The organism is Streptomyces spinosisporus (assembly GCF_022698145.1).
GTDB classification, from domain to species: Bacteria; Actinomycetota; Actinomycetes; order Streptomycetales; family Streptomycetaceae; genus Streptomyces; species Streptomyces spinosisporus.
The window spans coordinates 1-57,671 of record NZ_JALDAX010000019.1 but is presented as its reverse complement, the minus strand read 5'-3'; the positions used below and the strand labels follow the sequence as shown (position 1 = coordinate 57,671).

Genomic DNA, 57,671 nt, shown 5'->3' with positions numbered 1-57,671 from the left:
GTCCTGGTCCAGGGCCCCGACATGCTCTGGTACCCGGTCGGCTACACCGCCGGCTATCTGGTCCTGCTGCTCTTCGTCGCCGCCCCGCTGCGTCGCTCCGGCGCCTATACGCTGCCCGACTTCGCCGAGGCCCGCCTCGCCTCCCATCCGGTACGGCGGCTTGCCGGGGCGTTCGTGGTCGGCGTCGGCTGGCTGTATCTGCTGCCCCAACTGCAGGGCGCCGGGCTGACCTTGACGGTGCTGACCGGTGCGCCCGAGTCGCTCGGCGGGATCATCGTCGCCTTCGTCGTGGTCGCGACCGTCGCCGCGGGCGGCATGCGCAGCATCACCTTCGTGCAGGCCTTCCAGTACTGGCTCAAGTTCACCGCCCTGCTCGTGCCCGCCCTCTTCCTGGTCCTGGCCTGGCAGGGCGACGGTGCGCCCAGCCACGCCTTCGAGGAACCGGCCACCTTCCGCGAACAGCGCGTCGTACGCGTCGCCGACAGCGTCGACCTCACCCTCGACCGCCCGCTGACCGTGACGGCCAGCGGCACCATCGACGGCCGTACCCACGACGGCCGGCAGGTCCGACTCCCCGCCGGAACGCACCACATCGCCGCCGGTACCCGGCTGACCTTCGCCGAGGGCGCCCCGGTCCCGGCGGCGGACCGCGGCGCCGCCGGCGGTATGTCGACCACTCTGGAGACCGACCGCGACGAGCGCCCGCTGTACGCCACGTACGGGCTGATCCTCGCCACCTTCCTCGGCACCATGGGCCTGCCGCACGTCGTCGTCCGCTTCTACACCAGCCCGCACGGCGTCGCCGCCCGCCGCACCACGGTCGCCGTGCTCGGACTGATCGGCGCCTTCTATCTGCTGCCGCCCCTGTACGGCGCCCTCGGCCGCCTCTACACCCCCGAACTCACCCTCACCGGCGACGCGGACGCCGCCGTGCTGCTGCTGCCCGACCGGCTGATCGGCGGCGTCGGCGGCGACCTGCTCGGCGCGTTGGTGGCGGGCGGTGCCTTCGCCGCGTTCCTGTCCACGGCGTCCGGACTCACCATGGCCGTCGCGGGCGTGCTCACCCAGGACGTCCTGCCGACGCGCGGCGTACGCCACTTCAGGCTCGGCACGGTGCTGTCCATGGCGGTGCCGCTCGCCGCCAGCGTCCTGGTGGGCGGGCTGCCGGTCGCCGACGCCGTCGGCCTCGCTTTCGCCGTGTCCGCCTCCTCGTTCTGCCCGCTGCTCGTCCTCGGCATCTGGTGGCGGCGGCTGACCCCGCCGGGCGCGGCCGCCGGGATGTTGATCGGTGGCGGGTCCGCGTTCGTCGCGGTGGCCGTCACCATGGCGGGGTTCCCCGGTACGGGCGCGCTGCATGCCCTGCTCGCCTGGCCCGCCCTCTGGTCGGTGCCGCTGGGCTTCCTCACCATGGTCCTGGTGTCCCTGGCCACGCCGGGGCGGGTGCCGAGCGGCACGGAGGCGATCCTGGCCCGCTTCCATCTGCCGGAGCAGCTGCGGGCGGAGGTGAAGGCATGAGCGGTTTCCTCGCCGGGCTGTGCGTGGCGATCCTGCCGCTGCTGGCCGCCGGGTTCTGGCTGGGGCGGCGCACGGCCCGGCCGGAGAACCTGGGCGGCCTCGGCACCCCCGTCGAGCACGCCACCTTCGAGACCCTGCACACCGCCTCCCTCGCCGCGCCCCCGCTGCGGGCGGGCCTGACGGAGGAGACCGCCCGCAAGTCCGCCCGCAGACTGCGGACTTTGCTCGGCACGGACGCACTGTGTCTCACGGACCGCAAGGACGTGCTGGTCTGGGAGGGCGTGGGCGGCCACCACCGCACCGAGATCATGGAACGGCTCGCCGGACCGCTGGACACCGGCCGCGGCGAGGCCTTCCGCCTCACCTGCGACACCCCGGACTGCCCGGTGCGCTGGGCGGTCGTCGCCCCGCTCACCGTCGACGACAGCGTGCACGGCGCCCTCGTCGCCTGCGCGCCCCGCGAGTCGGCGGTCCTCGTGCGGGCCGCCGGGGAGGTCGCCCGCTGGGTCTCCGTCCAGCTGGAGCTGGCGGACCTGGACCAGTCCCGCACCCGGCTCATCGAGGCCGAGATCAAGGCGCTACGGGCCCAGATCTCCCCGCACTTCATCTTCAACTCGCTCGCGGTGATCGCCTCGTTCGTGCGCACCGACCCCGAGCACGCCCGTGAACTCCTGCTGGAGTTCGCCGACTTCACCCGCTACTCGTTCCGCAGGCACGGCGACTTCACCACCCTCGCCGACGAACTGCATGCCATCGACCACTACTTGGCGCTGGTGCGGGCCCGCTTCGGCGACCGCCTCTCCGTCACCCTGCAGATCGCCCCCGAGGTGCTGCCGGTCACCCTGCCCTTCCTGTGCCTGCAGCCGCTCGTCGAGAACGCCGTCAAGCACGGCCTGGAGGGCAAGGGCGCCACCGCCGGCAAGAGCCGCATCAGCATCACGGCCCAGGACGCCGGGGCCGAGGCGCTGGTCGTCATCGAGGACGACGGCGCCGGCATGGACCCCGACCTGCTGCGCCGCATCCTCGCCGGCGAGGTCAGCCCGTCCGGCGGCATCGGCCTGTCCAACGTCGACGACCGACTCCGCCAGGTCTACGGCGACGACTACGGACTCGTCATCGAGACCGCCCTGGGCGCGGGCATGAAGGTCACCGCCCGGCTGCCGAAGTACCAGCCGGGCGTGCATCCCTCCGGGCGGATCGCCCAGGACCGCGCCGGGGACTGAGCCGGGGACGGAGTGTCATGTGTTGCTGCGCGTGGCGATCATGCCGAGCGTGAGCAGGCCCAGCACGACCCAGCCGAACCACAGCCAGCCGTTGGAGCCGAGCGCCACCGTGTAGGCGGTCACCACGACGAGACCGCCGACCGTGAGCGCCCCCATCGCCTTCGTGGAACTGTCCGTGGAACCGGGCATCGCAACACCCTCCTCAGGATTCTTCTCCCTCCATGGTGCCTCCGTTCTGCTTGCGGACGGTGCACACGACGAAATGAGTGCCCGACTTCCATGATCCGGCGCTGGTCCAGGAGCCCGACGTGTAGACGGACGGGTCGAAGCCGTAGTCGCGCGGCGGCACGTCCTTGGCACACGCCGCGTCCGACTCCGTACGCGCCTGGGGGAGCGTGACGTCCTTGCCGAGCCGGGTGAAGCCGAGCACCTGCTCGTCGTGCGGGCCGGCGCACGACACCAGACGGGCGTCCCGGTTCGTACGGGCCTGCAGACAGTCCCGCCGCTGCATGTTCGCCGTGTCGGTGAAGGCCGTACCGGACTTCCGATGGGCGCCGAGCGGCCCGTACACCGGCCCGTGCGCGCCCAGCACCAGACAGGCGGTGCGCCGCCCCGCGGCCTCGAACCCGTCGCCGCTCGGCACGATCGCGACGCTGCGGACGTCCGCCAGCCGCTCCCGGACCTCCTGGGTCCGCTCCTCGCACCGCCCGGCCCCCAGCTCGCGGGCCTCGTCCGCCGAGGCGGCCTGCGCGAACGCCATCACCTGCCCGTCCGGTGCGTCGCCGCAGGCGGTCGGGCGCAGCCGGGGCGTGCCCTGGAAGCGGGCCGAGTCCGGCCAGTCGGCCAGCACGCAGTCCCCGTCCTTGAGCGGCTTGGCGAGCCCGACCGCGCTGCCGTACGGCTTCGCCTCGGCGCCGCCGCCCGAGTCCTGGTGCGCCGTGGCGTACCAGACCCCGCCCAGAGCGAGCAGCAGGCCGAGCGAGGCGGCGAGGGCGGCGCGCAGGGCGCGGGGCAGCTCGCGGCGCCGGTGCGCGGGCGACCGCACCACGACCGGCCCGAAGCCGTCCGGCACCGGAGCGGGCGGCACAGGCGCGGGCGGAGACGGGGCGGGAGCCGCCGCGGCCCACGGCGGCTGAGAGCCCAGGTCGGTCTGCGTACGGGCGTAGGAGTCGGCCTGCGGTGTCACGATCCGCGACAGCGCCGCCTCCGCCTCGATCACGGACGGCCGTCCCTCCGGATTCTTCGCGAGCAGGCTCCGCAGGACGGGGCCGAGCGCGCCCGCCCGCACGGCCGGACGCGGCTCCTCCATGACCACCGCGGTGACCTCGGCCAGATTGGACTCGCGCTCGAAGGGGCCGCGGCCCTCGACGCCGTAGTAGAGCGTGCAGCCCAGTGAGAACAGGTCGGCGGCCGGGGTGGGCGAGCCGCCCGTCGCCCGCTCCGGTGCCAGATATCCCGACGTCCCCACCAGCACGGACGCCAGCGTGTACCGGGTCTCACCGGCGTCCGGCTGCACCGAGATGCCGTAGTCGGTGAGCAGGATGCGGCCGTACGGCGCTCCCGTGCGGTCCGGCGCCAGCAGGATGTTCGCCGGCTTCACGTCCCGGTGCATCACCCCCCGCTGGTGCCCGGCGGTCAGCGCGTCGAGCACGGCGAGCCCGATGCGGGCGCACTCCGCGGGCGCAAGCGGGCCGCGCTGCTCGACCAGTTCCTTCAGGTCGACGGCGCCCTCGACGTACTCCATCACGATCCACGGCAGCCCGTCGTGCTCCAGTACGTCGTGCACCGTGACCACGTGCGGATGACCGCGCAGCCCCGCCGCGTGCCGGGCCTCCGCACGGGCGCGGGCGACCCGCGCCTCGCGCTCCTCGCCCGCCGGTTCGGGATCCCGGAAGACGATCTCCTTGAGCGCGACCTCGCAGGCGAGTCTCTGGTCGTGGGCGAGCCAGACATGGCCCATGCCGCCGCTGCCGAGCCGGTTCAGCAGCAGATAGCGGCCGGCGATGACCCGGCCCACTCCTGACGTCGGTGATCCTGATGGCATCCGGTGACTCCCGGGTTCTGCGGGGCGCTAGGTGATCGCGGTCGAGACGGGTCCGGGGGACGCGGACCCGCTCGTGACGGGGGCACTGCTCGCCGGCTCGCTCGTGACCGGAGCGCTCGTGGTCTCCGGCGGCGGGGCGCTGCTCGTCTCCGGCTCACTGGGCGGCGGGGCACTGCTGGTGACGGGGTCGCTGGGCGGGGGCGGGGGCGGGGGTGGAGGCGGGGGCGGCGGTTCGCTCGTCGTCGCGCTGGATGTCGTGCTCGGCGGCGGCGGTGGCGTGGACTTCGGCGGCGGGTCGGACGCCGGCGCCGAGGACGACGGACCCGGCCCGTCGCTGGACGGCGAGGACGGCGAGGACGGCGGCGTCGAGGACGGCGACGAGGGGGAGGACGGCGGTGGCTCGGACGTCGTCCCGGAGGACGAGGACCCCGGGGGAGTGCCCGACCCGCCGGACGCCCCTCCGGACGTGTCCCCGGACGTACCTCCGGAGGCGCCCCCCGACTTCCCGTCGGACGAGCCGCCCGACGCACCTTCGGCCACGCTCAGCGTCACGAACGCCCCGAACCCGAGCTCGGCCCCCGCCGGCGGATCCGACGCCGTGACCCGGGCGCCGTCGGCAGGCCGCTCCTTCCCGGCGTACCCGACCGCCAAGCCCCGGCGGGTCAGCCGCCGGCTCGCCTCCGCGAACGTGGTCCCGGCGAGATCGGGCACGGCACGCTGCTTCAGCGCGTCGAAGGTCTTGTCCCGCGTACCCGTGGTGCCCACCGGCCGTTCGATGCCCCGGCCGGGGTCGGCGACGTCGACCAGGGCGAGCCGCGCTATTTTCCGCGGCGCAGGCTGCACGGACACGACGGAAGAACGCCGATATCCGTCCCACTTCTTGTTGCCCGCCTCGAACTTGACCGAAATCCTGTTCGTGTCGCCTGCGAAGGGACGGAGTGGATTTCCGCACGAACACTTCACAGCCGGAATTCCCCGCTCATCGACGAGAACGGCGATTCCCGACTGCAGCAGGGAGTTGAAGGGGGTGGCCTTTCCCTTTTTGTAGTCGTGGTTCAGTACGAGAGTGTCGTGACGCAGGAGAACAGGAGTCAGCCGGTCCAGATATCCGGGAATCTGCGCCGTGGTCAGGTCGAGCGCCGCCGCCCAGGCCTTCGCCTTGCGATCGTTCGCCGGGTCCGTGAGGAACGCCTTGAGCCGCTTGACGTCGCAGATCGTCGGCTGCCTCGTGCCCCCGTACAGCCCGGGTGTGTCCCCCTGCTGCAGGCTGCCGTGCACGGCCCGCGGCCTGATCCCCTCGGCGTCGTGGCCCAGGCCGCTGCGCTCGTCGAAGAAGGGCGACAGCGAAGGAACTCCCGCGGCCACCGCCTTGACCAGGAGCAGTGGCGCACCCCGGTCACACCCACTGAGCACGAGCAGAAAAACAAGCAGGACGGCGATCTTTCGAATCGCCGATTTTCCCGCACCCTGCATAAATGCGCGAAGTGTCATCACCGCTCCCCCTTGCGGTTCCCCCGATGCACTTCATGCTACTGAAAGGCGACGAAAGGTGGGGCCTTCAACGGCCCTGTGCGTTCAATGAGGCCAAATAGGCGTTGTATGCCTCGAGTTCCTTGTCGCCGTCACGGTCGGCGGCCCGGTCCTTGCGCTTGGCCTGCCGCTGCTCGGAGCCGTACCACTGGAACAGCAGGGCGATCAGTACCAGCACGGAGGGGATCTCGCTGAACGCCCAGGCGATGCCGCCGGCCGCCGTCTGGTCGGAGAGCGCCTCGATGCCGAGCGAGGCGGGCGGGTGCTTGAACGTGTCCACCATGGGCGTGGACGCCATCATCAGCGCGATGCCGAAGAACGCGTGGAACGGCATGCCCGCGAACAGTTCCAGCATCCGCATGAGATACCCCGGGCGCTGCGGACCGGGGTCGACGCCGATGATCGGCCAGAAGAACACCACGCCTACGGCCAGGAAGTGCACCATCATCGCGACGTGCCCGGTCTTCGACCCCATCAGGAAGTCGAACAGCGGCGTGAAGTACAGCGCGTACAGGCTCGCGATGAACAGCGGGATGGTGAACGCCGGATGCGTGATGATCCGCATGTACCGGCTGTGCAGCAGCATCAGCAGCAGCTCGCGCGGACCCTTGTGGCCCTTGCCCGCGGTCGGCAGCGCGCGCAGCGCCAGTGTGACCGGGGCGCCGAGCAGGACCAGGATCGGCGACAGCATGCTGATGATCATGTGCTGCACCATGTGCACGCTGAACATGACCATGCCGTAGTCATTGAGCTTCGTGCACATCACCAGGGCGATGGTCAGCACACCGACGACGAAGGACACCGTCCGCGCCACCGACCACTTGTCCCCACGCCGCCGCAGCCGCACGACGCCGTACGCGTACAGAGCCAGCCCCAGCACACAGGCGACGAGGAAGAACGGGTCCGCCGACCACTGAAGCCCCCGCCCCAGCGTGAACGGCGGCAGATCCATGGTCATGCCGTGCCCGCTGTGATCCATCCAACGGCTCCTGATTCGTGGGGGTTGTGCAAGTTGTCCGAACCAGGTTATGACCAACCCCGGCCACACTCATGACCGGGGTCAGCTGCAGCCCACCCAGGGGCGCGGGGAACTGCGCGACCAGCCACAACCAACCCGCACCCGACAAACCGCTAAAGCACACACTCCGCTTCGTCGTACCGCTCCCCAGGCACCGTCTTCAAAGTCTCAACCGCCTCAGCCAGAGACACCATCACAATCTCCGTCCCCCGCAGCGCGGTCATCCGCCCGAACTCCCCCCGATGCACAGCCTCCACCGCATGCCACCCGAACCGCGTCGCAAGCACCCGGTCATACGCCGTAGGCGTCCCCCCGCGCTGCACATGCCCGAGGATCACCGGCCGCGCTTCCTTCCCCAGCCGCTGCTCCAGCTCGATGGACAGCTGACGAGCCACCCCGGCGAACCGCTCGTGGCCGTAGACATCCTTTCCGCCCTCGTCGAAGTCCATGGACCCGGCACGGGGCTTGGCCCCCTCCGCCGCCACCACGATGGCGAACCGCTTGCCCGCCTCGAAGCGCTCGCCCACCTTGCGGGCCAACTCCTCGATGTCGAAGGGCCGTTCGGGTACGACGATGGCGTGGGCGCCGGCCGCCATGCCGGAGTGCAGGGCGATCCAGCCGGTGTGGCGGCCCATGACCTCCACGACCAGGACGCGCTGGTGGGACTCGGCGGTGGTCTTGAGGCGGTCCAGGGCCTCGGTGGCGACACCGACGGCCGTGTCGAAGCCGAAGGTGACGTCGGTCACCGCGATGTCGTTGTCGATGGTCTTCGGGACGCCGACGATGGGCAGCCCGCTGTCGTACATCAGCCGGGCCGCCTTGAGCGTGCCCTCGCCGCCGATGGGGATGATCGCGTCGAGGCCGAGCTCCTCGACATGGCCCTTGGCCCGCTCCACGCCGTCCCGCAGATGCGAGGGCTGGACCCGGGAGGAACCGAGGATCGTGCCGCCACGGGCCAGGATGCCGCCCACCGCGTCGAGGTCGAGCTTGAGGTAGTCACACTCCAGGAGGCCCTTCCAGCCGTCCCGGAATCCGATGACCTCGTCGCCGTGGTCGACGACGGCCCGGTGGACGACGGACCGGATGACGGCGTTCAGACCGGGGCAGTCGCCGCCGGACGTGAGGACACCAATGCGCATAGCCCGAAAAACCTTCTCCAACGTGGTCGGGACCGGACCACGTTGTCCGGCTCGAACCCCGCCACCCTAACGGCAGGAGGGGGCGGGGCCGCACTGTACGTCCGACTGCTGGACGACCGCGCTCACCTGTGCGGACGCACGGTCAGACGGGCTGGTTCCCGGAGTGCTGGTTCCCGGACTACGCGGGCTGCTGGGCCGCGGCGATGCGTTCGTTGCGCAGTGCCTCGTACCAGCGGTCGTCGGTCGGGGGGAGCGCGTTCACGTCGAGCGCGAGCTTCAGGAGCAGGTCCGCGATCTGCGGGTTCCTGGCCAGCACCGGACCGTGCATGTACGTACCGAAGACCGTGTCGTTGTACGCGCCCTCCGTGCCGTCGCCCGTGCCGTTGCCGTTGCCGAAACGGACCTGGGCGAAGGCGCGGGCCGTGGGACCGAGGTGGGTGACGCCCTGGTGGTTCTCGAAGCCGGTCAGCGGCGGCAGACCGAGCCGTGCGTCGACGTCGCCGAGCACGTCACCGACGCAGCGCTGGCCCTCGCCGCGCACCGAGACCACGTCGAGCAGACCGAGGCCGGGCTCGCGCTGGCCGAGGTCGTTGATGAACTCGTGGCCGAGGATCTGGTAGCCGGCGCACACCGAGAACAGGATGGCGCCGTTCTCCGCGGCGCGGTTCAGTCCGCCGTCGCGGCGCAGCCGCTCGGCCGCGAGCCGCTGCGGCCGGTCCTCGCCGCCGCCGATGAGGTAGATGTCGCCGGAGGTCGGGATCGGCTGGTCGCTGCGCACGTCGAGCCGGGCCACGTCCAGGCCCCGCTGCCGGGCCCGGCGCTCCACGACCAGGACGTTGCCCTGATCGCCGTAGGTGCTGAGCAGGTCGGGGTAGACCCAGACGACCCGCAGGCTGTTGTCGCTCATGAAGTCCTGTCCTTACGAGTACGTCAGTTGCCGACGCGGCGGCGCAGGTCCTGGAACGCGGTGTAGTTGGCGATGACCTCGATGCGCCCGGGCGGGCTCATCTGCACCGCCTGGTCGAGGTTCTCGCAGACCTGGAACTGCTGGTTCGCGACCTCCAGACGCACCGCGAGATCCAGCTTCCGGTCGCCGATCACACAGATCGGGTGGCCGGTCAGGCGCGTGTAGTCGACGTCCCACAGCCAGGAGGTGTCGGTGCCGTCGGCGCCGCGCGCGTTCACCGAGAGGATCACCGGGGTCGGCGGCGGGTCGATCAGGCTGAACGTCTCCAGCCAGCCGGCCGGGTTCTTCGCGAGCAGCAGCCGCAGGTCGCGCTGCTGGAACTGCACGACGTCGTAGCGACCGGCCACGGCCTGCACCTGGTACATGCGTTCCAGGGCGACCTGCGGCGGCACGCCGAAGACGGCGGCCACGGCGGCCGACGAGGCGGCGTTGGCCTTGTTGGCGCGGCCGGGCAGCTGGAGGTGGATCGGCCAGGCGGATCCGTGCGGGTCGAGGACGTGGTCGCCGGACAGGGCCCAGCTGGGCGTGGGTCGGCGGAAGCCGCACTCGCCGCAGAACCAGTCGTCGCCGGGCCGCTGCATCACACCGCCGCAGGACGGGCAGGACCAGGCGTCGTCCTTCCACATCTGCCCGGCGGCGACCCAGATCACGTTGGGGGAGGAGGAGGCGGCCCAGACGACCAGCGGGTCGTCGCAGTTGGCGACGATCACGGCCTTGGAACCGGCGAGCCCCTCGCGCCAGTTCTCCGCGAGCATGCGGGTCTCGGCGGCCCGGTCGAGCTGGTCGCGGGAGAGGTTCAGCAGGGCGATGCACTTCGGGTCGGTGTCCCTGGCCACGCCGGCGAGGTACTTCTCGTCGACCTCGATGACGCCGTACCGGGCGTCCGAGCTGCCGGCCAGGGCCGAGGTGATGCCGGCGGGCATGTTGGCGCCGAGCGCGTTGGAGACGACCGGTCCCGCAGCCCGCAGCGCCTCGGCGATCAGCCGGGTCGTCGTGGTCTTGCCGTTGGTCGCCGAGACCAGGGTGACGTCCAGGTTCTGCGCGAGGCGCGCGAGGAGGTCGGGGTCGAGTTTGAGTGCCACCCGGCCACCGATCACAGATCCGCTGCCGCGGCCCGCGGCACGCGACGCCGCAGCGACCGCCTTGCCCGCGGTCACGGCGAGCTTGGCCCGCGGCGTGAGCGGGTCCGAGTTGCCTGACATCAGTTCTCGATCCTCCTTGCGTACGCGCCGCGCTCCTGCCTGACGGCAACGTGGTGGTGGTCAGCCTATCGAGATCCATTGGCACTCCCGAATCGCCGTACCCTTGCGGCCATGCGAAACAGCTCCATCCCGGGCACCCGCGGGCGCGTGAGACCCCTCACCCTGTACGGCGACCCGCGGCTGCACGCCCCCTGCGCCGACGTGACCGACTTCGGCCCCGAACTGGCGTCGCTCGTGGAGGACTTGTTCGCGACGATGTACGCGGCCCGGGGAGTGGGCCTCGCGGCGAACCAGGTGGGGGAGTCCCTGCGGGTGTTCGTCTACGACTGCCCCGACGACGATGACGTACGACATCTCGGGCATCTGGTGAACCCGCGCCTTGTGGAGGCCGACGGGCTGGTGCTGCGCGGGCCTGAGGGGTGTCTGTCGCTGCCGGGTCTGGAGGCGGGGACCGAGCGCCACGACCGAGCCGTGGTCGAGGGCCGTACGGTGACCGGGGAGCCGGTCACCGTGAGCGGCACGGGGTTCTTCGCCCGCTGTCTCCAGCACGAGTGCGACCACCTGGAGGGTGGGGTGTACGTCGACCGCCTCGACGGATGGCGCAGGCGGAAGGTGCTGCGCCGGGCGGCGAAGGCGCCCTGGGCCCACCGGGGTTAGCCCCGGGCGCGTCGGAGTTCGTCGCGGTCTAGAAGCCGGGCCCGCCGATCTTGTCGCCCGCCGCGGCCAGCCTGCCCCACAGCAGGTCGGCGAGGCTGCGCACCAAGTCGGCGCGTGAGCAGGGGCGTTCGTAGAGCCACCAGTCGCCCGCCGCGTGCATCATGCCGACGATGCCGTGGCCCCACACCCGGGCCAGCTGCTGGCTCCCCGGTCCGAGGTCGAGGCGGTCCTCGATGACCTGGGCCAGCTCCTCGCCCATTCTGCGCAGCAGCGGGGCGGTGTGCTTGCCGACGTCGAAGCCCTGATCGCCGCCCGAGTCGCTCTGGGAGCCCTCCGCCGGATGCATCAGGAACCGGTAGACCTGCGGGCGCGCCTCGATTGCGGCGAGATAGGTGTCCAGCGTGGCCTCGACCCGCTCACGCCGGTCGGCCGGTGCGTCCAGGGCCGCCCGCAGCGAATCGAGCAGGGCGTCCGTGTGGCGGGTGGCCAGGGCCGCGTAGAGTCCGCTCTTGTCGCCGAAGTGCCGGTACAGGATCGGCTTCGTGATGCCTGCCTCGGCGGCGATCGCGTTCATCGACGCCTGCGGTCCGTCACGCAGCACCACCCGGTCCGCGGCCTCGAGCAGTTCGCGCCGACGTCGGTCGGCGGACCGCTGCTGTTCGGTCCGCTGCGTGGTGTCCATGAGCTCTCCCCACCCGTGCTGTTTCGGTGACGCCTGCGCAAACTAACACTCAACATGCTCACCGCATCGAACTGGCTGCCGAGGGGCATGCGTAGTTGACTTTTCCTACCGACGGGTAACACATTAGTGTTACCGCAAGTAACACAGATGTGTGCCGCCGCTGGAGGGGTCATGGCCGAGTTCACCATGGAGCTCAACGACGAACAGAAGGAGGTCAGGGACTGGCTGCACGGCTTCGCCGCCGACGTCATCCGGCCCGCGGCCGCCGAATGGGACGAGCGTGAGGAGACTCCCTGGCCTGTCATCCAGGAGGCCGCGAAGGTCGGCATCTACTCCCTCGACTTCTACGCCCAGCAGTACTTCGACCCCACCGGACTCGGCATCCCGATGGCGATGGAGGAGCTGTTCTGGGGCGACGCGGGCATCGCCCTGTCGATCGTGGGCACCGGCCTGGCCGCCGTGGGCGTCCTCGCCAACGGCACCGAGGAGCAGATCGGCACCTGGATCCCGCAGATGTACGGCGACGCCAACGACGTCAAGGTCGCCGCCTTCTGCTCCTCCGAGCCCGACGCCGGCTCCGACGTGGCGTCCATGCGCACGCGTGCCGTGTACGACGAGGCCAAGGACGAGTGGGTGCTCAACGGCACCAAGACCTGGGCGACCAACGGCGGCATCGCCAACGTCCATGTCGTGGTCGCGGTCGTCGACCCCGAGCTCGGATCCAAGGGCCACGCGTCCTTCATCGTCCCGCCGGGCACCCCGGGCCTGTCCCAGGGGCAGAAGTTCAAGAAGCACGGCATCCGTGCCTCGCACACCGCCGAGGTCGTCCTCGACAACGTCCGCGTCCCCGGGTCCTGCCTGCTCGGCGGGAAGCAGAAGCTCGACGAGCGCCTCGCCCGCGCCCGTGAGCGGGCCAAGGCGGGCGGTGAGCGCGTCAAGAACGCCGCCATGGCCACGTTCGAGGCGTCCCGCCCGGCCGTCGGCGCGATGGCGGTGGGCACCGCGCGTGCCGCGTACGAGGTGGCGCTCGACTACGCGAAGACGCGTGAGCAGTTCGGCCGCCCGATCATCGACAACCAGGGCGTGGCCTTCCAGCTCGCCGACATGCGCACCCAGATCGACGCCGCCCGGCTGCTGGTGTGGCGTGCCTCCTGGATGGCGGTCAACGGCAAGCCGTTCACCGCGGCCGAGGGCTCCATGTCCAAGCTGTACGCGAGCGAGACGGCGAAGAAGGTCACCGCGCAGGCCGTCCAGATACTCGGCGGCAACGGGTACACCCGGGAGTACCCGGTGGAGCGGATGCACCGCGACAGCGCGATCTACACCATCTTCGAGGGGACGAGTGAGATTCAGCGGCTGGTGATCGCCCGGACGCTGGCCGGGATGCCGATTCGCTGAGGCTCGGGTGCCGCGGGGTGGCGCGGCTGCGCCGCGGTGCCTCGGTCGCGTGGCGGCTGCGGCGCCGTCCCGGCTGGTCGCGCAGTTCCCCGCGCCCCTGACGGGGGCGCCGGCGCCCCGTCAACTGACGGGGCGGCCTCCGCGGGGGACCACCAAGCCGGAGTCGTACGCCAGGATGACGGCCTGGACCCGGTCGCGGAGGGCGTACTTCTCCAGGATGTGGGCGATGTGGGTCTTCACCGTTGTCTCGCCCACGCCCAGTTCCACGGCGATCTCCGCGTTGGACAGGCCGCGGGTCAGGGCGCGCAGGACGTCGAGTTCGCGGGCGGTGAGGGCGTCGAGGCGGCGGGGGACCGGGGTGTCGGCCGGGGCTCCCAGGTGGGCGAAGCGGTCGAGCAGTCGGTGGGTGATGCGCGGCGAGAGCACGGCATCCCCGTCGGCGACCGTGCGGATCGCGCCCACCAGGGAGTCCGCGGGTCCGTCCTTGACCAGGAACCCGCTGGCTCCGGCGCGCAGGGCGTCCACCACGTGGGCGTCCAGGTCGAAGGTGGTCAGGATGACGACCCGGCTGGACGAGCCCGAGCCCACGATGCGCCGGGTGGCCTCCACGCCGTCCACGCCCGGCATACGGATGTCCATGAGCACGATGTCCGGCTCCAGCGAACCGGTGCTCCGCACGGCCTCCTCACCGTCCGAGGCCTCGCCCACGACCTCGATGTCCGGCTCGGATTCGAGGATGAGCCTGAAGCCCGTCCGGATCATCGGCTGGTCATCGACCAGCAGGACGCGGATGCTCTGCATACGGGAAGTGCCCTTCGTGCCGGGGTGCCAGGGAGGAAGCCGGTGCGGTCGTGGGGAGCGGGATGACGGCGTGCACGCAGTAGCCGCCGCCGGGCCGGATGCCGGTGTGCAGGGAACCGCCGACCGCGCCGACCCGCTCGCGCATGCCGACCAGACCGTGCCCGGCGCCGTGCACCACCGGGGGCCGTACCGGCGCGTCGCTCGCGTCGTCGGCGGCCCGCTCGCCGTCGGGCCGGGGCCCGTCGTCGCACAGCCGTACGGTGAGCCGCGCGCGCTCCGGTTCCCAGGCGACGCGCAGCACGGTCCGGGTGCGGCCGGCGTGCTTGAGGGTGTTGGTGAGGGCCTCCTGCACGACCCGGTACACGGTCAGATGTGATCCGGCGGGCAGTTCGGCGGGTGTGCCGCTGGTGCTGAAGTCGACCTCGAGCCCGGCCGCACGCACCGAGTCGACGAGCGCGGGCAGGTTCTCCAGGGTGGGCTGCGGCGGCTCCTTGCTCGGATCGCCCTCCGCCGCCTCGTCGGTGCGCAGCACGTCGAGGAGGCGGCGCAGCTCGGTGACGGTGGCCCGCCCCGTCTCCTCGATGGTGCCGTGCAGTTCATGGGCCTTGGCCGCGTCCCGCTCCTGGACCCGGTCGGCGGCGATGGTCTGCACGACCATCAGGCTGACGTTGTGCGCGACGATGTCGTGCAGCTCGCGGGCGATCCGGGCCCGTTCCTCCATGACCGCGGCCCGCGCGTTGGCGACCTGCTCCCGCTCCAGGGCCGCGGCGCGCTCCACCGCCTGGTCCCGGATGGCCGCGCGCGCCCGGGTGAGCCGCCCCAGCGCCCACGCGGCGACCAGCAGCACCGCGTCGGTGAACAGCGCGGCGATCCGGTGCCCGTCCGGGGCGAGCACCGCCTCGGTCACGGCGGCCGCCGGGATGAACACCGACACGACCAGCGTCGCGATCCGCGGCGTGCTGCGCGTGGCGGTCAGGAAGACGGCCGTGCCGACGGCGGCGTAGGTGGGTCCGATGGAGGTGCCCTGGGGCCCGGACAGCTCGGGGATGTAGTGCAGGCCCTGCAGCGTGGCCGCGGACACCGACATCACCAGCAGCACGGGCAGCGGCAGGAACCGGTGCACGGCCAGCGGCAGCGTCGTCAGCAGGACGAGGACGAAGAACCCGGCGTCCGTCGAGCGCAGCTCGGGACCTGCCGACGGCATCGCCACCGGCAGCGCCATGCACACCGCGGCCAGCACCAGGGCGAGCGCCGTGTCGGTGACGGCGCGGGGGATGCGGCGCCCCGCCAGCGACTCGATCCGGTCCATGCCGTCACCGTAGCCGGATCACCCGCCCCTGTGATCTCACCAGGGGTGGAAAGCCGCGGGCCGCTCTCCTCCGCGCAGCCTCCTCCGCAAGGAGGAGACGCCGGGCCGCCTCGCCCGACCGGCCGAGACGCCGGTTCGACGGCACGGCCGAGGCCAAGTGCCGTCGGCGACGGTGCACTTGAGGCATCACCCACAAACAGTCGCTCAAGGAGTCACGGTGCTCGCAAGCCGGTACGCGGTCCACCTCACGGACGTGACGAAACAGTACGGGGAGGGCCCCGACGCCGTGCTGGCCCTCGACAAGGTCAGCGCGGGCATCGAGAGCGGCACCTTCACCGCCGTGATGGGGCCGTCCGGCTCCGGCAAGAGCACCTTCCTGCACTGCGCGGCCGGTCTCGACCGGCCCACCTCCGGCGAGGTCCGCCTCGGCGACCAGGAGCTGTCCGCGCTCAGGGAGCGGCGGCTGACGGAGCTGCGCCGGACCCGGATCGGCTTCGTCTTCCAGGCCTTCAACCTGCTGCCCTCGCTGACCGTCGAGCAGAACATCGTGCTGCCGCTGCGGCTGGCCGGGCAGCAGCCCGACGACACCTGGCTGCGCCACATCGTCGACGCCGTCGACCTCGGCGGGCGGCTGACCCGGTTCCCGGCGCAGCTGTCCGGCGGCCAGCAGCAGCGCGTGGCGATCGCCCGCGCACTGGTCACCCGGCCCGAAGTGATCTTCGCCGACGAGCCCACCGGGGCCCTCGACCCGGAGACCGCCCGGGACATCCTGATCCTGCTGCGCCAGGCCGTCACCGATCTGCACCAGACGGTCGTGATGGTCACCCACGACCCGGTGGCCGCCGCCCACACCGACCAGGTGCTCTTCCTCAACGCCGGGCGCGTCGTCGACGGCATGGTCGGACCCGGCGCGGACCGGATCGCCGAGGTCATGGCCGGCCTGCGCAGGGCGGTGTGATGCTCACCCTCGCACTGCAGACCCTCAAGGCCCGCAAGGGCGGCTTCGTGGGCACCTTCGTCGCGCTGCTGCTGGGCGCCGCCGTGCTCGGCGCCTGCGGCGTCCTGCTGGAGTCGGGCATCCGGGCCGGCTCCTCCGCCGAGCGCTACGCGGCGGCGGACGCGATCGTCACCGGCCGCCAGGAGGTCGAGCTGACCCTGAAGGACCTGGACGGCTCGACCCTCCACGAGTCGCAGCCGCTGCCCGAACGTGTCCCCCTCAAGGCGTCTCTGGCCGAGCGGCTCGACCGGGTCGACGGCGTCCGCACGGTGATCGAGGACGACGCCGTGACCGTACGTCTGGCGGACGCCCACGACCGGCCCGTGTCCGGCCGGCACGGCTCCGCGCTCCAGGCCCACAACTGGGCCGGACTGCGCCTGGGCGACTTCCGCCTCACCCAGGGCCACGCCCCGCGCACGGCCGACGACGTCGTACTGGACTCCGACCTCGCCACACGCGCAGGAGTGCGCCCCGGCGACCAGGTCCGTCTGATGACCACGTCCGTGCCGCGCACGTACACCGTCGCCGGACTCGTCGCGCTCAAGGACGGCCGCGCGCCGCGCCAGTCGGTGCTGTTCCTGTCGGACGCCGCCCTGCGCCAACTCGGCCCCGCCGTGCAGGCGTTCGGCGTCCTCGCCGATCCCGGCACCTCGCCCGGCCGGCTGGCCCACGCGATCGGCTCCGCCCTCGACGACGACCACCTGTCCGTGCACACGGGCGACGGACGCGGCCGGGCGGAGTTCCTCGACGTCGTCGTCAGCGGATCCAACCTGGTGGTGCTGGCCGTCGCCATCGGCGGCAACGTCCTGCTCATCGCCGTCTTCGTCCTCTACGCCACCACCGCCCTGTCCGTCCGCCACCGCCGCCGCGAGATCGCCCTGCTGCGCGCCATCGGCACCACGCCCGGCCAGATCCGGCGCATGCTGGCGTCGGAGGCCGCCGTGACCGCGCTGGTCGCCGGAGCGCTGGGCTCGCCGCTCGGACTGCTCCTGGTCCACTGGCTGCGGGACCGGTTCGCCGGACACGGCATCGTGCCGCCCGACTTCCCGCTCGCCCTCAGCCCGCTGCCGTTCCTCGCGGCGATCCTGGTGACCGTGCTGACCGCCCTTGCGGCCGTCCTGATCTCCGCCCTGCGCGCCACCCGCATCCGCCCGACGGAGGCACTCGGCGAGGCCGCCGTCGAGCCGCCGGGGCTCGGCCGGGGACGCAGGATCACCGGCTGGGTCCTGGTGGCCCTCGCGGCCGGGAGCTTCAGCACCGGGCTGGCCCAGCACGCCGACTTCTTCACCCTGGTCTCGCTCGCCAACTCCCTCGTGCTCCTCCTGGTGATCGCCACCGCGGTCCTCGGACCGCTGCTGTCCCGGGCGGCCGTACGGCTCCTCGCGCCGCTGCTCGACAGAACGGGCGTCACCGGCTACCTCGCGGCCGCCAACACCCGAGCCAATGTGGGCCGGTTGGCCGGGGCCATCACTCCGCTCGTACTCGCCGTCTCCTTCGCCTCCACGGTGGTCTTCACCCAGACCACGGCCCTGCGGGAGTCCTCCGACCAGGTGCGCGCCGGTCTCGTCGCCGACCATGTGCTGACCGCGCCGGGCGGGGTGTCGCCCGACCTGGCGGCGAAGGTGCGGGACCTGAAGCAGGTCGAGTCGGCCACCGGACTGGTGAAGTCCAAGGTCGTCGGCGCGGGCCAACTCCTCGGCGCTCAGGAGGCCGTCTCGCTCGGAGCGCAGGGCGTCGACCCCGGCGCACTCGGCACCACCCTCGATCTGCACGCCCGCGACGGCGACCTCTCCAGGCTGTCGCCCCGCACGCTGGCCATCAGCACGACCGCGGCCTCCTGGCTCGGCCTCGGCGTCGGTGACACCGCCCGGCTCCACCTCGGCGACGGCACCCCGTTCCAGGGCGAGGTGATCGCCGTCTACACACGGGGGTTCGGCTTCGCCGACATCACCCTGGACCACGACCTGCTGCTCGCCCACACCACACAGAAGACCGACGCGTCCGTCCTCGTCCGCTCCGCCGACCACGCCGACGGACTCACCCGCGCCCTGTCCGGCCTCGCCGCGCACTACCCCGGCACCGTCCTGCGCGACGGCCTCGCCGTCGACGACCAGCTCGCGGAACAGCGCGCGAACGCCTGGGTCAACTACCTCGTCGTGGGCCTGATCATCGCCTACACCGCGATCACCGTCGTCAACACCCTCGCGATGGCCACCGCGGCCCGTCGCCGGGAGTTCGCGCTGCTACGGCTCTCCGGCACCGCCCGCCGTCAGGTCGTCGGCATGATGCGCAAGGAGAGCGCCGTCGTCGTCCTGGCCGGGGTGGGCCTCGGCACGGTGCTCGCCGCGTTCCCGCTGACGCTCGTCGCCATCGGGCTGGGCGGAACGCCCTGGCCGGCCGTGCCGGGCCTCGGCTATCTGGCGATCGCGGGCGCCACGGCCGTCCTGGCCGTCGCGGGCACGATGGTGCCGACCCGGCTGCTGCTGCGGATCCGCCCGGTCGAGGCGATCGGGGCCAGGGAGTGAGCCGACCGGTGCCGCGCCCGCTTGTGGGCGCCGCTGCGTGATGTCAACTCAGCGGTGCCGCAGGGGAGTCAGCTGCTCGATGTCGTAGCGGGCCCGCAGCTCCTCGATCGCCGTGTGGTCCGGAGGACCCCCGTTGCCCAGGATCTCCAGCAGCTCCTCGAAGTAGCGCTCGTGGTCAGGCGGCGGGGAGGCCTGGAAGAACATCTTCGCCGGGGTGTCGGTCGGGTTGGCGAACGCGTGCGGGCAGCCGGGCGGTACGACGATGACCGTGCCCGGGGTCGCCCGCACCACCCGGTTGCCCGAACTCGACTCCCACCGCTGCCAGTTGTCGGGGGTGCGGATGCGGGGCTCGAAGGCGAGGACGTCCAGTTCGCCGTCGAGGACGTAGAACAACTCCTCGCTGCGGGTGTGCACATGGGCGCCGACGTCGAAGCCGGGTGGGACCTCCACCTCGAAGGTGGAGGCCGCGCGGGAGTGGGTGCCGGTGACCTTGAACGTCACCCGCTGTGCGGCGCTCTGCACGACCCTGCCGTGGCCCGGCGGCACCAGCAGACCCTCCGTCGCGGTCACCGCTCGCTCACCACGTCACGGGCAGCGACTCGGGGCCCCGGATCAACGCGCCCTTCTTGAACGGCACCTGATCCGGCGGAACGGCGAGCCGCAGCCCCGGCACCCGCTCCAGCAGCGCGTCCACCAGCAGCTCGGACTCCAGGCGCGCCAGCATGTTGCCGGGGCAGAAGTGCGGGCCGAAGCCGAACGACACATGCGGGTTCGGGCTGCGGGCGAAGTCGATCGTCTCCGGGTCGGGGAAGACCGCCGGGTCGCGGTTGGCGGCCAGGTAGGAGACATAGACCGGGTCGCCCGCCCGGATGCGTACGCCCTTGATCTCCACGTCCTCGAGCGCGATGCGCGACAGGCCGACCGCGTTGCGGTGCGGGATGTAGCGCAGCATCTCGTCGATCGCCCGGGGGCGGATCTCCGGCTCGGCGCGCAGCCGTTGGGCCAGATCCGGGCGGGTCAGCAGCAGATAGAACATCTGGCCGCTGTTGTTGGTGACCGCCTCGCCACCGATCTGCAGGAGCACGGCGAGGCCGACGGCCTCCTCCAGGGTGATCTCGCCGCTGCCCACGGCGGCCCCGAGCAGCGAGGCGACGTCCTCGCCCGTCGCCCCCTTCCGCCGGCCGATCAGCTCCGTGAAGTAGGCGCCCATCTCGTGCTTGGCCTTCTCGCTGACCTGCTTGCCGTGCGCGGAGGACAGGATCAGCTGCGTCCAGGTGTGCATGGCGTGCCGGTCGGCCGCCGGGACACCCATCAGCTCGCAGATCACCGCGATCGGGAAGGGGCCGAGGACCGTCTCGGTGAGGTCGGCGGGCGGCCCGTCCTGCAGCAGCTCGTCGACCAGTTCGTCGAGCATGCACCGCGACCTCTCGCGGATCCGCTCCACGCCCTTGGCCGTGAAGGCGGCCGCCACCGAGCGGCGCAGCCGGGTGTGGTCCGGCGGGTCGAGGAAGCCGACCGCGCCCCGCTCGGGGATGAAGTGCGGGGCGAGCCGGGTGACCGGCTGGTCCATGACCGCCTCGCGGCCGAAGCGGGGATCGTTGGTCACCATGCGGACGTCGTCGAGCCGGGTCACCAGCCAGGCCCAGCCCTCGCCGTTGGGCAGCTTGATGCGGGTGACGGGGCCCTCGGCCATCAGCTCGGTCAGCACCGGGTCGAAGTCCAGGCCGGTCAGATCGAGGGCCGGCCAGTGCCGGACGGGGGGCAGGGTCTCGGTCAGGGTCTCTTCGGTCATGCCGTCCTCACGCTGTTTCTTCGCCCGGGCGGTGCCAGCGGCCGAGGCTCATCTCCGCGGTGATGCCGGGACCGAACCCGGCCAGCAGCCCGCGCGCCCGGTGCCGGGCGCCGCCCTCGTCGAACAGCCGGCGCAGCGCGTCCAGGACGACGGCGCTGGCGATGTTGCCGTACTCGGTGAGCGTGGCCCGGCTGAAGCGGAAGGCGTGCGGGTCGACCTGCAGGAACTTGCTGAGGTCGTCCAGGATCCGGGGGCCGCCCGCGTGGATGATGTAGAAGTCCAGGTCGGAGGCGTCCCAGCCGTGCCTCCCGGCCAGTTCCTGCAGCGCCGGCGCCAGCGGTTCCATCGTGCCGGGCACCCGCTTGTCCAGCAGGAAGTGGAAGCCGGTGGCCCGGACGTCGTACATGATCCACTCCTCGGTCTTGGGGATCAGGTACGAGCCGTTGCGCTCCAGCTCGATGCCCTCGCCGCCCCGGCCGCGCACCACCGCGGCGGCGATCCCGTCGCCGAACAGGCCGTTGGAGAGCAGGGATCCGACACCGAGATCGGTGGGCTGGTAGCACAGCGAGCAGAACTCGCAGGCCACGATCAGCACATTGGCGTCGGGGTAGGCGCAGCAGAAGTCGTGCGCCCGGTTGATCGCCGCCCCGCCCGCCGCGCAGCCCAGTTGGGCTATGGGTATCTGACGGGTGGTGCTGTCGAAGTCCATCGAGTTGATCAGCCAGGCCGTCAGCGAGGGCATCATGAAGCCCGTGCACGACACATAGATGATCACGTCGATGTCGGTGGTCAGCAGCTCGGCCTCGTCCAGCGCCCGCTGCACGACGGCGGGCACCCGGGCCTTCGCCTCGTACTCGTAGATCTTGTTGCGGTCCTCGAAGCCGGGGTGCCTGAGGGTCTCTTCGATGGGCTGCACGATGTGCCGCGTCCGTACCCCGGTGTTCTCGATCAGCCGGAGGGCCAGCGGCAGTTGAGGATGGTCGGCGTGGCGGGAGCGTGCGAGCTCCAGCGTCTCCTCCATCGTGATCACGTGCTCTGGTACGGACACCGAGGGTCTGCACAAAGTCGCCATGCTTCACGATCACCCGACGGGGCGACTTTCTCAGGTCGGACTACTCCGAACCGGGGACCCCGTGCCAGGGTCGGAGCAGCAGCCCCGCATCCGAGACCACGGAGGACGCGATGACGCGTACGGCCACGGAACTGCTGGAGAACGCCGTGAGGACACTGGCCCCGGACCCGGACGCCAACCCCCTCGTGCCGCTGATCGCCCGCGGCGAGGCCTCCCGCGACATCCTCGCCACGCTGGCCCTGGAGCAGCACTGGGTGATCCCGGCGGACCGCACCGCGTTCCTGCATCTGGCGCAACGCGCGAACGAGCCCGACATCGCGGCGTACTTCGAGACCCTCGCCGAGGGCGAGACGCTGGCCGGCCGGTACCTGGAGTCCTTCGCGGCGGCTTGCGGCGTCGACGAGGCCCGCACCCGCGCCTACGACCCCCTGCCCGGCTGCCAGGCCTACCCGTCCTGCATCGCCTGGCTCGCCCTCAACGCCTCCCCGGCGGACGCGGTCGTGGCGATCACCGCCAACTTCTCGGCCTGGGGCGGCTACTGCGCCACCATCGCCAAGTCCCTACGCACCCACTACGCCTTCACCCCCGAGGCCTGCGCCTTCTTCGACTTCTTCGCAGAACCGTCCCCGGACCTGGACCAGAAGGCCACAGCAGCAGTCCAGAAGGGCCTGAACACAAACGCCGTGAACGAAAAACAGGCGCACCGCTACGGCCGCCTACTCCAAACCTACGAGTCCCTCTTCTGGACAACCCTGCTGCAGCCCACCTGAAGGGGCGCGGGGAACTGCGCGATCAACCACAAACAACCGGCACCCGGCACACACGAGGACCCCTACGGTGCACCCCCGCTGCTATGAGCAATACACGCCACATCAATCCGATCGGCCAGCTTCGCCAACTCAATGGTCAACGCCGCCACCGTATCCTCATCAAGCCCCCCTTCCCCGGACTCGACAAGACGCACCCACCTCCCACCGACCGTCCGCAACAACTTGCTCACATCGGCGGCAGCCACCTGCAAGGTCCCGCGGTCGTCGACGATCAGAGGCAGAGTCACTTCGCGGTTCACAGACCGGATGTTAACCGCGGAGCACTCACGCACCGTGCCAAACCGTGGTGATGTTGCAGAACTCGCGGATTCCGTGCCCGGACAGCTCACGCCCGTATCCGGACCGCTTGACCCCGCCGAACGGGAACGCCGGGTGGGAGGCGGTCATCCCGTTGACGAACACGCCGCCGGCCTCCAGATCTCGTACGAACCGGTCGACCTCCCCCTCGTCCCGCGTCCACACGTTCGAACTCAGCCCGAAGGGCGAGTCGTTGGCGATCAGCACCGCCTCGTCCAGGTCGGCCGCGCGATACAGCGTGGCGACCGGGCCGAAGGCCTCCTCGCGGTGGATGCGCATCTCGCGGGTGATCCCGGAGAGCACCGTCGGCGGGTAGTACCAGCCGGGCAGCTCGGGCCGGCGCAGCCGGTGGCCGCCGCACAGGGCCGTGGCCCCGCTGCGGGTCGCGTCGTCGACCAGCTCCTCCAGGTCGGCGCGCCCCTGCTCGGTGGAGAGCGGCCCGACGTCGGTGTCCTCGTCCATCGGGTCGCCGACCTTCAGCGCCTTCATGCCCGCCACGAACCGTTCGGCGAAGGCCTCGTAGACGTCGGTGTGCACGATGAACCGCTTGGCGGCGATGCACGACTGGCCGTTGTTCTGCACGCGCGCGGTGACCGCGATCTTCGCGGCCCGGTCGATGTCGGCGGACGGCATGACGATGTACGGGTCGCTGCCGCCGAGTTCCAGCACCGTCTTCTTGATCATCTCCCCGGCGGTGGAGGCGACGGCCCGCCCGGCGGGCTCGCTGCCGGTGAGCGTGGCCGCCTTGACGCGGTCGTCGCGCAGGATGTCGTCGACGGCGCCGGAGCCGATGAGCAGGGTCTGGAAGCAGCCCTCGGGGTGGCCCGCGCGGTGGAAGAGGTCCTCCAGGAACAGGGCGGTCTGCGGGACGTTGGAGGAGTGCTTGAGCAGGCCCACGTTGCCCGCCATCAGCGCGGGCGCCGCGAAGCGGACGACCTGCCACAGCGGGAAGTTCCACGGCATCACGGCGAGCACGGGACCGAGCGGCCGGTAGCGGACCAGGACGCGGGAGGCGCCGGAGTCCTTGGCGTCGGACTCCGCGGGCTCCTCGTCGGCGAGCAGTTCCTCGGCGTGGTCGGCGTACCAGCGCATCGCCTTGGCGCACTTGGCGGCCTCCGCGCGGGCCTGCTTGATCGGCTTGCCCATCTCGGTGGTCATCACGCGGGCGATGTCCTCGCCGCTCTCGTCGAGCAGGTCGGCGGCCCTGTGCATCAGCCGGGCGCGCTCGGCGAACGTCGTGGTGCGGTAGGTGCGGAACGTCGCCTCGGCGAGCTGGAGGCGGCGCTCGAGCTCCTCCTCGCCCATGGCCTCGTACGTCTTGAGCGTCTCGCCGTTCGCCGGGTTCACCGTCGCGATGGGCATGGCTGACCTCCTGGGGGCGGGCTTGGTTCGACCTTCCCGCGCGCTGCCGTGGACCGCAACGCGTGGGCGGCCGTGGGGTTACCGGGCTTTGTCCGAGTGCTCCGCGAGCCGGTCGAGAAACGCGGTCTGCGCCCTGACGATCACATCCCGGGCGTCGTCGAGCCCGAACCAGGCCACCCGGTCCAGCTCGGGGAACTCCTGTGTCCGCCCGGAGCGCGGCGGCCACTCCATGGTGAAGGTGCCGGGGGTGATGGTCGCCGGGTCCAGGTCGGCCCGGACCGCCCAGGCCGTCACCGTCTTCCCGCCGGACTGGCGGACCTCGCCCAGCTGAACCGCCTCGCCGTCGGGCGGCGGCAGTCCGAGCTCCTCCTGGAACTCGCGCCGGGCCGCGTCCCAGGCGGTTTCCCGCGCGCTCTCGTACTCGCCCTTGGGCACGGTCCAGGCGCCGGCGTCGCGCCGGGCGAAGAAGGGGCCGCCCATGTGGCCGAGCAGTACTTCGAGGCCGTGGCCGGTGTGCCGGTACAGCAGCAGGCCCGCGCTCTGCTTGCCGCTCACGGGCGGACCTCCGGGTGTGCGGCGAGCAGGGTCTCGACCGTGTCGGCCTCCTCGGGGCGCTTGTCCTCGCGGTAGCGGATGACGCGGGCGAAGCGGAGGGTGACGCCGGCCGGGTAGCGGGTGGACCGCTGCAGACCGTCGTAGGCGATCTCGACGACGAGTTCGGGGCGTACGGTCACGACGTAGCCGCTGGACTCGACGGCCAGTTCCTGGAGGCGTTCGGTCTGCCAGGTGAGCATCGCGTCGGTCATGCCCTTGAAGGTCTTGCCGAGCATGGTGAAGGAGCCGTCGGGGTTGCGGGCGCCGAGGTGGAGGTTGGAGAGCTTGCCGGTGCGGCGGCCGTGGCCCCACTCGGCGGCCAGCACCACCAGGTCGAGGGTGTGCACGGGCTTGACCTTCAGCCAGGACGCGCCGCGCCGGCCCGCGCTGTAGGCGGCGTCCAGGCCCTTGACGACGACGCCCTCGTGGCCGCGCTCCAGCGTGGCGGCGAGGAACTGCTCCGCCTCGGCCACGTCGTCCGGGCCGGAGACCAAAGTGCGGCGCACCCGCATCGGTTCGGGGACCAGCCGGGCCAGTTCGGCGTGCCGCTCGGTGAAGGGCAGGTCGAGCAGGTCGCGGTCGTCGACGGACAGGGCGTCGAAGAAGACGGGGGAGACCGGGACGGTCTCGGCGGCGGTCGCCACGTCCACGCGGGAGCCGACGCGCCCGGCCGTCTCCTGGAAGGACCGGGGCCGCCCGTCCGCGTCGAAGGAGATCACCTCGCCGTCGAGGATGAACCGCTGCCCGTTCAACTCCAGTGCGGCGGCGGTGAGTTCGGGCAGGCGGTCGGTGATGTCGTCGAGGGTGCGGGTGTAGATCCGTACGGTGTCGCCGTCGCGGTGGACCTGGACGCGGATGCCGTCCAGCTTCTCCTCGACCGCGCATGTGCCGAGCTTGCCGACCGCCTCGGCGACCGACGAGGCGCTGTGCGCGAGCATCGGCAGGACCGGGCGGCCGACGGTGAGGCGGAAGCGGTCCAGGGCGGCCGGTCCTTCGGCGAGCAGCGCCTCGGCCACCGACTGCAGGGAGCCCGCGAGCATCACCGCCCGGCGCACGTCGGCGGGCGGCGCCTCCGTCGCCTGGGCCAGGCCCTCCACGGCGACGGCGTCCAGGGCGCCCTGCCGCACCTCGCCGGTGAGCAGCCCGAACAGGAACCGCTGTTCCTCCTCGGTGGCCGCGCCCAGCAACTCCCCGACCAGCCTGGCCCGTTCGGCCTGTGATCCGGCGCCGGAGACCTTGCTGAGGCCCGTGAGCAGGGCGTCCACCTCGCGCACGGTGAGGGTGGGCTCGGCGGCCGGCGGGACCGGGCTGCCGAGCACCTTCCAGCCGACGCCGATCCTGCCCTGCGGCAGCCGTCCCGCCAGATACGGGATCACGATCGGCACGTCGTCGGCCTCGGCGTCCCGGAACAGCTCCGCGAGCAGTGCGATCTTCCGGGACCGCGCCGAGGTGGCGGCGACCTCCTGAGACACCTGAGCCAGGCGGGCGAGCAGCATGCAGCAATCCTGCAACGGAGGAGGGCGCTTCACACCTGCACGGCGCCGGCTCTACACCCCGATCCTCGCGTCGAGGTCCGCCATCAGCAGCTCCCCGTTGATGGCGGCGCCCGCGCGGTAGCCGCGGCTGGCCGCGTTGATGACCTGCTCGGCGAAGCCGGAGGCGTTGCCCGCGGCCCACAGTCCGGGCACGGTCGTCAGACCGCGTTCGTCGATCACGGGGTAGGCGCCGAACGGCGTCTCCTGCAGCTCGGCCCCCAGCCGCACCAGCAGGTCGTTCTGCGGGACGGGGCGCGGCGCGACGAACAGGACCGACCGCTCGTGCGTGGAGCCTCCCCCGGAGGGGGCGCCCCCGGCGAGCCGCACTCCGGTCAGCCGGTCGTCCTCGACCACCAGGGCGGCCACCTCGCCCGGCACGACCTTGACCCCGGCCGCGGCGAGCCTGCGCAGATCGTCGTCCGACAGCTCCTGCTCGGCGACCTTGTGCAAGAAGAACGTCACGTCCTTGGACCACTGCGACACCATCAGCGCCTGGTGCACGCTCATCGGCGTCGTGGCCAGCACCCCGAAGGGCTGGTCGCGCACCTCCCAGCCGTGGCAGTAGGGGCAGTGCAGCACGTCGCGGCCGAAGCGCTCGGCGACGCCGGGCACGTCAGGCAGCTCGTCCTTGAGGCCGGTCGCGATCACGAGCGCGCGGGAGCGGACGGTGCGGCCGCCGGCCAGGGTCACGGCGAAGTCCCCGTGTTCCCCGTCCCGGCTCGCGTCCACGGCCCGGTCCCGCACCAGTTCGACGCCGTAGCGTGCGATCTCCTCGCGGCCGATCGCGAGGAACTCCGCGGGCGGCATGCCGTCGCGGGAGAGATAGCCCTGCATATGGGCGGCGGGCGCGTTGCGCGGCTCGCCCGCGTCGACGACCAGGGTGCGGCGCCGGGCCCGGCCGAGGACCAGTGCGGCGGAGAGCCCTGCCGCGCCTGCGCCGACGACGATCACTTCGTACTTCTCGGTCTCCGTCATGGGTGACGTCATGGGTGACCACCTCCTTGTACGACAGTCGCGCCATCGCTGCCGCATTGACAAACGCGTTTGCCGAAACTGCAATGAGCACATGACTGACGACACCGAAGAGGTCCTGGCCGAGGTCGGGCCCCGGCTGCGCCGGATCCGCAAGGAGCGGGGTGCGACGCTCGCCGGGCTGTCGGCGGCGACCGGGATCTCGGTGAGCACGCTGTCCCGGCTGGAGTCCGGACTGCGCAAGCCCAGTCTGGAGCTGCTGCTGCCGATCGCGCGGGCCCACCAGGTGCCGCTGGACGAGCTGGTCGGCGCCCCGGCGGCGGGCGACCCGCGGGTGCGCTCCGAACCGATCGTGCGCTACGGCCGCACCCACTGGCCGCTGACCCGCCAGCCCGGCGGACTGCAGGCCTTCAAGGTGCTCGAACCGCAGCGCAGGCTGGACCCGGAGCCGCGTGTGCACGAGGGCTACGAGTGGCTGTACGTCCTGTCCGGGCGGCTGCGGCTGGTGCTGGGGGAGCATGACGTCGTGCTCACGGCGGGGGAGGCCGCGGAGTTCGACACGCGGGTGCCGCACTGGTTCGGCTCGACGGGGGAGGGGCCGGTGGAGTTCCTGAGCCTGTTCGGGCCGCAGGGCGAGCGGATGCACGTACGGGCGCGGCCCAGGCGGCCGAAGCAGGGGCGTGGCGAAGACGACTGATGTCGGCGGTTCCCAGAGCGGCAAGCGACCGCTTAGTATGCGGTTGACCCCGGTCAGACACCGCAGTCCCGTGGAGGCACCGCATGCAGGCATGGCAAGTGCACGAGAACGGCGAGCCGAGCGAGGTGATGCGGCTCGAGGAGGTGGAGCGGCCCACCCCCGGCGACGGCCAGGTGCTGCTGAAGGTGCGTGCCGCCAACATCAACTTCCCGGACGTGCTGATGTGTCGGGGCCAGTATCAGGTGCGCCCGCCGCTGCCGTTCACGCCCGGCGTGGAGATCTGCGGCGAGACCGAGGACGGCCGCCGGGTGCTCGCCAACCCCGCGCTGCCGCACGGCGGTTTCGCCGAGTACGCCCTCGCGGACGCCGCCGCCCTGCTGCCCGCACCCGACTCGCTGGACGACGCCGAGGCCGCCGCCCTGCACATCGGCTACCAGACGGGCTGGTTCGGACTGCACCGCCGTGCTCACCTCGAAGCCGGTGAGACGCTGCTCGTGCACGCTGCCGCGGGAGGGGTCGGCAGCGCGGCCGTGCAACTCGGCAAGGCGGCCGGGGCCACGGTCATCGGCGTCGTCGGCGGCGCCGACAAGGCCGCCGTCGCCCGCGACCTGGGCTGCGACGTCGTGATCGACCGCAAGAGCCAGGACGTCATCGCCGCCGTGAAGGAGGCGACGGGCGGACGGGGCGCCGACGTCATCTACGACCCCGTCGGCGGCGAGGCCTACACCCAGTCCACCAAGGTCGTCGCCTTCGAGGGCCGCATCGTCGTCGTCGGCTTCGCGTCCGGCACGATCCCCAGCCCGGGGCTCAACCACGCCCTGGTGAAGAACTACGCGATCCTCGGCCTGCACTGGGGCCTGTACGGCACCAAGAACCCGAAGCTGATCCAGCACTGCCACGAGCAGCTCACCGAACTCGCCGCGCGCGGCGCGATCAAGCCGCTGGTCAGCGAGCGCGTGGCGTTGGACGGTGCCGCGGCCGCCGTGCAGCGCGTCGGCGACGGGGTGACCACCGGCCGGGTGGCCGTCGTACCGTCCCTCGCGAACGGAGCCGCGGCATGACCGACGCAGCCGAACTCCAGCGCCGTACGGCCGAGTTGCTGGCGGCGCATCCGCCGGCCACGACCGACCGCCTGGACTTCCTCAAGGCCCGCTTCGACACCGGGCTCGCCTGGGTGCACTACCCGGAGGGCCTCGGCGGACTCGGTGCCCCGCGCGCCCTCCAGGCCGTCGTGGACGCCGAGTTGGAGGCCGCGGGCGCCCCCGACAACGCCCCGCGCCGCAACGGCATCGGCCTCGGTATGGCCGCCCCCACCATCCTCAAGTACGGCACCGAGGAGCAGAAGCAGCGCTATCTGCGCCCCCTGTGGATCGGCGAGGAGGTGTGGTGCCAGCTGTTCAGCGAGCCCGGCGCCGGCTCCGACCTCGCGGCGCTCGGCACCCGGGCGGTACGTGACGGGGACGACTGGATCGTCAACGGACAGAAGGTGTGGACCTCCGGTGCGCACAACGCCCGCTGGGCCATCCTCATCGCCCGCACCGACCCGGACGTCCCCAAGCACGCGGGCATCACGTACTTCATCTGCGACATGACCGACCCCGGTGTCGAGGTCCGGCCGCTGCGCCAGATCACCGGCGAGGCCGAGTTCAACGAGGTCTTCCTCACCGACGTCCGCATCCCCGACTCGCGTCGCCTCGGCGCGGTCGGCGACGGCTGGCGGGTCGCCCAGACCACCCTGAACAACGAGCGCGTCGCCATCGGCGGCATGCGGCTGCCCCGCGAGGGCGGCATGATCGGCCCGGTCGCCAAGGCCTGGCGCGAGCGCCCCGAACTGCGCACCCACGATCTGCACCAGCGGCTGCTGAAGCTGTGGGTCGAGGCCGAGGTCGCCCGCCTGACCGGCGAACGCCTGCGCCAGCAGCTGGTGGCCGGACAGCCCGGCCCGGAAGGCGCCGGCATGAAGCTCGCCTTCGCCCGCCTCAACCAGGAGATCAGCGGCCTGGAGGTCGAACTCCTCGGCGAGGAGGGCCTGTTGTACGACGACTGGACCCTGCGCCGCCCCGAGCTCGTGGACTTCACCGGCCGCGAGGCCGGCTACCGCTATCTGCGCGCCAAGGGCAACAGCATCGAGGGCGGGACCAGCGAGATCCTGCTGAACATCGTCGCCGAGCGCGTCCTCGGCCTCCCGGCCGAACCGCGCACCGACAAGGACGTCGCCTGGAAGGACCTCGCCCGATGACCGACCTTCTCTACTCGGAAGAGGAAGAGGCGCTGCGGGCCGCCGTACGGGACCTGCTCGCCGACCACTGCGACGCCCCCGGCGTCATCGCCCGCACCGAGTCCGACGCCCCGCACGACCTCGCCGCCTGGAAGGCGCTCGCCGACGGCATGGGCCTGGCCGGTCTGCTGGTGCCCGAGGCACAGGGCGGCCAGGGCGCCACCCACCGCGAAGTCGCCGTCGTCCTGGAGGAGTTGGGGCGCTCGGTCGCCCCCGTGCCCTACCTCTCCAGCGCCGTCGTCGCCACCGAGGCCCTGCTGGAGTGCGGAGACGAGGAACTGCTCGGACAGCTGGCCTCCGGGCGGGCCATCGGCGTCCTCGCGGTCGGGCTGCACCGCGCCCCCGGCACCGCCTTTCCCGCCGTACGACTGGAGAGCGGCACCCTGCACGGCGAGTTGACCGGGATCGCGGACGCGGTGGCCGCGGACGTCCTGCTGGTGCCGGCCGAGGACGGCGGGCTGTACGCGGTCGACGCGTCCGACGCCGCCCTCACCCCGCAGGTGTCCCTGGATGCGACCCGGCCGCTCGCGACCGTCACCCTGAACGGGGCACGGGCGCGCAGGCTGGGTGACGCGGAACCTGCCGTGCGGCGCGCCCTGCGCTCCGGCGCGGGACTGCTCGCCTCCGAGCAGTTCGGGCTCGCCGAATGGGCGTTGACCGAGACGGTGCGCTATCTCAAGGAGCGCAAGCAGTTCAACCGTCCGGTCGGCGGCTTCCAGGCGCTCAAGCACCGGCTCGCGCAGCTGTGGCTGGAGACCGTCAACCTCCGCGCGGCGGCCCGCAATGCGGCCGACGCGCTCGCCACTGGCGAGGACGTCGATGTCGCGGTCGCCGTCGCGCAGTCGTATGCGGCGCCGGTCGCCCTGCACGCCGCCGAGGAGGCGCTCCAACTGCACGCCGGCATCGGCATGACGTGGGAGCACCCGATCCACCTCTACCTCAAGCGGGCCAAGGCCGACTCGATCGCCTACGGCACGGCCGGCGCCCACCGCTGTGCCGTGGCCGAACTCGTCGGTCTGCAAGCTCCCTGACGCCCACTCGGTGAAGCCCGCCCCACCTGGGGCGGGCTTTTCCGTGCGGCTGGGCGGAAGGAGTGAACAAGGGGCGGCAGTCCGGCCAACTCCTGGCATGTACAGGTTCATCGAGGACCAATACGCCCCATACTCCCTGTGGTTCAGACCCGCCCCACAGGGAGGCAGAACATGGCCCTCATCACCCGCCGCAGAGCGCTGACCGCGTTCGGTGCCACGCTCGCGGCCGTGCTCGCCCCGCCCGCCGGCAGCGCCTTCGCCGAAGCCGGCAAGCACCGCCCCCGCCCGCTGTGGCGGGCCCACGCCCACAACGACTACGAGCACCCCCGTCCCCTCTTCGACGCCCTCGACCACCGGTTCGGCAGCGTCGAGGCCGACATCTTCCTCGTCGGCGACCAGCTCCTGATCGGCCACACCGCGGACGACCTGGACCCCACGCGCACCCTGGAGTCCCTCTACCTCGACCCGCTGGCCAGGATCGTCAGGGCCAACCACGGCTCCGTGTACCGGGGCGACCGCAGGCCGCTGCAGCTGCTCATCGACATCAAGACCGAGGGCTCGTCGACCTACCTCGAACTCGACCGCCATCTGCGGCGCTACCGGCACCTGTTCACCACGTACGCGCACGGCCGCGTGTACCCCGGCGCCATCACCAACGTGATCTCCGGCGACCGCGCCGCACGTACGCCGATGGAGGCCCAGACCGTACGGCGCGCCTTCTACGACGGCCGGCTCACCGACCTCGGCACCGCGGCGCCCGCCTCCTTCGTCCCGCTGATCAGCGACAACTGGCAGCTCAACTTCACCTGGCTCGGCGAGGGAGCGTTCCCGGACGCCGAGCGGCAGAAGCTGCGCGACATCATCGGCCAGGCGCACGGGCGCGGACAGAAGGTGCGCTTCTGGAACACGCCCGACCTGGCGGGACCGGCGCGCGACGCCCTGTGGAGCGAGCTGCTCGCGGCCGACGTCGACTACGTCAACACCGACGACCTGGCAGGGCTCGAAGCCTTCCTGGACGCCCACCGGGCTGCCTGAGAAGGGCCCGAGGAGGGCCCGCGGAGGGCCTGAGGAGGGGCGAGACACCACACGTTCGGAGGACAGGTCAGCCGCCCGGACGAACCCTCCGCTACGCCACACTTGCGGCCGAACGCCGTGAAACGGACGTGGCGGCGTAGCGGAGGAGGCTGACGATGGCTATTTCCATCTCTGTGGTGCTGCTGCTCCTGATCCTGGCGGTGATCTTCCTGCGCAGCGGAGGCCTGAAGGTCTCCCATGCGCTGGTGTGCGCGCTGCTCGGCTTCTATCTCGCCGGCACGAACATCGCGCCCACCATCCACAGTGGCGTCAGTGCGACGGCGGAGATCGTCAGCAGTCTGCGTCCGTGACGACCGGGTCGGGACTGCCCGGGATCACCGCCTGCTGAACGCCCCGATCCCGTTGGCGACCGGGCGTTCCGGGTCGACCGAGGGGTGGTTGCGCACCGTCACCGCCGAGGCCCCCGGTGTGCGGGCGACCAGCGTCGTCGAACCGCCGCCGTCCAGACTGAAGGCGTCGGTCGACCCCAACGACCGCATGGCGCCGGCCACTTCGGCGATCGTCAGCCCGGTGCGGTACGCGGGCGCCCCGTCCAGCGCGAACAGGAACACACGCTTCCCGCCGTCCGCGATGCCGACGGCCGTGCGCACGGCCGCGGTCGCGTCGTCGAGACCCGCGAGCGGGCGTCCGTCCCGCAGGACCGGATAGCCGCCGAGCGCGAAGCTGTACGGAATCCTGGAGTGGGCGGCGACCAGTCCGTGCGCCACCTTCACCCGCTCGCCCTTGAAGAACTTCCGCAGCTTCTGCGCGCCCTCCTCCCGGCCGACGAGCACCGTGGTGTCCGCGGCGATCGCGCCCTGGCCCGGGGTGTCGGAGGTGGCGACGACGCGGCCTCGCCGGACGGTCACCTCGTAGGTGTCCGTGCTGCAGGGCGCGGCCCGGTTCGTGTCCGTGCCGCAGGTGGCGCGGACCCGGGAGACGCTGCCCCAGTCGGAGGTGTAGGCGCCGATCGAATCCACCGGCAGCGCGTACTGGTTGAGCCCGCCGAGCGGCAGCCGTCCCTCCGGCGTACGGATCGAACCGGTCAGGCTCAGGGCGTCCAGGCGGGCCCTGCGGTCGACGCCCACGCCGAGCACGTCACGGGTGCTGGTGCCGGGCGGCAGGGCCGGCCCGAAGCGCTGCCCGTCAGGTACCGCCGCCTTGAGCACATGGCCGTTCGCGATCGCCGGGCCGTCGGTCGAGCCGGTCGCCTCGACGCCCGGGTGCTGGGTCTCCGTGATGTTGAAGAAGTCGCCGTTGACGCCCGCGACGGCGCCCTGGGCGTCGGCCAGTTGCGAGACGGGCGCCCGTGCGGCCACGGCGCCGGGGTACAGCAGGCCGAGCCGGACACGGCGGTCGCGCAGGTCGACGGTGATCACATGGGCGTGGGTCGGCCCCTTGGCGCCCTGGATGTCGAACTCCCGGTAGGTGACGCCCGGCGCGATCGACGTGGAGCTCTGCGCGCTGCTGGCCGGTGCCGCCCCCACCAGGGCCGCACCGGCCAGCGCGCCGAATGCCGTGAGAAACGTCAGTGCCGATCTCACCGACGCTCGAACCGTTCTGTCCGGTCTGACCGCCGCTCCGTCCGACGCGATGGTCGTTATGTCCGATCCGGATGCCGCACAACGCCTCTGGCGATGCGTCACATTGCCCCCTGAGAGGTCGTCAAGTGTCTCGGGTCTCAGGGGAAGTGCAGCAGATCGGGGTGGTCCGTGGGATGGCTATGCGTCGACGACGCGAGAACGGGTGAGGAAACGCACCCCCTCGGGTGCCTCCAGCGAGAAACCGCTGCCGCGGCCCTCCACCACGTCCACGATCAGCCGCGTGTGGCTCCAGACCTCGTACTGGCTGCGCGACATCCAGAACGTCACCGGCTCCACCACTCCCTCGACGTGCAGCTCGGCGAGCAGGACGTCCGAGCCGCCCGTGCGGAACTCGCCCTCCGGGTAGCACATGGGCGCACTGCCGTCGCAGCAGCCGCCGGACTGGTGGAACATCAGCGGGCCGTGGGTGGCCCGCAGCCGTCGCAACAGGTCGGCGGCCGCGGGCGTGAGTTCGACGCGCGGGGTCTCGTCGTACAGCGGGTTCTGCTCAGCCATGACTCCAGGGGAGCACGGGCAAGGTTGCGACAGGGTTGCACGCCGGGCGCCGCCTCACTCGGCCCGCAGAGCCGCAGCCGTCAACGGGCGTTGTACGGCTCCACCTTCAGCCGTGCCGTCGCCGCCACCCCGGCCGGCCACGACACCGTGAGGGTGCGGGACTCGCCGGGAAGCAGCCACAGGTAGTTGTCGCTGTACTCGGCGGGCAGGACCCGGTGCCCCTTGGCGTCCACGAGGGAGACGCGGACCATCGCCGCCACCGAGGAGCCGCGGTTGCGCAGACGGGCCGACAGCTCGCGGCGGCCGTCCCTGGTGCGGGTGCCGGTGGTGTCGACCGACACCCGGGACGGTTCGAGGGCGGTGAGCGCCTTCATGTCCTCGGGCTTGGCGTACTGCCAGTAGGTGTTCTCCGACAGCAACCTGCCGTGCGCGTCGGTCAGTCGGAGCCGCAGCAGGTGCAGGTCCGGCAGGCCGTCCTGGTCGTCCAGGGTGAACGCGGCCGCGGTCGAGGAACGCGCGACGTCCAGCGACTTGCGCTGCTCCGGGCCGTGGGCGTGGCCGGACAGGTCGTAGCGGCGTGCGGAGACCGTGGCGCCGGTCAGCGCGTGCGGGGTGTGGTTGACCGCGATGACCCGGCCGTCGGGGCCCACCTGCACATGGACGGGCTCACTGGCCTTGCGGGCGCCGTAGTAGGCGCCGTTGACGTCGAAGTCGTAGTCGTAGGTCTGCCACACCGTGCTGTACCAGGCGGGGTGGGACATCCACAGCATCAACCCGCTCGCGTCGTCCCACAGGTTGGCGTTCCAGGCCTCGAACATGGCGCGGTGGCTCTCGAAGTTGACGAACTGCGCCTTGCGGCAGAAGTCGTCGAGGTCCTTGGCCGTGCCGAGGCGGGTCTCGATGGCCGCGCGGTAGTTCTGCGGGGCCTGGTTCCCCTTGGTGCTCCAGTCGTGGTAGTACCAGGCCCCGCCGATCGGCCACTCGGGCTCGTCGCCGACGAGGTTGCGCATGGACTCCGCGGTCGGCACGACCGGCATGCCGATCTCGGTGTGGAAGCCGAAGCTGCCGCTGCCGTAGGTGTCGGCGGAGTAGTAGCGCTCCGGATCCACCCAGCTGTAGGGGCCGCCACCGGAGACGATCCCGCCCGCCGAGTTGTTCTGGTAGAGCACGTCCGGCGCCTGGGCGCGCACCGCCGCCCGCATGCCGTCGTTCACCGGTCCGGGCGGGTCGCCCTCGTTGGCACCGCACCACACGACGACGCTGGGGTGGATGCGGTAGCGGCGCACGGTGTCCTCGGCCAGGTCGAGGAAGGCCTTGTGGTCCGGCGGGTCCATGCCCCAGGCGTTGGGGAAGTCGTTCCACACGAGCAGCCCGTGCTCGTCGCAACTGGCGTAGAACTCCTCGCGGTTGGAGCTGGCCACCCAGTTGCGGATCATCGTGAAGTTCATGTCCCGGTGCATCCGCACTGCCGTGTCCATGCGTGAGGCCGGCATGCGGCGCAGCAGTTCGTCCCAGCCCCAGTTGCCGCCGCGGCAGAAGACCCGTACACCGTTGACGCTGATCTTCAGCGGGTCGGTGCTGTTGTCGACCGACTTCACGTCCGTCCACGTCTTGCCGTCGTCGGAGACCTGGATCGTGAACGACTTCGCGTACGCCGTCTCCCACAGGATCGCCACGCGGTCGAAGGTCACCGAGGAGCCGAGGTCGACCGCGATCCACTGGTCGTCCTCGTAGACGGAGGACCAGCGGGAGTTGGGATCGCCGTCGGTGGCGTTGCCCGCCTTGTGGTCGGCCTCGTCCTCCGACGAGGCCGTGGCCTGCTGGTGCAGGGCCAGGTCCTGGTCCGGCGTGGAGCTGTCCAGGACCGACAGGCTCCACATGGACGTGCCCCAACTGGTGGCCCGGTCATGGCAGTTCACCCGCACATGCCGGGCCGTCGTCGCGGTGAAGTCCACGGTCTGCAGGGCCGCCGAGCCACTGCTGCGGAACGGCAGCGGCACCGCCGTGTTGTCGACGTCGGCCGCGTCCGTCCAGTTGTCGCCGTCGTCGGAGACCTGGACGGTGAACGTGCGGGCGTAGGCCTGCTCCCAGGTGATGACCACGCTGTCGAAGGCGACGGACGCGCCGAGGTCGACCCGGATCCACTGGTCGTCCTCGAAGGCGGAGGACCAGCGGGTGCCGTCGTCACCGTCGGTGGCGTTGGCGGGCTTGTTGCCCGGGTCGTCCACGGAGGAGGACGTGGCGTCCTTGTGCAGGGCGAGGTCGATGCCGGGTGCCGAGCTGTCGTTGACCGACAGGGCCCACATCGACGAGCCCCAATTCGTGGCCCGCGTACGGCACATGATGCGCACGTAGCGAGCGGTGCGGCGGGTGAAGCTCACCGTCTGCGCGTAGGCGTCGCTGCCGGTCTGGAAGGTGAGCGGCACGTCCCACTCGTAGCCGAACTGGCGTATCCCGAAGCGGGTCGTGCGCTTGTCGCTCTGTGTGCCGTTCACCGTGGCGGTGAGGGTGAGGTCGTGCAGGGCCGGGTCGCCGTAGCCGTTGGGCCACCACAACTTCGGGTTCTTCAGACGAAGTTGCGGGTGGTCGGCCGGGGTGAAGGTGACGTCGGCGCTCTTGCCGCCGGGGATCGTGACCGTCTTGGTCAGGCGGATGCCGTCGAAGGCCGCCGAAACGGTGACGCTCCGGTCGGCGGAGTCCGCGTTGCGCACCGGGACGAGGATGCTCAGCTCGGCCGTGCCGGTGCCGGGCAGGTCGGGCAGCCGGGTGTCCACGCGGGGGTCGCCGAGGACGGCGGCGCCCGTGGAGCGCAGCCGGACGTGGTTCCACAGGCCGGCCGCGCGGTCGCGCACCGCGGGCATCCAGTCCCATCCCGAAGAGGCCAGGTACGTGGGCGAGTTGCGGTTCATCATGTTCGCCCCGGCGTCGACCCACGAGTAGCCCGCCGGGCCCTTGTCGCCCGGGCTGCCGGGGAACGGCATCGGCGTGACCTTCACGGCCAGCGCCTGCTCGCCGTCGCTGCCCTTCCCGCCGTCGCCGATCAGGCTCGTCACGTCGAACGCGGCCCGCGCGAACGGGAAGGTGACCTCGCCGACCTGGCTGCCGTTCAGCCACACCTCGGCCTTGTGGTTGACCCCGTCGAACTCCAGCCACAGGTGACGTCCGGCGCCGGTGCGCAGGCCCTTGGGGAGGCGGAATCCGCGCCGGTACCACCAGGAGTGGCGCGAAAGGGCCTCAGGGACATGGAGGTTGCCGAAGCCGGCCACCGGGTCGGGGAGCTTGCCCTGGTCCACCAGCGAGGTGAGCACCGTGCCGGGCACCGTCGCGGGCAGCCAGCGGCTGGTGTCGAGCGCCGGCTTCGACAGCGCGGCGCCGTCCCCGTCGGCCCAGTCGTCCATGGTCAGATCCCAGCCCGACTCCAGCGGCACGGTGCCGTCGGCGGCGACCTTCAGGGCCGGGGGAGTGCGGTGGTGGGTGCCCCAGTCGGTCCAGCCGGTGACATGCGGGCGCTCGGTGCGGCAGGTGCCGTAGACCTGGAAGCCGTTGAGGCCGAGCGGGTTGGTGTTGGAGCGCTTGTGCACGGTCATCCGGACCCAGCGGGCGGTGACCGGCTTCGCCGGCGCGATCTCGACGGCGCCGCCCTTGCCGGAGGTGGTGCTGTAGATCTGCGTCCAGCTCTTGTGGTCGCGTGAGGTCTCGACGACGTAGTCCACCGCGCAGCTGGAGAGGATCTCCTGGCCCGTGGTGTCGGTGCGCGGATTGCTGCCGGAGGAGCCGACGAAGGGCGGGTCGTCCGAGGTCGCCTCGAAGGTGAGGTGCACCGACTCGACCTCGCACAGCGCCTGGAGGTCGACGGAGATCCACTGGGGGTCGCCGTCCGCGGCGCGCCAGCCGGTGCCGCGCACGCCCGCCGCGGGGACGCCGTCGACGGCGAACTCGGCGGGGGTGGGTGCGTAGTCGGTGGAGGAGACCTCGACGGGGCGGTAGGCGGCGAGTTCGCCGGGTGCGGCGGGCCGGTCCGGCTGCCCGGAACCCGACGCGAGGGCGTCGGCGGGGAAGGCCATGCCGAGGCCGAAACCTGCGAGGAGCGTGGACCCGGTGGACAGCAGGGTGCGACGCGAGGGTCTGAGGGACTGGTCCGACATGAACTGCGGCTCCGATCAGCGACATTGGCCTCTGACAACGTTGCCAAACAGTGCACCTGGGTGGGGTGGGTGTCAAGACCTGTGACGGCAGGACTCTGGTTGTTTGAATAAATTAGGAATTAATATTGACAGGGTTCCGGCCACGGGCCACAGTCTTCGCCGTGACGACTTCACCCCTGCAAGGCTTGGCGGCGACCGCCGCCATCGCGACCGTTCTCACCGTGACCGCCGCCCCCACGGCCACCGCGCAGAGCGCCGTGGACCAGGGCGCCCCCGCGTACTACGACAGCGGTCTCGCACCCACGCCCTACATGGGCTGGAACACCTACTACGGCCTCGGCGCGCCCACCGAGAAGGAGGTGCGCGCCGTCGCCGACAAGCTGGTCAGCAGCGGTCTGCGCGACGCCGGCTACGACATCGTGTGGCTGGACGGCGGCTGGCAGGCCGACAACCCCCGTGACGCACAAGGGCGGCTCACGGCCAACCCGGAGCGCTTCCCCTCCGGCATCCCGTCGCTGGTCTCCTATTTGCACAAGCGAGGACTGCGGGCCGGCATCTACACCGACGCGGGCACCTACGACGGCGGCAAGAGCTGCGGCCTCGGCAGCCGCGGTTACTACGACCAGGACGCGAAGCAGTTCGCGGCCTGGAAGTTCGACGCCGTCAAGGTCGACTTCCTGTGCGGGATCGGCGCGAAGCTCGACCCGGGGCCCGCGTTCAAGGAGTTCAGCGACGCGGTCGCCAAGTCCGGCCGGAAGATGCTGCTGAACCTGTGCAACCCGCTCACCGACGACTGGGGCCTGCCGCACACGCCCGAGCAGGACGCGCACAACACCTACGTCTACGGCCCGACGACCGCCGACTCCTGGCGTACCGGCACCGACATCGCCTGGGGCACCCCGAGCCCCGGTCAGTGGCCCAACATCCTGCGCAACATGGACGCCAACGCCTGGCACCCCGAGGCGCAGGGTCCCGGCCACTACAACGACCCGGACTACCTCATCCCCATGCGGAAGATGACCGACGGGACGTACGAGCTGACCCAGGAGGAGTCCACCAGCCAGTTCGTGATGTGGGCCGAGATGGGCTCGCCGCTGGTGCTGGGCTCCGACCCGCGCACCCTGTCCGACTCCATGCTGAAGACGCTCCGCAACCCGGAGATCATCGCCGTCGACCAGGACCCGCTGGCGATCCAGGGCGTCCGGGTGGCGACCGACGCGACCGGCGACGTCTACAGCAAGGTCCTTCAGGGCCACGGCCGCCGCGCGGTCGTCCTGCTCAACCGCTCCGACCGACCCGCCGAGCGGACCGTGAAGTTCGCCGACGCCGGCCTCGGCGGCAAGGTGCACGTCCGCGACCTGCGGGCGCGCGCCGACCGGGGCACGCACACCGGCTCGTACACCGTCGAGGTCCCCGCGCACGGCACCGCGTTCCTGAAGCTGACCGGCACCGACGCCGTGCCCGGCACCAGCCTGGGGGAGAAGACCTCGGCGAGCCCGGCCGTGGTGCGCGACGGCTCCGGCCTGACCACCTTCTTCCGGGGCCCGCACGGCTCGCTCGTCGCGCGCGACGACCACGGACGCCGCGATCTCGGCGGCCCGACCCACGGCAGGATCCTCGGCCAGCCCGCTGCGTACGCCTCCGCCGGCGGCCGTATCGACGTCTTCGTACGCGGCACCGACGACCGCGCCTACCGGCGCACCTACGACCACGGCCACTGGGGTCAATGGCGGTCGCTGGGCGGCGAGTTGACCGACGCGCCGTCCGTCGCCTTCACCGACCCCGCGCACTGGACGCTGTTCGCGCGCGGCGCCGACGGTGCGGTGGTGCAGCGCGGCCCGGCGACCGACTGGTCCTCGCTCGGGCTGCCCGGCGACAGGCAGACCTACGGCCGCCCGTCCGCCGTCGTCGACAGCGCGGGCCGCGTCCATGTCGCCGTGCGCACCGCCGCCGACGACATCTGGACCCGCACGAGGGACACGTCGGGGCAGTGGTCGGACTGGAGTTCGCTCGGCGGGACCGTCAGCGGCAGCCCGACGCTGGTCGCCGCCGGGGACACGGTCGTGCTGTACGCGCGGGCCGCCGACTACACGCTCTGGCAGCAGCGGTACACCGACGGCGCCTGGCAGGGCTGGAGCAAGCGGGAGGAGTTCCCGAGCGCCGCCTTCGACGGTGCGCTCGGCGCGGTCGCCGGACCGGACGGAGCCGTCGACGCGGTGTTCCGCGGAGTCGACGGCCAGGTGCACCGGACCCAATTCAAATAAATTAGGAATCAATCATGGCCAACCTTCAGCCCAGCCGCCGCCGGTTCCTCGGCGGACTCGGTGCCGCCGGGACAGCGGCACTGCTCAGCGGCTGCGTCACCTCGACCTCCTCGGGCAAGAGCTCCTCCAAGGGCGATGTGACGCTCCAGTCCAACCTCTCGGCCCCGCAGGCGAAGAAGGCGATGGAGGACATCGTCGCCGCCTACGCCAAGAAGGGCTCCGGCAAGGCGAGCCTCAACACGGTCGCCGCCGAGACCTTCCGCACCCAGCTGCCGACGTATCTCACCTCGGCCAACCCGCCGGACGTCTACACCTGGTACCCCGGCTCGGTGGCGGACGCGTACGCCAAGAAGAACCTGCTGCTCGACCTCGACGAGGTGTGGGACTCCTCGCCCGACCTCAAGCGCTACTCCAAGGCGCAGAACAAGCTGTGCACCTCCAGCGCCGGCAAGAAGGTCTTCGTGCCCGCCACCTACTACTGGTGGGGCATGTTCTACCGCAAGTCGAACTTCGCCAAGTGGGGCATACGCGAACTCCCCAAGAGCTGGGACGACTTCCTCGACCTGTGCGACAAGCTCAAGAGCAAGGGCGTCGCCCCGATCGGGCTCGGCGCCGGCGGCAACACCCCGTGGGTCGCCTCCGCGTGGTTCGACTACCTCGACATCCGCATCAACGGCGCCCAGTACCACCGTGAACTCCTCGCCGGGAAGCACCGGTTCGACGACCCCGAGGTGCGCAAGGTCTTCGACCGCTGGCAGGAGGTGCACCCGTACTTCGACCCGAACGGCACCGCCCTCGCCTTCCAGGACGCCACGACCGCCCTGCTGAGCGGCAAGACCGGCATGATGCTCATCGGCACCTTCTTCGCCGACTCGGCCCCCAAGAGCGCCCTGGACGACATCGACTTCTTCCGCTTCCCGGTCATCGACGCCAAGGTCCCGCTCGCCGAAGAGGCCCCCGTGGACGGCTATTTCGCCAGCGCCCGCACCGGCCGTCGCGAGCAGGTCTACGACCTGATGCGCTACCTCGCCACCGTCGAGGCCCAGGAGACCTACATCAAGGGCTCCTCCGGCACCGTCCTGCCCTGCAACCCCGACGCCAAGGACGCCGGGACCGCCCTGGTCAAGAAGGGCCGCGCACACGTCGAATCGGCCGCCGAGATCACCCAGTTCTTCAACCGCGACTCCAGCGACGCGCTCCAGCCCACCGCCGACACCGCGCTCACCAAGTTCCTGGCCAAGCCCAAGTCGATCGATTCCATCCTGACCGACTGGCAGCGCGACGCCGAGAAGATCTGGAACGCCTGAGATGGCCGTCCTGACCGCACCCGACCGGAAGTCCCCGGCCCGCACGCCCGCAGTCGGCAAGCGGGCCCGGGGCTCCCGGCGCACCCCACCCCTCGTCCTCGCCTTCGTCCTCGTCCCGCTGCTCGCCGAGTCCGTATGGGTCTTCTGGCCCGCGCTGCAGGGCTTCTACCTGGCCCTGACCAAGTGGGACGGCGTCTCGACACCGCAGTTCATCGGCCTGGACAACTTCCGGGAGATGGCGAGCGACGACATCTTCCGCAGTGCGGCCGGCCACACCGTGCTGTGGCTGGTCGTCTTCGGCGGCCTGTCCGCCGTCCTCGGCCTCGCCGCCGCCCTGCTGCTCCAGCAGGAGCGGCGCGGCGTCGGCTTCTACCGCGCCGCCCTGTTCCTGCCCGTCGTCTTCTCGCTGGTGGCGACCGCCCTGGTCTGGCAGGCGATCTACCAGCCCGACGGCGTCCTCAACCGGGTCCTGGACGCGGTCGGCCTCGGCAGCCTGCAACACGCCTGGCTCGCCGACCAGGACACCGCCCTGTACGCGGTGATCGTGCCCGCGCTGTGGCGGCAGATCGGCTACGTCATGGTCCTGTACCTGGCCGGCCTCAAGGGCATCGACCCCGCGCTCTACGAGGCCGCCAAGGTCGACGGCGCGAGCGCCTGGCAGCGCTTCCGCCATGTCACGCTGCCCCAACTGCGCAGTGTCAACGCGGTCGTTCTGTCCGTCATCATCATCGACTCGCTGCGCTCATTCGACGTCGTGTGGTCCCTGACCCGCGGCGGCCCCTACCACTCGTCCGAGCTGCTGAGCACCTACATGTACTCGACCGCCTTCCAGTCCCTGCGCCTCGGCTACGGCTCCGCCCTCGCCGTCGTCATCTTCGTGCTGGCCTTCGGCGTCATCTGCTCCTACCTCGTGCGCGCGTTCCGGGAGGCCGACTGATGTCCGCCAACTCCACGGCGGTGCGCCGCAAGCGGGCCGCGACGGCCGGATTCCACCTCGGCGCAGGCGCCCTGTCCCTGCTGTGGCTGCTGCCCATCCTGCTGGTCCTGGTGACCAGCCTGCGCTCCTTCGACGACATCGCCGCCCACGGCCTGGGCAGCTGGCCGCACTCCTTCACCCTGTCCAACTTCGGCCAGGCCTGGAGCGACGGCGGCCAGCAGCGCGCCCTGATCAACAGCCTGATCGTGACCATCCCCTGCGTCATCGTCACGCTCGCCCTCGCCGCCATGGCCGCGTTCGCCCTCAGCCGCTACGAACTCCCCTTCCGCCGGGCCCTGTTGCTGCTGATGCTCGGCGGCAACCTGCTCCCGCCGCAGATCCTGCTCATCCCGGTGTCCAAGCTCAGCGAGATGATGGGCGTCTACGACACCCTGCCCGCACTGATCGGCGTGCAGATCGGCTTCGGCGTCGGCTTCTACGTCTTCGTCCTGCACGGCTTCATGCGCGCGATCCCGGTGGAGATCCAGCAGGCCGCGGTGGTCGACGGTGCCGGGCCCTGGCAGATCTTCTGGCGGATCATCCTCCCGCTGACCCGCCCCGCCCTGGCCGCGCTCAGCGCCCTGTCCTTCACCTGGATCTTCAACGACCTGCTCTGGGCGATCACCGTGCTGCGCAGCGACACCAAGATGCCGATCACCGCAGCCCTCATCGGACTTCAGGGCCAGTACGTGTCGATGTGGAACGTGATCGCCGCCGGTTCGGTCATCGCCGCCGCCCCCACGGTCGCCGTCTTCCTGTGCTTCCAGCGGCACTTCGTGGCCGGCCTGAACCTGGGAGCGGTCAAGTGACGTACCGGCGCTGGACCTTGCGCACCGAGCACACCAGCTACACCGTGCGCCTGTCCCCGGACGGCCCGTGGGCCGAGCTGGACGCCTGGGGCCCGCTCGGCGTCGAGGACGGCCCCTCCGCCCTGGACTGGTCACACCGCACGCACTTCATCACGCCCGCCGACGCCGCGCCCGCCGAGTATCTGCCGTACGGACTGCGGCCGTTCACCGGTGCCGACCTGGTGGCGGCCGGGCCGGACGGCGAGCGGGGCGTGTGGTGGGAGTTCGACGGCGCCGAGGAGGGCCCGGGAAGCCTGCGGCTCGCCTTCACCGACGAACTGCTCGGCCTCCGCACGGTCCTGTGCTACGAGACCGTGCCCGGCACGGACGTACTCCTGCGTTGGACCGAACACACCGCAGGTGAGCGGGAGTTGCGGCTGGGGCGGTTCGACTCGGCCGCGGTGAACGTCCCCGTGACGGGGGCAGCGGCACGGCTGACGTATCTGAGTGGGCAGTGGTCGCAGGAGTTCCAGCGCACCCAACTCGATCTGCCGCGCGGCACGTTCAGCATCGGCAGCCGTCAGGGCGCGCCGGGACACGCGTACGCGCCCTGGCTCGCGGTGCAGGACGGAGAGGCCGCCTACGGCGTCGCCCTGGAGTGGCCCGGCAACTGGCACATCACGGCGGAGGCCGAGCCGGGCGGCAGCGTGCGCGTGCGCGCCGGGCGCGTCCCGCACGAGGGGGCCGTTCTGCTGGCGCCCGGCGACACCCTGGTCACGCCCCGACTGGCCTGCGCCTTCAGCTCGGACGGACTCGACGGCCTGTCCCGCATGTGGCACCGCTACGAGCGCCTGCTGACGGGCGATCGCCTGCACCGCCCGCGGAAGGTGCTCTACAACTCCTGGGAGGCGACCGGCTTCGACGTCGAGGCGGCCGGGCAGCTGGAGCTGGCCAAGGTGGCCGCCGACATCGGCGCCGAACTGTTCGTCGTCGACGACGGCTGGTTCATCGGACGGCACGACGACACCGGGGGACTGGGCGACTGGTACCCCGACCCGGCGGCCTTCCCGGACGGCTTCGACCGGTTCGTGGCCGACGTACGGGCCCTGGGCCTGGACTTCGGGCTGTGGGTCGAGCCCGAGGCCGTCAGCCCCGGCAGCCGACTGTACGCCGAGCACCCCGAGTGGACGTACCGGATCGAGGGCCGCCCCGCCCGCCTGGTGCGCAACCAGTTGCTGCTCGACCTCGGCCGCACCGACGTGCAGGACTTCGTGATCGGCACGCTCGACCGGCTCCTCGGCGCCCACGACATCAGCTATCTCAAGTGGGACATGAACCGCCCACCCACCGAGCGCGGCCGCCCCGGCGCCGGATCCGCCGACCGCCTCGACCTCGACGCCGAGCACGTCGCCGGATACCTGCGCGTCCTGGACCATCTGCGCACCGCCCACCCCGGCGTCACCGTCGAGGGCTGCGCGGGCGGCGGCGGACGCATCGAACACGCGACGATCGCCCGCACCGACGTCGTGTGGCCCAGCGACAACACCGCCCCGCTGGACCGGCTCGCCATCCAGCACGGCTTCCTGCACGCCCACGCCCCGCACGTCATGAGCTCCTGGGTCACCGACGCCCCGGGAATCTTCGACCCGCGCCCGCGCAGCCTCGCCTTCCGCTTCGTCAACGCCATGTGCGGGGTCCTGGGCATCGGCGCCGACCTGCGGGCCTGGACGCCGGAGCAGCGGGCTGAGGCCGCGCGCTGGATCGCCCGCTACAAGGAGGTGCGCGATGTCATCCATCACGGGGAGGCGCGGCTCCTCGGCAGCCCCGAGGAGCCGACCTGCGGAGTGCAGTACGACGCCGGCGACCGGACCGTCGTCGCCGCGTTGAGCACCGGCCGCCTCGACGGCGCCCCGCTGCTGCCCGGCCGCCCCGACCGGCTGCGGCTGCGCGGGCTCGACCCGGCGGCCCGCTACCGCGACACGGCGACCGGGACGACGTACGGCGGGGCCCATCTGCTCCACTACGGGCTGCCGTTCGCCTGGAGCGCCGAGTATGACGCCGACCTCGTCGTGCTGACACGTGACCCTCATCGTGCCGGCACATGAACGGTCCCCTTATGTTTTCGAGCAAGCCCTTTCCCGCGAAGGAGTCGGATTCCACGATGGAGCAGCCCGTACGACGGCACGGCACCCGCTTCACCGGCCGCACGGCCGTGGTCACCGGAGCGGCCTCCGGCATCGGAGCCGCGACCGCCGCACGCCTCGCCGAGGAGGGCGCCGCCGTCGTGCTCGCCGACGTCGCCGAGGAGCGCGGCGAGGCCGTGGCGGAACGCATCGGCAAGGACGGCGGCCGGGCCCGGTTCGTGACCGCCGACGTCGCCCGCGAGGAGGACTGGGCCCGCATCGCCGCCGCCGCGCACGCGTACGGACCCGTCGACGTCCTGGTCAGCAACGCCTTCACGGTCGACGTCACACCCGCCCACGAGATGACCCTGCCGTCCTGGCAGCGCCAGCTCGACGTCAACCTGACCGGCAGCTTCCTGGGCGTGCGGGCCTTCTTGCCCGATCTGCGGGAGCGGCAGGGCGCGGTGGTGCTGACCTCGTCCGTCCACGCCCACCGCGGCCTCCCGGGGCACCCCGCCTACGCCGCCTCCAAGGGCGCCCTGCTCTCCCTGTGCGGGCAGCTCGCCGTCGAGTACGGGCCCGAGGTGCGCGTCAACGCCGTCGTACCGGGGCCGATCCTGACCGGCGCATGGGACAGGGTGCCCGAGGACGAACGGGAGCGCAGCGTCGCCGAGACCGCGGCCCGGCGGTTCGGGACACCCGAGGAGGTGGCCGCGGCCATCGCCTTCCTCGCCGCCGACGAGGCGTCCTACATCACGGGCACGAGTCTCGTGGTGGACGGCGGCTGGAGCGTGGTGAAGGCCTCGGCATGAGGACGCCGATCGTGAAACAGAGGACGCCCGGCATGAAGCAGACGAAGCAGCAGAAAGGCTCTACGACATGACCCCCTATGCCCGCCGAGGCGTGCACGGCCAGACCGTGGAGGCCCTCGCGCGCCGCATCCTGGGCGGTGACATCCCCGAGGGGGCCACGCTCGACCTGGTGGCGCTGCAGAGCGAGCTGGACGTGAGCCTCACCGCGCTGCGCGAATCCCTGAAGGTGCTCGCCGCCAAGGGGATGGTCGACGCCCGCCAGAAGCGCGGCACCTTCGTCCGCGCGCGGGCCGACTGGAACCTGCTCGACGCCGATGTGCTGCGCTGGCAGTTCGAGGGCGGCCGCACCGGCGACGCCGACCGCGCGCTGCTGCAGAACCTCGCCGAGGTCCGCGCCATCATCGAACCCGCCGCCGTGCGCCTGGCCGCGCAGCGCCGCACCGACGCCGACCTGGTCGCCCTCGACGCGGCGATCGCGGCGATGGGGGAGGAGGGCGCCGGGGCGTCGCACGCCGTCGAGGCCGACCTCGCCTTCCACCGCGCCCTGCTCACCGCCACCCACAACGAACTCCTCGAACGCATGGAGATGGTGATCGAGTCCGGTCTCGCCCACCGCGACCGCATCGTGCACAGCTCCCCCCACAGTCAGGACCCGATACCGGCCCACCGCGCCGTCCTGGACGCCGTACGCGACCAGGACCCCGTGGCCGCGGAGGCCGCCATGCGCGCCCTGCTCGAACAGGCCGGCCGCGACCTCGACCGGATCGGCACCGCCGACGAGACGGAAGGCACCCCCACCCAGTGAAGATCACCCGTATCGAGACGTTCCTGGTCCCGCCGCGCTGGCTGTTCTGCCGCGTCGAGACCGACGACGGCGTGGTCGGCTGGGGAGAACCCGTCGTCGAGGGCCGCGCCGAGGTCGTCCGCGCCGCCGTGGACGTGCTCGCCGAATACCTGATCGGCCAGGACCCGCTGCGCATCCAGGACCACTGGCAGGTCCTCACCAAGGGCGGCTTCTACCGCGGCGGCCCCATCCTCTCCAGCGCCGTCGCCGGAATCGACCAGGCCCTGTGGGACATCGCGGGCAAGACCTACGGCGCCCCCGTGCACGCCCTGCTCGGCGGCCCCGTACGCGACCGGGTCCGCGTCTACGCCTGGGTCGGCGGCGACGAACCCGCCGAACTCGGCGAGCAGATCGCCGAACAGGTCGAGGCCGGCTTCACCGCGGTCAAGATGAACGGCGCCGGAGCCACCTCACCGGTCTCCACCGTCTCCGAGACCGCCGCCGTCGTCGCCCGCGTCGCCGCCGCCCGCGAGGCCCTCGGCCCGGACCGGGACGTCGCCGTCGACTTCCACGGCCGCTTCAGCGCCGCCGCCTCCCGCCGCGTCCTCGCCGAACTCGCCCCGCTGCACCCGCTGTTCGTCGAGGAGGCGGTCCTGCCCGAGCAGAACCATCTGCTGCCGGGCCTGGTCACTTCGACGTCGGTGCCGCTTGCGACCGGCGAACGCCTGTACTCGCGCTCGGAGTTCCTGCCCGTCCTCGCCGCGGGCGTCGCCGTCGCCCAGCCCGACCTCTCGCACGCCGGCGGCATCTCCGAGGTCCACCGCATCGCCTCACTCGCCGAGACCTACGGCGCCCAGCTCGCCCCGCACTGCCCCCTCGGCCCGATCGCCCTGGCCGCCAGTCTCCAAGTCGCCTTCGCCACACCGAACTTCCTCATCCAGGAGCAGAGCCGCGGCATCCACTACAACAAGGGCGCGGACCTCCTCTCCTACGTCGTCGACACCGAGCCGTTCCGCTTCGTGGACGGGTATGCGCCGCGCGGCGACGCGCCCGGGCTCGGCATCACGGTCGACGAGGCGGCGGTGCGCGCGGCCGACCGGACCGGGCACGCGTGGCGCAATCCGGTGTGGCGGCATGCGGACGGGTCGTTCGCGGAGTGGTGACCGTGAGTGCTCCGAGGATCGTCACCGACCCGGCGCATGGCGGGCGTTGGACGTCGCTGAGGGTCGGCGGGCGCGAGTGGCTGTGGCGCCGGGACGGTGTCGGGCGCGAGGACGTATCAGCCGGTGACGCCTTCGTGGACGCGGGCGGGCTCGAAGAGTGCGTGCCCACCGTGCGCGGCACGCCCGACCACGGCGACGCCTGGTCGAGGGCGTGGACGAGCGACGGGGCCGGGACGGAGAGCGTGCGCTGCGAGCGGTTCTCGCTGCACCGGACGGTGGGGGAGGACGGCGGGGTCGACTACGTCCTGTCGGCCGAGCCGGGCTTCCGGTTCGTGTGGGCCGCGCACGCGCTGCTGGACCTCTCCACCCGGGCGACCGTGCAGCTGCCCGAGGGGGCGGTAACACGGCTGTATCCGTCGGCGAACGGGTCCTGGGTGGAGGGCAGTTGGCCCGCACCCGGCGGGACGCGCCTCGACCGCTTCGGACCGGATGACGGGACGGCGGTAGGGGCGGTCGTGGACGCCTCACATGTCTGCGTCCACGACGATGAGGACCGCCTGTCGTTCGCGCTCGAAATATCAGGGGGTGTGCCTCAGCCGGTGTCGATCGCCCTGTGGCGCAACCTCGGCGGCTTCCCGGACACGGACCCCTATCGCAGCACCGGCGTCGAGCCCATGCTCGGCCGTGTCTTCGACCTCGCCGAGGCGGGCCCCGGCGATGCCGCCCGGGTGCCCGCATCCGGCGAGGTCCGCTGGCGGCTCACCGTGTCCGCGGGCTGCAACTGCCCCTGAAACCGTACGTATTGGAGCATCTGTTCATGGATCTGCGAGCGGCCCTGGCCGCCCACCGCCTCGTCGCCATCGTGCGCGGGGACGACCCCGCCGCCGCCCTGCGCACCGTCCTGGCCCTGGCCGACGAGGGCATCGAGCTGATCGAGGTGTCGCTGACCGGCAAGGACGCCCTCACCGTCATCGAGCAGGCCCGGCAGGAACTCGGCCCCGACCGCCCCCTCGGCGCGGGCACGATCCTGACCGCCGACGACGCCCGAGCGGCGCACCGGGCGGGGGCGGACTTCGCCGTCACCCCGGCGCTCGGCGAAGGCGTCGGCGCCGCACAGGAGCTCGGCATGCCGGTCCTCGCGGGCGTGATGACACCGACCGAGATCGCGACCGCCCGCGGCCTGGGCGTCGCCGCGCTGAAGATCTTCCCGGCCGCGCAGGCGGGTGGCCCCGGCTACGTCAAGGCGCTGCGCGGGCCGTTCCCCGACGCGCCCTTCGTGCCGGTGGGCGGGGTCGACGAGGCCGCCGCGCGCGCATACCTGGCCGCCGGTGCGATCGCGGTCGGTGTCGGTTCCCCGCTCGTCGGCGACGCGGCGGACGGCGGAAGCATCGCGGACCTGCGGGGGCGCGCCCGCGCGTTCCGGGCGGTGGTGGGGGAGTTCGCGCAGTGACCCCCGCTCTGGTACCCGATGAGGTCCTGCGCCCCGACCGTCTGGAACTGGGCGAGGGCATCCGCTGGACCGACTCCGCCTCCGGGACGGTCCTGGTCGACATCCTCAAGGGCAGGCTGCTCGCCACGCCCGACGATCCCGCCGCACCCCTGCGCGAACTGGCCCGTCTCTCCGTGCCGTTGGGCGCGGTCGCCCCCGTCGCCGACCGCCCCGGCACCTGGATCGCCGCCGCGGGCACCGGCATCTGCCTGCTCGCCCCCGACGGGACGACGAAGTGGCTGGCGCGACCCGAGGACGGCGCCCCGCTCGCCATGCGGATGAACGACGCGGCGGCCGACCCCTCCGGCCGGTTCTGGGCGGGCAGCATGGCCTACGACGCCGACGAGGGAGCCGGCTCGCTCTATCGCGTCGACCACGACGGCACTGTGACCCGCGTCCTCGACGGCATCACCGTGCCGAACGGACCCGCCTTCACGGCGGACGGCACCGCGATGTACCTCGCCGACAGCGCACGCGGCATCGTCCGCCGCCATCCCCTCGACCCGGCGACGGGTGAACTCGGCACGCCGGAGCCCTTCTTGACCGTCGACGACGGCAGCCCAGACGGCATGACGGTCGACGTCGAAGGGGCCGTCTGGATCGCGGTGTGGGGCACCGGGACCGTACGCCGGTATCTGCCGGACGGCCGACTCGACCGCACCCTCCGCCTGCCCGCCAGCCAGCCCGCGGGGGTCTGTCTGCGGGACGACGTCCTGCACATCACGACCGCCCGCATCGGCCTCACCGCGCCCGGTCCCTACGACGGCGCCGTGTTCACCGCCCGGGTCGACGTGCCGGGGACACCGGCCGCCGCGTACCGCCCGACGCAGGAGGTGGCATGAGCGGCGTCCCCTTCCCGCGCTTCCCGGCCGACGGCCCCGTGGTCTGCATCGGCGAGACCATGGCCGCCCTGGCACCCACCCCACCCGTACCGCTCGACAGCGCGGAGGACCTGCGGCTGTCGGTGGCGGGCGCGGAGTCCAACGTGGCCATGTACCTCGCCGATCTCGGTCGTAGCGTCTCCTGGCTCTCCGCACTCGGTGACGACGCCTTCGGGCGACGGGTGCGCGCGGCCGTGGCTGCCGCGGGCGTCGACGTCACGGGCGTACGGACCGATCCTGAGCGACCCACCGGACTGCTGGTGAAGGACCCTGGCCGCGACCGTACCCGCGTCCACTACTACCGCGGCGGATCGGCGGCCTCGGCCTTGGGGCCGGAGGTGCTGGACGACGAACGGGTGCGGTCGGCGGCCCTGTTGCACCTCACCGGAGTCACCCCGGCCCTCTCCCCGTCCTGCCGGAAACTCGTCGAAGCCGCCCTCGGCACCCCGCCCGGCGAGCGCCCCCACGCCGTCAGCTTCGACGTCAACCACCGCCCCGCCCTCTGGCCCGACGGCACGGCCGCCACGGTGCTGCGCGACCTGGCCGACCGCGCCGACATCACCTTCGTCGGCCTCGACGAGGCACAGGACCTGTGGGGAGCGGACCTCCAACCGGCCGACGTACGGCGGCTGTTGGCCCGCCCGCGCATCCTCGTCGTCAAGGACGGCGGAGTGGCGGCCCACGCCTTCGCGGACGGAGAAACGTGCACGGTCCCGGCGCTGCGCACCGACGTCGTGGAACCCGTCGGCGCGGGCGACGCCTTCGCCGCCGGGTTCCTGGCCGGTCTGCTGCGGGGGTACGAGCTGAAGCGCGCCCTGCGCCTCGGCCACATCACCGCCTCGTCCGCACTGCGGGTGACGGGTGACCACGGCCCCCTGCCGGACGGCGCCCGCATCGAGCAACTCCTCGCGGCGGACGAGGAAGAGTGGGGTGCAGCCATGAGTTGACGCAGGCCCATGTCCGACGTCCGTTCCGAAGCCTCTGTTCCCGCAGCACCCCGCTGGGCGCGGATCGCCGCGCTGGATTCCCCGGCCTGCTGGCCGCCGCATCCCCCCCCCGCTCGCGGCGGTGGTCGCGGCCTCACTGGAGGCACTCGCCGCATCCGAGCACCGCACATCGGAGCGCTCAAGTCGGCTGCGGTGCAAGCCGCTTGTGCCCCTTGCGGTCGTAGTACCGCGTCATCGCGAAGCCGAAGAGCAGAGCCAGGGCCGCGCCGATGGCGATCATGATCCAGGAGCGGGTGAGGCCGGCGTCGCCGCGGGCGTCGAAGTAGAGGATGGCGCGGACGCCGTCGCTGAGTTGGCGCATGGGTTCGAAGTGGGAGAGGAAGCGGTAGAAGGCGGGGACGGCCTGCAGGGGGACGGTGGCGCCCGAGGACGGCAGGCCCAGGACGATGAACACGAACATGGAGACCAGCTGACCGATCCCGCCGAAGGCTGCGTTGATGGCCTGTACGCCCAGCCCGACGGCGAGGGCCGCGCAGTAGGAGTAGATCCACAGCAGCGGGATGTGGGTGGCGTCCATGCCCAGGACGGAGACGGTGGCCAGCATGATCAAGGAGACGCTGACGACCGTGATGCCCGCGGTCAGCGCCATGTTGAGCAGCAGCGTCTGGGTGCGGCTGATCGGCACGGTGGGGCGGCGGGTGTGCCAGGGGCCGATCTCGCTGTCGGTGTAGCCGAGGGCGGTGTCGACGGCGTTGGTGATGATGTTGCCGCCCATGAAACCCGCCAGGACCAGCAGCAGCGTGTAGTAGAAGGCGCTCAGTCCGAGCCCGCTGTGGCCACCGATCGGATGGCCCACTTGCGTGACCACGTTCACGGGGTCGGCCAGCAGGAGCTTGGTCGTCGAGTCGGCCTGCCCGCCCGCCGCCTTCGTCAGTTGCCTGCCGATGCTCTGCGAGGCCTGGTGCGCCGCCGCCGTCGTGATCTGACTGGCGAGGGACGAACCCAGGCTGCCCTTGCCGGGGTTGGTGAGCACCGTCAACGTCGGACGTCTCGTCGCGTCCGCCGTGGTGAGTGCCGTGAGCGAGGCGGTGAAGTCGGGCGGGATGACCAGGGCGCCGTAGACCTTGCCGGAGTCGAGTTCGTCCTGGGCCCGGGCGCGGGTGAGGGTCCGCCACTCGGCCTTGTCGGTCGAGGTGTCGGAGGTGATGGCCGCCGCGATCTGCGCGCCCGCGTTCTGCTTCTGCCCGGGCGGCGGCTTCCCGGTGTCGCTGTTGACCAGGGCGATGGGCAGATGGTGCAGGGAGCCCTGCGGATTGACGATGCCGCCCATGTAGAGCAGCGCCAGCAGCAGGGCGAGCACTCCGGTCAGCACGGTGGGCACGAGCCACAGCTTCGGGCGGCCCAGCAGGTTGACGGCACGGGCCTGGGGGCTGGTGTCGGCCATGGCGCTCCGTAGGTCGGGGGAGGACGGACGTCCGCCGCACGGCTCCTGTACGGACGCAGAGCCTACGGAGAAGAGCGGACGAAGGAGGGCAAGCCGCGCGTGAGTGACCGAATCCGGCCTCCCTCACGAGAGCCCTGTTTTCACCTCACGGAGATCACATCTTGAGGTGAGTGGCCCGCCTCACATGGCGTGACTGGATCGTGACCGACACCATGGTGCACGTCATCGGCAGGCTGAAGGGAGCGGTGATGTTCCGCAAGGTGCTGGTCGCCAACCGTGGTGAGATCGCGATCAGGGCGTTCCGCGCCGGGTTCGAGCTGGGCGCGAGGACCGTCGCCGTCTTCCCGTACGAGGACCGCAACTCGTTGCACCGGCTCAAGGCCGACGAGGCCTACGAGATCGGTGAACAGGGGCACCCCGTGCGGGCGTACCTCTCCGTCGAGGAGATCGTCCGCGCCGCGCGCGAGGCGGGCGCCGACGCCGTCTACCCCGGCTACGGCTTCCTGTCCGAGAACCCGGAGCTCGCGCGCGCATGCGAGGAGGCGGGCATCACGTTCGTCGGCCCCAGCGCGCAGACCCTGGAACTGACCGGCAACAAGGCGCGAGCGGTGGCCGCCGCCCGGGCGGCCGGCGTCCCCGTCCTCGGTTCCTCCGAACCCTCCAACGACATCGACGAACTCGTCCGCGCTGCCGAGGAGATCGGCTTCCCGGTGTTCGTGAAGGCGGTCGCGGGCGGCGGCGGGCGCGGCATGCGCCGCGTCGAGGACCCGGCCGCGCTGCGCGAGTCCATCGAGGCGGCGTCCCGCGAGGCCGCCTCCGCGTTCGGAGACCCGACCGTCTTCCTGGAGAAGGCCGTCGTCGACCCCCGCCACATCGAGGTGCAGATCCTCGCCGACGGCGAGGGCAACGTCATCCACCTCTTCGAGCGCGACTGCTCCCTGCAGCGCCGCCACCAGAAGGTCGTCGAGATGGCCCCCGCGCCCCATCTCGACCCGGAGCTGCGCGACCGCATCTGCGCCGACGCGGTCCGCTTCGCCCGCGAGATCGGCTACCGCAACGCGGGCACCGTGGAGTTCCTGCTCGACCGCGACGGCCACCACGTCTTCATCGAGATGAACCCGCGCATCCAGGTCGAGCACACGGTCACCGAAGAGGTCACCGACGTCGACCTCGTCCAGTCGCAGCTGCGCATCGCCTCCGGCCAGACGCTGGCCGACCTCGGCCTGTCCCAGGAGACGGTGCGGCTGCACGGCGCCGCCCTGCAGTGCCGTATCACCACCGAGGACCCGGCCAACGGCTTCCGTCCGGACACCGGCCGCATCAGCGCCTACCGCTCGCCCGGCGGCTCGGGCATCCGCCTGGACGGCGGCACCACGCACGCCGGTACGGACATCAGCGCCCACTTCGACTCCATGCTGGTAAAGCTGACCTGCCGCGGCCGGGACTTCCAGTCCGCGATCGGCCGGGCCCGGCGTGCCGTGGCCGAGTTCCGTATCCGCGGTGTGGCCACCAACATCCCGTTCCTGCAGGCCGTGCTGGACGACCCGGACTTCCGGGCCGGGCGGGTGACGACGTCGTTCATCGAGGAGCGCCCGCATCTGCTGACCGCCCGCTCCTCCGCCGACCGCGGCACGAAGCTGCTCACCTACCTGGCCGACGTCACCGTCAACAAGCCGCACGGCGAGCGCCCGCACCTGATCGAGTCGACGTCCAAGCTGCCCGAACTGCCCGCCGGGGAGCCGCCCGCGGGCTCGCGGCAGAGGCTCGTCGAGCTGGGTCCGGAGGGCTTCGCCCGCCGGCTGCGCGAGTCGCCGACCATCGGCGTCACGGACACCACCTTCCGCGACGCGCACCAGTCGCTGCTGGCCACCCGGGTACGCACCAAGGACCTCCTGGCCGTCGCCCCGGTCGTCGCCCGCACTCTGCCCGAGCTGCTGTCCCTGGAGTGCTGGGGCGGCGCCACCTACGACGTCGCGCTGCGCTTCCTCGCCGAGGACCCGTGGGAGCGGCTGGCCGCGCTGCGCGAGGCCGTGCCCAACATCTGTCTGCAGATGCTGCTGCGCGGCCGCAACACCGTCGGCTACACCCCGTACCCGACCGAGGTGACCGACGCCTTCGTGCAGGAGGCAGCGGCCACCGGCATCGACATCTTCCGCATCTTCGACGCCCTCAACGACGTCGGCCAGATGCGCCCGGCCATCGAGGCCGTACGCGAGACGGGCACCGCGATCGCCGAGGTCGCTCTCTGCTACACCGCGGACCTGTCCGACCCGAACGAACGCCTCTACACCCTGGACTACTACCTGCGGCTGGCGGAGCAGATCGTCGACGTGGGCGCGCACGTCCTGGCCGTCAAGGACATGGCCGGCGTGCTGCGCGCCCCGGCCGCCGCGACCCTCGTCTCCGCGCTGCGCCGGGAGTTCGACCTGCCGGTGCACCTGCACACCCACGACACCGCGGGCGGCCAGCTCGGCACCTACCTCGCCGCGATCCAGGCGGGCGCGGACGCCGTGGACGGCGCGGTCGCCTCGATGGCCGGGACCACCTCGCAGCCGTCCCTCTCGGCGATCGTCGCCGCGACCGACCACTCCGCGCGGCCCACCGGCCTGGATCTGCAGGCGGTCGGCGACCTGGAGCCGTACTGGGAGAGTGTCCGCAAGATCTACGCACCCTTCGAGGCGGGCCTCGCCTCCCCGACCGGTCGCGTCTACCACCACGAGATCCCCGGCGGCCAGCTCTCCAACCTGCGCACCCAGGCCGTCGCGCTCGGCCTCGGCGACCGCTTCGAGGACATCGAGGCGATGTACGCGGCGGCCGACCGGATGCTGGGCCGCCTGGTGAAGGTCACCCCGTCCTCCAAGGTGGTCGGCGATCTCGCCCTGCACCTGGTGGGCGCCGGGGTGGACCCGGCCGAGTTCGAGGCGAGCCCGAACCGCTACGACATCCCCGACTCGGTCATCGGCTTCCTGCGCGGCGAGCTGGGCACCCCGCCCGGCGGCTGGCCGGAACCCTTCCGCACCAAGGCACTCGAGGGCCGCGCCGAGCCCCGGCCGGTCCAGGAGCTGACGGCGGAGGACCGCGAGGGCCTGGCGAAGGAGCCGCGCGCCACGCTCAACCGGCTGCTGTTCCCCGGCCCGACCCGGGACTTCGACAACCACCGCCAGGCCTACGGCGACACCAGCGTGCTCGACAGCAAGGACTTCTTCTACGGTCTGCGGCCGGGCAAGGAGTACACCGTCGACCTGGAGCCCGGCGTCCGGCTGCTGATCGAGCTGGAGGCCGTCGGTGAGGCCGACGAACGCGGCATGCGGACCGTGATGTCCACCCTGAACGGCCAGCTGCGGCCGATCCAGGTGCGCGACACCTCCGCCGCCTCTGACATCCCGGTGACGGAGAAGGCCGACCGGACCAACCAGGGCCATGTCGCCGCGCCGTTCGCCGGGGTGGTGACCCTCGCGGTCGCCGAGGGCGATGAAGTGGACGCCGGGGCGACCGTGGCGACCATCGAGGCCATGAAGATGGAGGCCGCGATCACCGCCCCGAAGGCGGGACGGGTCTCGCGTCTGGCCATCACCAGGATCCAGCAGGTCGAGGGCGGTGACCTGCTCGTCGAGATCGGGTGATCCCGGAGGCACTCCCTGGGGCGGCCCCGGTACGGCTTCTGCCGTGCCGGGGCCGCTTCGCGTCTTGACCCGTCGCGTCTTGACCCGCGGTCCGCGCTCCATGATGCTGTGTTGCGACACACGAGATACGTGCCGTATTGAGCAACTCGCCGAGGAGTCGCCATGACCCATCAGGTCCGCGCCGTCGTCGCGCGGGGCAAGGGTGCCCCCGTCAGCCTCGAAACGATCATCGTGCCCGACCCGGGGCCGGGCGAGGCCCTGGTGAAGATCGAGGCGTGCGGGGTG

General features: G+C 71.7%; 48 protein-coding genes and 1 pseudogene (1 of these 49 running past the window's edge). 27 read left to right on the top strand and 22 right to left on the bottom strand.

Annotated features, from left to right (window positions below; genetic code table 11):
• Positions 1-1,515, top strand: partial view of a sodium/solute symporter gene (locus tag MQN93_RS35715; RefSeq protein WP_242712801.1) — the 3' portion only. It extends 198 nt beyond the left edge of the window; the window shows 1,515 of its 1,713 coding nt (coding positions 199-1,713); its start codon lies beyond the left edge, outside the window; it ends in the stop codon at positions 1,513-1,515.
• The gene (locus MQN93_RS35710; RefSeq protein WP_242712800.1) at positions 1,512-2,738 is read left to right on the top strand and encodes a sensor histidine kinase; all 1,227 of its coding nucleotides are present in this window, start codon (positions 1,512-1,514) and stop codon (positions 2,736-2,738) included. The genes MQN93_RS35715 and MQN93_RS35710 overlap by 4 nt, the downstream gene beginning before the upstream one ends.
• Positions 2,739-2,753: 15 nt before the next feature.
• On the opposite strand, the gene MQN93_RS35705 is transcribed toward MQN93_RS35710, so the two are convergent.
• From MQN93_RS35705 to MQN93_RS35675, 7 genes are all read right to left on the bottom strand, one after another.
• Positions 2,754-2,927: a hypothetical protein gene (locus MQN93_RS35705; protein ID WP_016433921.1), complete on the bottom strand. Its 174-nt coding sequence runs from the start codon at positions 2,925-2,927 to the stop codon at positions 2,754-2,756.
• A gap of 13 nt (positions 2,928-2,940) precedes the next feature.
• Complete coding sequence (locus MQN93_RS35700) at positions 2,941-4,782, bottom strand: serine/threonine-protein kinase (protein WP_242712799.1); 1,842 nt, start codon at positions 4,780-4,782, stop codon at positions 2,941-2,943.
• 27 nt (positions 4,783-4,809) lie between these two features.
• The gene (locus tag MQN93_RS35695; RefSeq protein ID WP_242712798.1) at positions 4,810-6,273 is read right to left on the bottom strand and encodes a PASTA domain-containing protein; all 1,464 of its coding nucleotides are present in this window, start codon (positions 6,271-6,273) and stop codon (positions 4,810-4,812) included.
• A 67-nt stretch (positions 6,274-6,340) separates the two neighbouring features.
• Positions 6,341-7,291, bottom strand: coding sequence for a cytochrome c oxidase assembly protein (locus MQN93_RS35690; RefSeq protein WP_016433918.1), 951 nt, complete (start codon positions 7,289-7,291; stop codon positions 6,341-6,343).
• A 152-nt stretch (positions 7,292-7,443) separates the two neighbouring features.
• Positions 7,444-8,469 (bottom strand): 6-phosphofructokinase, encoded by a 1,026-nt coding sequence (locus MQN93_RS35685; RefSeq protein WP_242712797.1) that lies wholly within the window; start codon positions 8,467-8,469, stop codon positions 7,444-7,446.
• A 178-nt stretch (positions 8,470-8,647) separates the two neighbouring features.
• On the bottom strand, positions 8,648-9,376 hold the full coding sequence (locus MQN93_RS35680; protein WP_016433916.1) for a type 1 glutamine amidotransferase: 729 nt from the start codon (positions 9,374-9,376) through the stop codon (positions 8,648-8,650).
• Between the two features lie 23 nt (positions 9,377-9,399).
• On the bottom strand, positions 9,400-10,638 hold the full coding sequence (locus MQN93_RS35675) for a MurT ligase domain-containing protein (protein WP_016433915.1): 1,239 nt from the start codon (positions 10,636-10,638) through the stop codon (positions 9,400-9,402).
• A 111-nt stretch (positions 10,639-10,749) separates the two neighbouring features.
• On the opposite strand from MQN93_RS35675, the gene def reads away from it, so the two are divergent.
• Positions 10,750-11,295, top strand: coding sequence for a peptide deformylase (gene def / locus MQN93_RS35670; protein ID WP_242712796.1), 546 nt, complete (start codon positions 10,750-10,752; stop codon positions 11,293-11,295).
• Positions 11,296-11,323: 28 nt separating this feature from the next.
• On the opposite strand, the gene MQN93_RS35665 is transcribed toward def, so the two are convergent.
• A complete protein-coding gene (locus MQN93_RS35665) occupies positions 11,324-11,977 on the bottom strand; it encodes a TetR/AcrR family transcriptional regulator (protein WP_016433913.1) in 654 nt (217 codons plus the stop codon).
• A 171-nt stretch (positions 11,978-12,148) separates the two neighbouring features.
• Here MQN93_RS35665 and MQN93_RS35660 point away from each other — a divergent pair, with 171 nt between their 5' ends.
• Positions 12,149-13,375: an acyl-CoA dehydrogenase family protein gene (locus MQN93_RS35660; RefSeq protein WP_016433912.1), complete on the top strand. Its 1,227-nt coding sequence runs from the start codon at positions 12,149-12,151 to the stop codon at positions 13,373-13,375.
• Between the two features lie 120 nt (positions 13,376-13,495).
• Here MQN93_RS35660 and MQN93_RS35655 read toward each other — a convergent pair whose 3' ends face one another.
• Together MQN93_RS35655 and MQN93_RS35650 are read right to left on the bottom strand one after the other, a co-directional pair.
• Positions 13,496-14,176 (bottom strand): response regulator, encoded by a 681-nt coding sequence (locus MQN93_RS35655; protein ID WP_242712795.1) that lies wholly within the window; start codon positions 14,174-14,176, stop codon positions 13,496-13,498.
• Positions 14,145-15,485, bottom strand: a complete 1,341-nt coding sequence (locus MQN93_RS35650) for a sensor histidine kinase (protein ID WP_242712794.1) — start codon at positions 15,483-15,485, stop codon at positions 14,145-14,147. The genes MQN93_RS35655 and MQN93_RS35650 overlap by 32 nt, the downstream gene beginning before the upstream one ends.
• Before the next feature lie 217 nt (positions 15,486-15,702).
• On the opposite strand from MQN93_RS35650, the gene MQN93_RS35645 reads away from it, so the two are divergent.
• Positions 15,703-16,443, top strand: a complete 741-nt coding sequence (locus MQN93_RS35645; RefSeq protein ID WP_016433909.1) for an ABC transporter ATP-binding protein — start codon at positions 15,703-15,705, stop codon at positions 16,441-16,443.
• Positions 16,443-19,007 (top strand): FtsX-like permease family protein, encoded by a 2,565-nt coding sequence (locus MQN93_RS35640; RefSeq protein ID WP_242712793.1) that lies wholly within the window; start codon positions 16,443-16,445, stop codon positions 19,005-19,007. Before MQN93_RS35645 ends, MQN93_RS35640 begins: the two co-directional genes overlap by 1 nt.
• Before the next feature lie 48 nt (positions 19,008-19,055).
• Here MQN93_RS35640 and MQN93_RS35635 read toward each other — a convergent pair whose 3' ends face one another.
• The 3 genes from MQN93_RS35635 to MQN93_RS35625 are packed head-to-tail and all read right to left on the bottom strand — an operon-like array spanning position 19,056 to position 21,871.
• Positions 19,056-19,577: a cupin domain-containing protein gene (locus MQN93_RS35635; RefSeq protein WP_242712792.1), complete on the bottom strand. Its 522-nt coding sequence runs from the start codon at positions 19,575-19,577 to the stop codon at positions 19,056-19,058.
• A gap of 7 nt (positions 19,578-19,584) precedes the next feature.
• Positions 19,585-20,799: a cytochrome P450 gene (locus MQN93_RS35630; protein ID WP_242712791.1), complete on the bottom strand. Its 1,215-nt coding sequence runs from the start codon at positions 20,797-20,799 to the stop codon at positions 19,585-19,587.
• A 7-nt stretch (positions 20,800-20,806) separates the two neighbouring features.
• Positions 20,807-21,871, bottom strand: a complete 1,065-nt coding sequence (locus MQN93_RS35625; protein ID WP_037781539.1) for a type III polyketide synthase — start codon at positions 21,869-21,871, stop codon at positions 20,807-20,809.
• Between the two features lie 110 nt (positions 21,872-21,981).
• Between MQN93_RS35625 and MQN93_RS35620 the strand changes: the two genes are divergently transcribed.
• Positions 21,982-22,641 carry a thiaminase II/PqqC family protein gene (locus tag MQN93_RS35620; RefSeq protein WP_242712790.1) on the top strand — a complete coding sequence of 220 codons (660 nt, stop codon included), beginning with the start codon at positions 21,982-21,984 and terminating at the stop codon, positions 22,639-22,641.
• Positions 22,642-22,703: 62 nt separating this feature from the next.
• On the opposite strand, the gene MQN93_RS35615 is transcribed toward MQN93_RS35620, so the two are convergent.
• The 5 genes from MQN93_RS35615 to MQN93_RS35595 all read right to left on the bottom strand — a co-directional run bounded on the left by MQN93_RS35615 (position 22,704) and on the right by MQN93_RS35595 (position 27,476).
• On the bottom strand, positions 22,704-22,940 hold the full coding sequence (locus tag MQN93_RS35615) for a DUF6213 family protein (protein ID WP_037781537.1): 237 nt from the start codon (positions 22,938-22,940) through the stop codon (positions 22,704-22,706).
• A 25-nt stretch (positions 22,941-22,965) separates the two neighbouring features.
• Positions 22,966-24,360: an NADP-dependent succinic semialdehyde dehydrogenase gene (locus MQN93_RS35610; RefSeq protein WP_242712789.1), complete on the bottom strand. Its 1,395-nt coding sequence runs from the start codon at positions 24,358-24,360 to the stop codon at positions 22,966-22,968.
• Between the two features lie 78 nt (positions 24,361-24,438).
• Positions 24,439-24,915, bottom strand: a complete 477-nt coding sequence (locus tag MQN93_RS35605) for an NUDIX hydrolase (protein WP_242712788.1) — start codon at positions 24,913-24,915, stop codon at positions 24,439-24,441.
• On the bottom strand, positions 24,912-26,450 hold the full coding sequence (locus tag MQN93_RS35600) for an ATP-dependent DNA ligase (RefSeq protein ID WP_242712787.1): 1,539 nt from the start codon (positions 26,448-26,450) through the stop codon (positions 24,912-24,914). The genes MQN93_RS35605 and MQN93_RS35600 overlap by 4 nt, the downstream gene beginning before the upstream one ends.
• Before the next feature lie 51 nt (positions 26,451-26,501).
• Entirely contained in the window at positions 26,502-27,476 is a 975-nt protein-coding gene (locus tag MQN93_RS35595) for an NAD(P)/FAD-dependent oxidoreductase (RefSeq protein ID WP_242712786.1), read from the bottom strand.
• Positions 27,477-27,555: 79 nt separating this feature from the next.
• Here MQN93_RS35595 and MQN93_RS35590 point away from each other — a divergent pair, with 79 nt between their 5' ends.
• From MQN93_RS35590 to MQN93_RS35565, 6 genes are all read left to right on the top strand, one after another.
• Positions 27,556-28,158, top strand: coding sequence for a helix-turn-helix domain-containing protein (locus MQN93_RS35590; RefSeq protein WP_016433899.1), 603 nt, complete (start codon positions 27,556-27,558; stop codon positions 28,156-28,158).
• A gap of 83 nt (positions 28,159-28,241) precedes the next feature.
• The gene (locus tag MQN93_RS35585; protein WP_242712785.1) at positions 28,242-29,219 is read left to right on the top strand and encodes an NADPH:quinone oxidoreductase family protein; all 978 of its coding nucleotides are present in this window, start codon (positions 28,242-28,244) and stop codon (positions 29,217-29,219) included.
• The gene (locus MQN93_RS35580) at positions 29,216-30,397 is read left to right on the top strand and encodes an acyl-CoA dehydrogenase family protein (RefSeq protein WP_242712784.1); all 1,182 of its coding nucleotides are present in this window, start codon (positions 29,216-29,218) and stop codon (positions 30,395-30,397) included. Before MQN93_RS35585 ends, MQN93_RS35580 begins: the two co-directional genes overlap by 4 nt.
• Positions 30,394-31,467 (top strand): acyl-CoA dehydrogenase family protein, encoded by a 1,074-nt coding sequence (locus MQN93_RS35575; protein ID WP_242712783.1) that lies wholly within the window; start codon positions 30,394-30,396, stop codon positions 31,465-31,467. Before MQN93_RS35580 ends, MQN93_RS35575 begins: the two co-directional genes overlap by 4 nt.
• Positions 31,468-31,638: 171 nt before the next feature.
• Positions 31,639-32,502 carry a phosphatidylinositol-specific phospholipase C/glycerophosphodiester phosphodiesterase family protein gene (locus tag MQN93_RS35570; protein WP_242712782.1) on the top strand — a complete coding sequence of 288 codons (864 nt, stop codon included), beginning with the start codon at positions 31,639-31,641 and terminating at the stop codon, positions 32,500-32,502.
• Positions 32,503-32,657: 155 nt separating this feature from the next.
• On the top strand, positions 32,658-32,852 hold the full coding sequence (locus MQN93_RS35565) for a hypothetical protein (RefSeq protein WP_016433894.1): 195 nt from the start codon (positions 32,658-32,660) through the stop codon (positions 32,850-32,852).
• Between the two features lie 24 nt (positions 32,853-32,876).
• Here MQN93_RS35565 and MQN93_RS35560 read toward each other — a convergent pair whose 3' ends face one another.
• From MQN93_RS35560 to MQN93_RS35550, 3 genes are all read right to left on the bottom strand, one after another.
• Positions 32,877-34,085 (bottom strand): phosphodiester glycosidase family protein, encoded by a 1,209-nt coding sequence (locus MQN93_RS35560; RefSeq protein ID WP_242712781.1) that lies wholly within the window; start codon positions 34,083-34,085, stop codon positions 32,877-32,879.
• A 177-nt stretch (positions 34,086-34,262) separates the two neighbouring features.
• Positions 34,263-34,640, bottom strand: a complete 378-nt coding sequence (locus tag MQN93_RS35555; RefSeq protein ID WP_242712780.1) for a DUF779 domain-containing protein — start codon at positions 34,638-34,640, stop codon at positions 34,263-34,265.
• 80 nt (positions 34,641-34,720) lie between these two features.
• On the bottom strand, positions 34,721-38,785 hold the full coding sequence (locus MQN93_RS35550) for a discoidin domain-containing protein (RefSeq protein ID WP_242712779.1): 4,065 nt from the start codon (positions 38,783-38,785) through the stop codon (positions 34,721-34,723).
• Between the two features lie 161 nt (positions 38,786-38,946).
• Here MQN93_RS35550 and MQN93_RS35545 point away from each other — a divergent pair, with 161 nt between their 5' ends.
• The 12 genes from MQN93_RS35545 (at position 38,947) to MQN93_RS35490 (ending at position 52,319) form a co-directional block, all read left to right on the top strand.
• A complete protein-coding gene (locus MQN93_RS35545) occupies positions 38,947-41,049 on the top strand; it encodes a DUF8189 domain-containing protein (RefSeq protein WP_242712778.1) in 2,103 nt (700 codons plus the stop codon).
• Positions 41,050-41,063: 14 nt separating this feature from the next.
• Positions 41,064-42,356, top strand: a complete 1,293-nt coding sequence (locus MQN93_RS35540; protein WP_242712777.1) for an ABC transporter substrate-binding protein — start codon at positions 41,064-41,066, stop codon at positions 42,354-42,356.
• A 1-nt stretch (position 42,357) separates the two neighbouring features.
• A complete protein-coding gene (locus MQN93_RS35535) occupies positions 42,358-43,293 on the top strand; it encodes a carbohydrate ABC transporter permease (protein WP_016433888.1) in 936 nt (311 codons plus the stop codon).
• A complete protein-coding gene (locus MQN93_RS35530) occupies positions 43,293-44,141 on the top strand; it encodes a carbohydrate ABC transporter permease (protein ID WP_242712776.1) in 849 nt (282 codons plus the stop codon). Before MQN93_RS35535 ends, MQN93_RS35530 begins: the two co-directional genes overlap by 1 nt.
• Positions 44,138-46,225 (top strand): alpha-galactosidase, encoded by a 2,088-nt coding sequence (locus MQN93_RS35525; protein WP_242712775.1) that lies wholly within the window; start codon positions 44,138-44,140, stop codon positions 46,223-46,225. Before MQN93_RS35530 ends, MQN93_RS35525 begins: the two co-directional genes overlap by 4 nt.
• A gap of 56 nt (positions 46,226-46,281) precedes the next feature.
• Positions 46,282-47,055 (top strand): SDR family NAD(P)-dependent oxidoreductase, encoded by a 774-nt coding sequence (locus tag MQN93_RS35520; protein WP_242712774.1) that lies wholly within the window; start codon positions 46,282-46,284, stop codon positions 47,053-47,055.
• A 67-nt stretch (positions 47,056-47,122) separates the two neighbouring features.
• Entirely contained in the window at positions 47,123-47,860 is a 738-nt protein-coding gene (locus MQN93_RS35515; RefSeq protein WP_016433884.1) for a FadR/GntR family transcriptional regulator, read from the top strand.
• Positions 47,857-49,002, top strand: a complete 1,146-nt coding sequence (dgoD, locus tag MQN93_RS35510; RefSeq protein WP_016433883.1) for a galactonate dehydratase — start codon at positions 47,857-47,859, stop codon at positions 49,000-49,002. Before MQN93_RS35515 ends, dgoD begins: the two co-directional genes overlap by 4 nt.
• A 2-nt stretch (positions 49,003-49,004) precedes the next feature.
• Positions 49,005-49,793, top strand: coding sequence for a hypothetical protein (locus MQN93_RS35505; protein ID WP_242712773.1), 789 nt, complete (start codon positions 49,005-49,007; stop codon positions 49,791-49,793).
• A 26-nt stretch (positions 49,794-49,819) separates the two neighbouring features.
• A complete protein-coding gene (locus MQN93_RS35500; protein ID WP_242712772.1) occupies positions 49,820-50,452 on the top strand; it encodes a bifunctional 4-hydroxy-2-oxoglutarate aldolase/2-dehydro-3-deoxy-phosphogluconate aldolase in 633 nt (210 codons plus the stop codon).
• Positions 50,449-51,333, top strand: a complete 885-nt coding sequence (locus tag MQN93_RS35495) for an SMP-30/gluconolactonase/LRE family protein (protein ID WP_242712771.1) — start codon at positions 50,449-50,451, stop codon at positions 51,331-51,333. The genes MQN93_RS35500 and MQN93_RS35495 overlap by 4 nt, the downstream gene beginning before the upstream one ends.
• Positions 51,330-52,319 (top strand): sugar kinase, encoded by a 990-nt coding sequence (locus MQN93_RS35490; RefSeq protein ID WP_242712770.1) that lies wholly within the window; start codon positions 51,330-51,332, stop codon positions 52,317-52,319. Before MQN93_RS35495 ends, MQN93_RS35490 begins: the two co-directional genes overlap by 4 nt.
• Before the next feature lie 178 nt (positions 52,320-52,497).
• Here the strand turns inward: MQN93_RS35490 and MQN93_RS35485 are convergent, their stop codons facing one another.
• A complete protein-coding gene (locus tag MQN93_RS35485; RefSeq protein WP_016433878.1) occupies positions 52,498-53,763 on the bottom strand; it encodes a YhgE/Pip domain-containing protein in 1,266 nt (421 codons plus the stop codon).
• A gap of 248 nt (positions 53,764-54,011) precedes the next feature.
• Here MQN93_RS35485 and MQN93_RS35480 point away from each other — a divergent pair, with 248 nt between their 5' ends.
• On the top strand, positions 54,012-57,386 hold the full coding sequence (locus MQN93_RS35480) for a pyruvate carboxylase (protein WP_242712873.1): 3,375 nt from the start codon (positions 54,012-54,014) through the stop codon (positions 57,384-57,386).
• Positions 57,387-57,548: 162 nt separating this feature from the next.
• A pseudogene (locus MQN93_RS35475) lies at positions 57,549-57,671 on the top strand (S-(hydroxymethyl)mycothiol dehydrogenase); the annotation flags it as partial.

Coding starts and splice junctions, on each gene's coding strand:
- MQN93_RS35485 (WP_016433878.1), bottom strand. CDS start 53,763: ATGGCCGACACCAGCCCCCAGGCCCGTGCCGTCAACCTGCTGGGCCGC.
- MQN93_RS35630 (WP_242712791.1), bottom strand. CDS start 20,799: ATGACCGAAGAGACCCTGACCGAGACCCTGCCCCCCGTCCGGCACTGG.
- MQN93_RS35625 (WP_037781539.1), bottom strand. CDS start 21,871: ATGGCGACTTTGTGCAGACCCTCGGTGTCCGTACCAGAGCACGTGATC.
- MQN93_RS35700 (WP_242712799.1), bottom strand. CDS start 4,782: ATGCCATCAGGATCACCGACGTCAGGAGTGGGCCGGGTCATCGCCGGC.
- MQN93_RS35655 (WP_242712795.1), bottom strand. CDS start 14,176: ATGCAGAGCATCCGCGTCCTGCTGGTCGATGACCAGCCGATGATCCGG.
- MQN93_RS35620 (WP_242712790.1), top strand. CDS start 21,982: ATGACGCGTACGGCCACGGAACTGCTGGAGAACGCCGTGAGGACACTG.
- MQN93_RS35570 (WP_242712782.1), top strand. CDS start 31,639: ATGGCCCTCATCACCCGCCGCAGAGCGCTGACCGCGTTCGGTGCCACG.
- MQN93_RS35515 (WP_016433884.1), top strand. CDS start 47,123: ATGACCCCCTATGCCCGCCGAGGCGTGCACGGCCAGACCGTGGAGGCC.
- MQN93_RS35530 (WP_242712776.1), top strand. CDS start 43,293: ATGTCCGCCAACTCCACGGCGGTGCGCCGCAAGCGGGCCGCGACGGCC.
- MQN93_RS35595 (WP_242712786.1), bottom strand. CDS start 27,476: ATGACGTCACCCATGACGGAGACCGAGAAGTACGAAGTGATCGTCGTC.
- MQN93_RS35680 (WP_016433916.1), bottom strand. CDS start 9,376: ATGAGCGACAACAGCCTGCGGGTCGTCTGGGTCTACCCCGACCTGCTC.
- MQN93_RS35660 (WP_016433912.1), top strand. CDS start 12,149: ATGGCCGAGTTCACCATGGAGCTCAACGACGAACAGAAGGAGGTCAGG.
- MQN93_RS35575 (WP_242712783.1), top strand. CDS start 30,394: ATGACCGACCTTCTCTACTCGGAAGAGGAAGAGGCGCTGCGGGCCGCC.
- MQN93_RS35610 (WP_242712789.1), bottom strand. CDS start 24,360: ATGCCCATCGCGACGGTGAACCCGGCGAACGGCGAGACGCTCAAGACG.
- MQN93_RS35550 (WP_242712779.1), bottom strand. CDS start 38,785: ATGTCGGACCAGTCCCTCAGACCCTCGCGTCGCACCCTGCTGTCCACC.
- MQN93_RS35480 (WP_242712873.1), top strand. CDS start 54,012: ATGTTCCGCAAGGTGCTGGTCGCCAACCGTGGTGAGATCGCGATCAGG.
- MQN93_RS35555 (WP_242712780.1), bottom strand. CDS start 34,640: ATGGCTGAGCAGAACCCGCTGTACGACGAGACCCCGCGCGTCGAACTC.
- MQN93_RS35695 (WP_242712798.1), bottom strand. CDS start 6,273: ATGACACTTCGCGCATTTATGCAGGGTGCGGGAAAATCGGCGATTCGA.
- MQN93_RS35565 (WP_016433894.1), top strand. CDS start 32,658: ATGGCTATTTCCATCTCTGTGGTGCTGCTGCTCCTGATCCTGGCGGTG.
- MQN93_RS35520 (WP_242712774.1), top strand. CDS start 46,282: ATGGAGCAGCCCGTACGACGGCACGGCACCCGCTTCACCGGCCGCACG.
- MQN93_RS35640 (WP_242712793.1), top strand. CDS start 16,443: ATGCTCACCCTCGCACTGCAGACCCTCAAGGCCCGCAAGGGCGGCTTC.
- MQN93_RS35675 (WP_016433915.1), bottom strand. CDS start 10,638: ATGTCAGGCAACTCGGACCCGCTCACGCCGCGGGCCAAGCTCGCCGTG.
- MQN93_RS35650 (WP_242712794.1), bottom strand. CDS start 15,485: ATGGACCGGATCGAGTCGCTGGCGGGGCGCCGCATCCCCCGCGCCGTC.
- MQN93_RS35535 (WP_016433888.1), top strand. CDS start 42,358: ATGGCCGTCCTGACCGCACCCGACCGGAAGTCCCCGGCCCGCACGCCC.
- MQN93_RS35585 (WP_242712785.1), top strand. CDS start 28,242: ATGCAGGCATGGCAAGTGCACGAGAACGGCGAGCCGAGCGAGGTGATG.
- MQN93_RS35600 (WP_242712787.1), bottom strand. CDS start 26,450: ATGCTGCTCGCCCGCCTGGCTCAGGTGTCTCAGGAGGTCGCCGCCACC.
- MQN93_RS35685 (WP_242712797.1), bottom strand. CDS start 8,469: ATGCGCATTGGTGTCCTCACGTCCGGCGGCGACTGCCCCGGTCTGAAC.
- MQN93_RS35665 (WP_016433913.1), bottom strand. CDS start 11,977: ATGGACACCACGCAGCGGACCGAACAGCAGCGGTCCGCCGACCGACGT.
- MQN93_RS35540 (WP_242712777.1), top strand. CDS start 41,064: ATGGCCAACCTTCAGCCCAGCCGCCGCCGGTTCCTCGGCGGACTCGGT.
- def (WP_242712796.1), top strand. CDS start 10,750: ATGCGAAACAGCTCCATCCCGGGCACCCGCGGGCGCGTGAGACCCCTC.
- MQN93_RS35500 (WP_242712772.1), top strand. CDS start 49,820: ATGGATCTGCGAGCGGCCCTGGCCGCCCACCGCCTCGTCGCCATCGTG.
- MQN93_RS35490 (WP_242712770.1), top strand. CDS start 51,330: ATGAGCGGCGTCCCCTTCCCGCGCTTCCCGGCCGACGGCCCCGTGGTC.
- MQN93_RS35710 (WP_242712800.1), top strand. CDS start 1,512: ATGAGCGGTTTCCTCGCCGGGCTGTGCGTGGCGATCCTGCCGCTGCTG.
- MQN93_RS35590 (WP_016433899.1), top strand. CDS start 27,556: ATGACTGACGACACCGAAGAGGTCCTGGCCGAGGTCGGGCCCCGGCTG.
- MQN93_RS35690 (WP_016433918.1), bottom strand. CDS start 7,291: ATGGATCACAGCGGGCACGGCATGACCATGGATCTGCCGCCGTTCACG.
- MQN93_RS35705 (WP_016433921.1), bottom strand. CDS start 2,927: ATGCCCGGTTCCACGGACAGTTCCACGAAGGCGATGGGGGCGCTCACG.
- MQN93_RS35580 (WP_242712784.1), top strand. CDS start 29,216: ATGACCGACGCAGCCGAACTCCAGCGCCGTACGGCCGAGTTGCTGGCG.